This window comes from Streptomyces polyrhachis (genome assembly GCF_042663125.1).
GTDB lineage: Bacteria > Actinomycetota > Actinomycetes > Streptomycetales > Streptomycetaceae > Streptomyces > Streptomyces polyrhachii.
This window is the reverse complement of sequence record NZ_JBHSZO010000002.1, coordinates 1-56149: the sequence shown is the minus strand read 5'-3', so window position 1 is coordinate 56149 and position 56149 is coordinate 1. Positions and strand designations below refer to the sequence as shown.

At 74.1% G+C, this 56149-nt stretch carries 48 protein-coding genes, 1 pseudogene and 1 riboswitch (1 of these 50 cut by a window edge); of the genes and pseudogenes, 18 read left to right on the top strand and 31 right to left on the bottom strand.

What is annotated here, in order from left to right; translation table 11 throughout:
- Positions 1-1087: the 5' portion of an aminotransferase class I/II-fold pyridoxal phosphate-dependent enzyme gene (locus ACFQLX_RS01355; protein ID WP_386410794.1), read on the bottom strand. The gene continues 254 nt to the left of window position 1, outside the view; only the first 1087 of its 1341 coding nucleotides appear in the window; its start codon is at positions 1085-1087; the stop codon falls past the left edge of the window.
- Positions 1088-1121: 34 nt separating this feature from the next.
- On the opposite strand from ACFQLX_RS01355, the gene ACFQLX_RS01350 reads away from it, so the two are divergent.
- Together ACFQLX_RS01350 and ACFQLX_RS01345 are read left to right on the top strand one after the other, a co-directional pair.
- Complete coding sequence (locus tag ACFQLX_RS01350) at positions 1122-1799, top strand: pyridoxamine 5'-phosphate oxidase family protein (RefSeq protein WP_386410792.1); 678 nt, start codon at positions 1122-1124, stop codon at positions 1797-1799.
- Positions 1793-2431, top strand: a complete 639-nt coding sequence (locus ACFQLX_RS01345) for an FMN-binding negative transcriptional regulator (protein ID WP_386410789.1) — start codon at positions 1793-1795, stop codon at positions 2429-2431. Before ACFQLX_RS01350 ends, ACFQLX_RS01345 begins: the two co-directional genes overlap by 7 nt.
- Before the next feature lie 18 nt (positions 2432-2449).
- Here the strand turns inward: ACFQLX_RS01345 and ACFQLX_RS01340 are convergent, their stop codons facing one another.
- Both ACFQLX_RS01340 and ACFQLX_RS01335 read right to left on the bottom strand, forming a co-directional pair.
- On the bottom strand, positions 2450-3451 hold the full coding sequence (locus tag ACFQLX_RS01340; protein WP_386410786.1) for a DMT family transporter: 1002 nt from the start codon (positions 3449-3451) through the stop codon (positions 2450-2452).
- Positions 3452-3608: 157 nt separating this feature from the next.
- On the bottom strand, positions 3609-4637 hold the full coding sequence (locus ACFQLX_RS01335) for an EamA family transporter (RefSeq protein WP_386410783.1): 1029 nt from the start codon (positions 4635-4637) through the stop codon (positions 3609-3611).
- Between the two features lie 156 nt (positions 4638-4793).
- On the opposite strand from ACFQLX_RS01335, the gene ACFQLX_RS01330 reads away from it, so the two are divergent.
- Complete coding sequence (locus ACFQLX_RS01330) at positions 4794-5453, top strand: DUF4232 domain-containing protein (protein ID WP_386410780.1); 660 nt, start codon at positions 4794-4796, stop codon at positions 5451-5453.
- A gap of 66 nt (positions 5454-5519) precedes the next feature.
- On the opposite strand, the gene ACFQLX_RS01325 is transcribed toward ACFQLX_RS01330, so the two are convergent.
- Positions 5520-6101, bottom strand: coding sequence for a PadR family transcriptional regulator (locus ACFQLX_RS01325; protein WP_386410777.1), 582 nt, complete (start codon positions 6099-6101; stop codon positions 5520-5522).
- A gap of 207 nt (positions 6102-6308) precedes the next feature.
- On the opposite strand from ACFQLX_RS01325, the gene ACFQLX_RS01320 reads away from it, so the two are divergent.
- The 3 genes from ACFQLX_RS01320 (at position 6309) to ACFQLX_RS01310 (ending at position 8427) form a co-directional block, all read left to right on the top strand.
- Entirely contained in the window at positions 6309-6965 is a 657-nt protein-coding gene (locus ACFQLX_RS01320; protein ID WP_386411290.1) for a hypothetical protein, read from the top strand.
- Positions 6962-7438, top strand: coding sequence for a hypothetical protein (locus tag ACFQLX_RS01315; RefSeq protein WP_386410774.1), 477 nt, complete (start codon positions 6962-6964; stop codon positions 7436-7438). Before ACFQLX_RS01320 ends, ACFQLX_RS01315 begins: the two co-directional genes overlap by 4 nt.
- A 392-nt stretch (positions 7439-7830) precedes the next feature.
- A complete protein-coding gene (locus tag ACFQLX_RS01310) occupies positions 7831-8427 on the top strand; it encodes an MBL fold metallo-hydrolase (RefSeq protein ID WP_386410771.1) in 597 nt (198 codons plus the stop codon).
- Positions 8428-8499: 72 nt separating this feature from the next.
- Here the strand turns inward: ACFQLX_RS01310 and ACFQLX_RS01305 are convergent, their stop codons facing one another.
- The 4 genes from ACFQLX_RS01305 to ACFQLX_RS01290 form a co-directional block, all read right to left on the bottom strand.
- Positions 8500-9396, bottom strand: a complete 897-nt coding sequence (locus ACFQLX_RS01305) for a hypothetical protein (protein ID WP_386410768.1) — start codon at positions 9394-9396, stop codon at positions 8500-8502.
- Positions 9393-9776 (bottom strand): hypothetical protein, encoded by a 384-nt coding sequence (locus ACFQLX_RS01300; protein ID WP_386410765.1) that lies wholly within the window; start codon positions 9774-9776, stop codon positions 9393-9395. Before ACFQLX_RS01300 ends, ACFQLX_RS01305 begins: the two co-directional genes overlap by 4 nt.
- A 33-nt stretch (positions 9777-9809) precedes the next feature.
- A complete protein-coding gene (locus tag ACFQLX_RS01295) occupies positions 9810-14243 on the bottom strand; it encodes a CHAT domain-containing protein (protein ID WP_386410763.1) in 4434 nt (1477 codons plus the stop codon).
- A gap of 72 nt (positions 14244-14315) precedes the next feature.
- A complete protein-coding gene (locus ACFQLX_RS01290; RefSeq protein ID WP_386411287.1) occupies positions 14316-15059 on the bottom strand; it encodes a CPBP family intramembrane glutamic endopeptidase in 744 nt (247 codons plus the stop codon).
- 204 nt (positions 15060-15263) lie between these two features.
- Between ACFQLX_RS01290 and ACFQLX_RS01285 the strand changes: the two genes are divergently transcribed.
- Positions 15264-17099, top strand: coding sequence for a substrate-binding domain-containing protein (locus tag ACFQLX_RS01285; protein ID WP_386410760.1), 1836 nt, complete (start codon positions 15264-15266; stop codon positions 17097-17099).
- A 25-nt stretch (positions 17100-17124) separates the two neighbouring features.
- Here ACFQLX_RS01285 and ACFQLX_RS01280 read toward each other — a convergent pair whose 3' ends face one another.
- Positions 17125-18633 (bottom strand): glutamate-cysteine ligase family protein, encoded by a 1509-nt coding sequence (locus ACFQLX_RS01280; RefSeq protein ID WP_386410757.1) that lies wholly within the window; start codon positions 18631-18633, stop codon positions 17125-17127.
- Between the two features lie 506 nt (positions 18634-19139).
- Between ACFQLX_RS01280 and ACFQLX_RS01275 the strand changes: the two genes are divergently transcribed.
- A complete protein-coding gene (locus ACFQLX_RS01275) occupies positions 19140-19763 on the top strand; it encodes a hypothetical protein (protein WP_386411284.1) in 624 nt (207 codons plus the stop codon).
- A gap of 264 nt (positions 19764-20027) precedes the next feature.
- Entirely contained in the window at positions 20028-20234 is a 207-nt protein-coding gene (locus ACFQLX_RS01270) for a DUF5999 family protein (protein ID WP_386411281.1), read from the top strand.
- 128 nt (positions 20235-20362) lie between these two features.
- On the opposite strand, the gene gcvP is transcribed toward ACFQLX_RS01270, so the two are convergent.
- Positions 20363-23263: an aminomethyl-transferring glycine dehydrogenase gene (gene gcvP / locus ACFQLX_RS01265; protein WP_386410754.1), complete on the bottom strand. Its 2901-nt coding sequence runs from the start codon at positions 23261-23263 to the stop codon at positions 20363-20365.
- A 164-nt stretch (positions 23264-23427) separates the two neighbouring features.
- Positions 23428-23525, bottom strand: a riboswitch (glycine riboswitch).
- A 172-nt stretch (positions 23526-23697) separates the two neighbouring features.
- Between gcvP and ACFQLX_RS01260 the strand changes: the two genes are divergently transcribed.
- Entirely contained in the window at positions 23698-24078 is a 381-nt protein-coding gene (locus ACFQLX_RS01260; protein WP_386410751.1) for a PRC-barrel domain-containing protein, read from the top strand.
- A 62-nt stretch (positions 24079-24140) separates the two neighbouring features.
- On the opposite strand, the gene ACFQLX_RS01255 is transcribed toward ACFQLX_RS01260, so the two are convergent.
- The 10 genes from ACFQLX_RS01255 to ACFQLX_RS01210 form a co-directional block, all read right to left on the bottom strand.
- The gene (locus ACFQLX_RS01255) at positions 24141-25523 is read right to left on the bottom strand and encodes a DNA polymerase IV (protein ID WP_386411278.1); all 1383 of its coding nucleotides are present in this window, start codon (positions 25521-25523) and stop codon (positions 24141-24143) included.
- A 200-nt stretch (positions 25524-25723) separates the two neighbouring features.
- Entirely contained in the window at positions 25724-26296 is a 573-nt protein-coding gene (locus tag ACFQLX_RS01250; RefSeq protein WP_386411275.1) for a MerR family transcriptional regulator, read from the bottom strand.
- Between the two features lie 158 nt (positions 26297-26454).
- Positions 26455-26928, bottom strand: coding sequence for a bifunctional nuclease family protein (locus ACFQLX_RS01245; protein ID WP_386410748.1), 474 nt, complete (start codon positions 26926-26928; stop codon positions 26455-26457).
- A 137-nt stretch (positions 26929-27065) separates the two neighbouring features.
- Positions 27066-27761 (bottom strand): transcriptional regulator FtsR, encoded by a 696-nt coding sequence (gene ftsR / locus ACFQLX_RS01240; RefSeq protein ID WP_386410745.1) that lies wholly within the window; start codon positions 27759-27761, stop codon positions 27066-27068.
- A gap of 40 nt (positions 27762-27801) precedes the next feature.
- Positions 27802-28326, bottom strand: coding sequence for an FHA domain-containing protein (locus ACFQLX_RS01235; RefSeq protein WP_386410742.1), 525 nt, complete (start codon positions 28324-28326; stop codon positions 27802-27804).
- 500 nt (positions 28327-28826) lie between these two features.
- Positions 28827-29639 carry a DUF881 domain-containing protein gene (locus ACFQLX_RS01230; protein WP_386410739.1) on the bottom strand — a complete coding sequence of 271 codons (813 nt, stop codon included), beginning with the start codon at positions 29637-29639 and terminating at the stop codon, positions 28827-28829.
- Positions 29636-29968 carry a small basic family protein gene (locus ACFQLX_RS01225; RefSeq protein ID WP_386410737.1) on the bottom strand — a complete coding sequence of 111 codons (333 nt, stop codon included), beginning with the start codon at positions 29966-29968 and terminating at the stop codon, positions 29636-29638. Before ACFQLX_RS01225 ends, ACFQLX_RS01230 begins: the two co-directional genes overlap by 4 nt.
- Positions 29965-30852 carry a DUF881 domain-containing protein gene (locus ACFQLX_RS01220; RefSeq protein WP_386411272.1) on the bottom strand — a complete coding sequence of 296 codons (888 nt, stop codon included), beginning with the start codon at positions 30850-30852 and terminating at the stop codon, positions 29965-29967. Before ACFQLX_RS01220 ends, ACFQLX_RS01225 begins: the two co-directional genes overlap by 4 nt.
- A 237-nt stretch (positions 30853-31089) precedes the next feature.
- The gene (locus ACFQLX_RS01215; RefSeq protein ID WP_386410734.1) at positions 31090-33585 is read right to left on the bottom strand and encodes a sugar phosphate nucleotidyltransferase; all 2496 of its coding nucleotides are present in this window, start codon (positions 33583-33585) and stop codon (positions 31090-31092) included.
- 132 nt (positions 33586-33717) lie between these two features.
- Complete coding sequence (locus tag ACFQLX_RS01210) at positions 33718-34326, bottom strand: CDP-alcohol phosphatidyltransferase family protein (RefSeq protein WP_386410731.1); 609 nt, start codon at positions 34324-34326, stop codon at positions 33718-33720.
- Positions 34327-34665: 339 nt separating this feature from the next.
- On the opposite strand from ACFQLX_RS01210, the gene ACFQLX_RS01205 reads away from it, so the two are divergent.
- Entirely contained in the window at positions 34666-35121 is a 456-nt protein-coding gene (locus ACFQLX_RS01205; protein WP_386410728.1) for a PTS sugar transporter subunit IIA, read from the top strand.
- Positions 35122-35177: 56 nt separating this feature from the next.
- Complete coding sequence (gene ptsP / locus ACFQLX_RS01200; protein ID WP_386410725.1) at positions 35178-36848, top strand: phosphoenolpyruvate--protein phosphotransferase; 1671 nt, start codon at positions 35178-35180, stop codon at positions 36846-36848.
- Between the two features lie 100 nt (positions 36849-36948).
- Here ptsP and ACFQLX_RS01195 read toward each other — a convergent pair whose 3' ends face one another.
- Positions 36949-37989: a hypothetical protein gene (locus ACFQLX_RS01195; RefSeq protein WP_386410723.1), complete on the bottom strand. Its 1041-nt coding sequence runs from the start codon at positions 37987-37989 to the stop codon at positions 36949-36951.
- A gap of 114 nt (positions 37990-38103) precedes the next feature.
- Positions 38104-40152: an acetoacetate--CoA ligase gene (locus ACFQLX_RS01190; protein WP_386410720.1), complete on the bottom strand. Its 2049-nt coding sequence runs from the start codon at positions 40150-40152 to the stop codon at positions 38104-38106.
- 256 nt (positions 40153-40408) lie between these two features.
- Between ACFQLX_RS01190 and ACFQLX_RS01185 the strand changes: the two genes are divergently transcribed.
- On the top strand, positions 40409-42748 hold the full coding sequence (locus ACFQLX_RS01185) for a glycoside hydrolase family 31 protein (RefSeq protein ID WP_386410717.1): 2340 nt from the start codon (positions 40409-40411) through the stop codon (positions 42746-42748).
- Here ACFQLX_RS01185 and ACFQLX_RS01180 read toward each other — a convergent pair.
- From ACFQLX_RS01180 to ACFQLX_RS01165, 4 genes are all read right to left on the bottom strand, one after another.
- A complete protein-coding gene (locus ACFQLX_RS01180; protein ID WP_386410714.1) occupies positions 42655-44073 on the bottom strand; it encodes an adenylosuccinate synthetase in 1419 nt (472 codons plus the stop codon). The two genes, ACFQLX_RS01185 and ACFQLX_RS01180, sit on opposite strands and share 94 nt — an antisense overlap.
- A complete protein-coding gene (locus ACFQLX_RS01175) occupies positions 44073-45005 on the bottom strand; it encodes a hypothetical protein (protein WP_386410711.1) in 933 nt (310 codons plus the stop codon). Before ACFQLX_RS01175 ends, ACFQLX_RS01180 begins: the two co-directional genes overlap by 1 nt.
- A gap of 98 nt (positions 45006-45103) precedes the next feature.
- A complete protein-coding gene (locus tag ACFQLX_RS01170; protein ID WP_386410708.1) occupies positions 45104-45862 on the bottom strand; it encodes an NUDIX hydrolase in 759 nt (252 codons plus the stop codon).
- A gap of 183 nt (positions 45863-46045) precedes the next feature.
- Complete coding sequence (locus ACFQLX_RS01165) at positions 46046-46192, bottom strand: hypothetical protein (RefSeq protein WP_386410706.1); 147 nt, start codon at positions 46190-46192, stop codon at positions 46046-46048.
- A gap of 61 nt (positions 46193-46253) precedes the next feature.
- Here ACFQLX_RS01165 and ACFQLX_RS01160 point away from each other — a divergent pair, with 61 nt between their 5' ends.
- Both ACFQLX_RS01160 and glpK read left to right on the top strand, forming a co-directional pair.
- Positions 46254-46982: an MIP/aquaporin family protein gene (locus ACFQLX_RS01160; protein ID WP_386410703.1), complete on the top strand. Its 729-nt coding sequence runs from the start codon at positions 46254-46256 to the stop codon at positions 46980-46982.
- 19 nt (positions 46983-47001) lie between these two features.
- Positions 47002-48513, top strand: a complete 1512-nt coding sequence (gene glpK / locus ACFQLX_RS01155; protein WP_386410701.1) for a glycerol kinase GlpK — start codon at positions 47002-47004, stop codon at positions 48511-48513.
- Between the two features lie 114 nt (positions 48514-48627).
- On the opposite strand, the gene ACFQLX_RS01150 is transcribed toward glpK, so the two are convergent.
- Together ACFQLX_RS01150 and ACFQLX_RS01145 are read right to left on the bottom strand one after the other, a co-directional pair.
- The gene (locus ACFQLX_RS01150; RefSeq protein ID WP_386410698.1) at positions 48628-48786 is read right to left on the bottom strand and encodes a hypothetical protein; all 159 of its coding nucleotides are present in this window, start codon (positions 48784-48786) and stop codon (positions 48628-48630) included.
- Positions 48787-48791: 5 nt separating this feature from the next.
- On the bottom strand, positions 48792-49166 hold the full coding sequence (locus ACFQLX_RS01145) for a roadblock/LC7 domain-containing protein (RefSeq protein WP_386411269.1): 375 nt from the start codon (positions 49164-49166) through the stop codon (positions 48792-48794).
- A gap of 479 nt (positions 49167-49645) precedes the next feature.
- Here ACFQLX_RS01145 and ACFQLX_RS01140 point away from each other — a divergent pair, with 479 nt between their 5' ends.
- The 3 genes from ACFQLX_RS01140 to ACFQLX_RS01130 are packed head-to-tail and all read left to right on the top strand — an operon-like array spanning position 49646 to position 51947.
- Complete coding sequence (locus tag ACFQLX_RS01140; protein ID WP_386410695.1) at positions 49646-50086, top strand: hypothetical protein; 441 nt, start codon at positions 49646-49648, stop codon at positions 50084-50086.
- A 59-nt stretch (positions 50087-50145) separates the two neighbouring features.
- Positions 50146-51300 carry an L-histidine N(alpha)-methyltransferase gene (locus tag ACFQLX_RS01135; protein WP_386410693.1) on the top strand — a complete coding sequence of 385 codons (1155 nt, stop codon included), beginning with the start codon at positions 50146-50148 and terminating at the stop codon, positions 51298-51300.
- 17 nt (positions 51301-51317) lie between these two features.
- On the top strand, positions 51318-51947 hold the full coding sequence (locus ACFQLX_RS01130; RefSeq protein ID WP_386410690.1) for a hypothetical protein: 630 nt from the start codon (positions 51318-51320) through the stop codon (positions 51945-51947).
- Positions 51948-51949: 2 nt separating this feature from the next.
- Here ACFQLX_RS01130 and ACFQLX_RS01125 read toward each other — a convergent pair whose 3' ends face one another.
- The 3 genes and pseudogenes from ACFQLX_RS01125 to ACFQLX_RS01115 form a co-directional block, all read right to left on the bottom strand.
- The gene (locus ACFQLX_RS01125) at positions 51950-53221 is read right to left on the bottom strand and encodes an MFS transporter (protein WP_386410687.1); all 1272 of its coding nucleotides are present in this window, start codon (positions 53219-53221) and stop codon (positions 51950-51952) included.
- On the bottom strand, positions 53218-54333 hold the full coding sequence (locus ACFQLX_RS01120; protein WP_386410684.1) for a MerR family transcriptional regulator: 1116 nt from the start codon (positions 54331-54333) through the stop codon (positions 53218-53220). Before ACFQLX_RS01120 ends, ACFQLX_RS01125 begins: the two co-directional genes overlap by 4 nt.
- Before the next feature lie 105 nt (positions 54334-54438).
- Positions 54439-56149 (bottom strand): annotated as a pseudogene (locus tag ACFQLX_RS01115) (hypothetical protein); the annotation flags it as partial.

Below are 56149 nucleotides of genomic sequence, written 5' to 3'. Positions count from 1 at the left end.
CCCCGATCAGTCCTTCGCGGCGGGCGGCGTAGGAGGCGGCGACGCGGCGGGGGTCGACCGCGCCGGTGCGCCACAGCTCCACCACCGCGTCCTGCAGCAGGTGGCTGACCCAGCCGGCGCCGAGCCGCTGGCGCCCGCGCACCCGGTCCACGGAGAGCGCGTCGCCGGTGAAGACGCCCACGCGCAGGTCGGGGCCGTACGCCTTGGCGGCCGAGCGCACGAACGCCCAGTGCCGGGTGCTGCCGGCCAGGGGGTGCGGCGGCCGGTCGACCAGGTGGTGGCCGTGGTCGTCCTCGATGAGCAACGTGGCGGGGTGGCGCGCCAGTACGGCCCGCAGCGCCCGGGCCCGGGGGCGGCTGATCGCCGCGCCGGTCGGGTTCTGGGCGCGGGAGGTGACGACGAACGCGCGGGCGCCGGCGTCCAGGGCGCGGGCCAGGTCGTCGGGCAGGGGCCCCTCGTCGTCCAGGCCCACCCCGGCCGTACGCAGCCCCAGGGCGGGGACGAGGTCCAGGACGGCGCCCCAGCCGGGGTCCTCCACGGCCACGGTGTCGCCCGCCCGCAGGTGAGCGGCCAGGAGGCGTTCCACGGCGTCGAGGGTGCCGGAGGTGACGCCGATCGGGCCGTCGGGGACGCCGTCGGCGGTGAAGGCGGCGCGGGCCAGGGCGCGCAGTTCGGGGCGTACGGGGTCGGCGCCGTAGAGAGCGGGTTCGCGGCGGGCGCGGGCGGCGGCCTGGGCGAGGGCCTCGTCCAGGGGCGGTAGCAGGGCCGGGTCCGGGTTGCCGTCGGCGAGGTCGCGTACCCCCTCGGGGATGTCGGCGCCCAGGACGCCGAGGCTCTCGCGGTCGGTGGTCGGGGGCCGCTCGCGCACCCGGCTGCCGCGGCGGCCGTCGGTCTCGATGACGCCGCGCTCGCGCAGGGCGCGGTAGGCCGCCGCGACGGTGTTGGGGTTGACGCCCAACTCCTGGGCCAACTGGCGCATCGGGGGCAGCGGTTGGCCCGGTGTGAGGCGTCCGTCGCCGACCGCGGTCTCGATGTCGGCGGAAATGTCGGCGGCGCGCCGCCCAGCGATCCGGTATTCTCCTAGCACAAACAGCATTATGCACTAGTACAATGGAGTTCGCATGGGGACCTACCCGACGACCGACCGCACCATACCCACCCGGTCCCGGGAGCGCGCCTCCTACGACCGCGCGCTGGTGCACTCCGTCCTGGACGAGGGCTACGTCTGCCACCTGGGCTTCGTCCGCGACGGCGCACCGGTGGTCCTGCCGACGCTCTACGCCCGCGTCGGCGAGCGGCTCTACGTCCACGGCTCGACCGGCTCGCGCCCGCTGCGGATGGCGGGCGCGGCGCCCGACCCGGGGCTGGCGGTGTGCGTGACGGTGACGCTGGTCGACGGCCTCGTGCTGGCCCGTTCCGCCTTCCACCACTCGATCAACTACCGCTCGGTGGTGGTGCACGGCACCGCCCGCCAGGTCACCGACCCCGCGGCCAAGCGCGAGGCACTGGACGCCCTGGTCGACCACGTGGTGCCCGGCCGCTCCGCCGACTCCCGCCCGGCGAACGACCGGGAACTGGCGGCGACCGCGGTGCTGGTGATCGACCTCGCCGAGGTCTCGGCGAAGGTGCGCACTGGCGGCCCCAACGACGACGACGCCGATCTGGGGCTGGGGCACTGGGCGGGCGTCGTCCCGGTCCGTACGGTCCACGGGGCGCCGCAGCCGGCCGCGGACCTCGACGGCGCCATCGCGGTGCCGGACTACCTGACCGCGCCGGCCGGGGGGACGACGGCATGCTGATCCACCCCTGGGACGCCCCCCGCGACGACGCCGAGTGGCAGCAGTGGCTCACCGGCCGCGACTTCGGGCAGCTCGCCGTCAACGGACCCGAGGGCGAGCCCCCGTTCGTCCAGCCGCTGCACTTCGCCTACGACCCCGCGCGCGGCGAGGCCGTCACCCATCTGGCGCGCCCCAACCCGGTGCTGGCGGCCGTACGGGCCGATCCGCGGGTGCTGCTGAGCGTCGTCGACGACTACGCCTTCGTCCCCGGCGCCTGGAAGACGGAGCCGGGGGTGCCCGCCGAGCACGGGGTGGCGACCAGCTTCTACGCGGCCGTCCAACTACGGTGCACCGCACACGTGGTGGAGGACGGGCAGGAGGCGGCGGAGCTGCTCGCGCGCCAGGTGGAGCACTTCCAGGGCGCCGGCTCCTACGCCCCGATCTCCCCCGACGACGGTCCGTTCGCCCGCCTGCTGCCCGGCATCCGGCTGCTGCGGCTGGACGTCACGGGCGTACGGGCGAAGTTCAAGTACGCGGGGAAGAACACCCCCGCCGTACAGGAGCGCATCGCCGAGGGCCTCGCCGAGCGCGGGGCGCCCCTGGACGGGGCCGCGCGGGGGCATCTGCTGCGCCGGGGGGACGGGGCGGCTTAAAGCCGGTCGGGAGCCGGATCAGGGCGCCGCGGTGGAAAGCAGCGCCTCGGCCGCGGTGACCGGCGTCCGGCGGGCCTGGCGCGCCTCCGCCAGCGTCAGGCCCGCGACGGCGCCCAGCAGCAGCACCGTTCCGGCCACCGTCGCGGCGGTGAGGTGCTCGCCGAGCAGGAGCACTGCGATGGCCGCCGCGCTCACCGGCTCGATCAGCATCACGACCGCGACGGTGGCGGCCCGTACGACCACCGCGCCCGCGAAGTACAGCACGTAGGCCAGCGCGGTCGGCACCACCACCACGTAGGCCAGCAGCAGGAGCAGCCGGGCGGGGTCGTCGGTGTGCGGGAGGGCGAGGCCGGGGCCCTCCAGCGCGGCGAGCGGCAGCAGAGGCAGCGTGCCCAGGCCGAAGGTCCAGGCGGTGGTGGTCATCGCGTCCTCCTGCCCGCCGCTGCGGCCCGCACCGCGGGTGATGAGCGTGGTGGCGGCGTATCCGCAGGCGGAGACGAGGGCGAGCAGCACACCCAGCGGGCGCACACTCGCGCCGGAGCCGCCCAGGACGAGCACCGCCAGCCCGGTCAGCGCGCCCAGGACGGCCGCCGCCCCGCCTACTCCGATGCGCTCACCGAGGAACAGGCGGGCGCCGCAGGCGATGAGCACGGGCCCGGCGCCCAGGGTGACGACCGTACCGACGGCGAGACCGGTGGCCTCGACGGCGGCGAAGTAGGCGGTCTGGAAGGTCGCCATGGCCAGCGCGACGGTGATGCGGCGCAGCCAGACGGCGCGTGGGGCGGGGGTACGGGGCGAGGGGCGGCCCGTGCGCAGTGCGCGCGCCGCCAGGACGAGCAGCAGCAGGCAGCAGCCGCCCGCCTGCCGGCACAGGGACAGGCCCACCGGGCCCAGCTCGCTGACCCGGTACACCAGCGAGGCGGCGGCCCCGGCGGTGCCCCAGGCCACGGCGGCGACGAGGAGGTAGGCGAGTCCCCGCCCGGCGGACAGGGCGGGGACATGACGGGAGGACTTGAGCACGTGGACTCTCCGCGTGAGGGGAACGGTCGCATGGTCGCCGTCTGCGGGCAGCGGCGACCGGCACGGGGGCTCAGCGGCTCCCCGGCGGTTCCCGGTGGCGGCCCGCCGTTACGCGGCGGGAGGCGGAAGGACGAGAGTGCACGGCATGGGCGCGACCCTACGCGGAGTGCTCGGCGGCGGACAAGGACGCCTGCGCGTCGGCGGCCTTGCCGTCCGAGGGGCCGTCCGGGACACCGTCCGGGGCACGACCCGAGGCCACCGGCTGCTCGGAGGGCTCCTTCGGCCGCGAGGCCTGCGCGATGAACGCGCCGACCAGCACCAGTGCGCCGCCCGCGAGTTGGGGCCCGCTGAGGTGCTCACCGAGCAGCACCCAGGCCAGCACGGTCGCCACGATCGCCTCCAGGAACGCCACCACCCCGGCGACCTGCGGCGAGAGCATCCGTACCGAGACGATGCCGGTGAGGTAGGCGAGGACCGTGGCCACCAGGACCACCCAGGCGAGCAGCAGCCAGGCCGGCGCGGTGGTCGAGCCCAGCTGCGCCGAGCCGCCCAGCACGGACCAGTCCAGCTGCCAGGGCCGGGAGACGAGCGTCAGCACGGCGGCGCCGCCCAGGAGCCCGTAGGCGATGATCCCCAGCGGGTCGGGGGCCTCCTCGGGCGAGGCGCTGCCGTGGTCGCCGAGGATGAAGTACGAGGCCTGGCAGACCGCCGCGCCCAGCGCGAGCAGCACGCCCAGCACGTCGAAGCGCATCCCGGACCAGACCTCGACCACGCAGGCCAGACCCGTGACGGCGAGGGCGACCCCGACGGCCGCGGAGCGCGAGACGGGCCGGCGCTGGACGAAGCGGATCCAGCCCAGGACGAGGGCTGGGCCCAGGTACTCGATGAGCAGGGCGACGCCCACGGGGATCCGCGCGATGGCCGCGAAGTAGAACGCCTGCACGCCGGCCACGCCCAGCAGGCCGAAGCCCGCCAGCAGCGCCGGATGGGTGCGCAGCAGCGAGCGGTGGCGCCAGGCGAGCGGCAGCGCCACGAGCGCCGCGCCCGCCGCGCGCAGCCAGACGACGTGCAGCGGGTCGAGCCCCGCCTCGATCAGCGGCTTGGCCGCGACCCCCGAACCACCGAATGCGAGCGCGGAGGCAAGGGCCAGCCCCAGCCCCGCGTTTCGCCCTTTGAACGTGTACATCCGCCCATGATGACAGGCGCCGACAGGAGTGTCACCGGCGGAGGCACCTTACGAATGCGGTGGGGGTGGACGGCGTGGGTAGACAAGGGGGAACCCCGCGCCCCGCAGCCGAGTCGAAGCACCGAGCACCAGCACCCCTGAGCGGAGGAGGCCGACGTGACACGATCCCGAGCCCGCATCTCCCTTGCCCTGTGCGCCCTGTGCGCCCTGACCGGTCTGCTGGCGGTGGGCTGCGGGTCGCCCGCCCCCGATCCGGACCGGGCGGCGCCCCCGAGGCCGTCCAGCGCGCCGCCGGCGCAGGAGTCCGGCGCCGGACAGGAGGCGGACGGCGCCCCGGCGGCCGACCCCGCGCCCACGACCCAGCGGGCGGCTCCGGCCCGCCCCGCCTGGTGTACGGCGGACGCGCTGACGGCGTCACTGCGGCAGCTCAACCCGGCGGCGGGCAGCCGCTACACGGCGCTGGTCCTCACCAACTCCTCGGCGAGCGCCTGCCGTACGCGCGGCTATCCGGGGCTGCAACTGGCCGACGCACAGGGGGCCGCCCTCCCGACATCGGTGACACGCGACACCTCGCGCCCGGCCGCGCTGCTGACACTGGCGCCGGGAAGGTCGGCGTGGTCGCGGCTGCGGTGGTCGCAGGTCCCCGGCGACGGCGAGAGCACCACGGGCCCCTGCCAGGAGGCGCCGGCGAAACTGCGGGTGATCCCGCCCGACCAGCGCACGCACACCGACGCCCGCTGGAGCACGGGCGAGGTCTGCGGCGGAGGCGCACTGCGCGCGCTGCCGCTGGCGCCGGGCGCGGGGCCGGCGTACTGAACACGGACGGGAGGCGCCGGTCCGTCGCGGACCGGCGCCTCGGGTGCGGGCCGTACGCCCGGCGTCTCAGCCCTCGTCCTCCTCGGCGAGGATGAGGTAGAGCCGCTTTCGCGCGTCGTTGACGACGCCGATCGCCTTCTGCCGCTGCTCGGGCGTCCCGGTGGCCCAGGTCTGCCGGAACGCCTCCGCCAGCGCCATGCCGGCCTGCCCGACCTCCTGCATGGCCTCCCAGTCGACACCGCGCCCGGCCTCCTCCCAGGGGGCCTCCGCGCCGGCCTCGGCCTCACCGCGCCCGGCATCGGTGAGCGTGAACAGCTTCTTGCCGCCCTCGCTCACGCTGCTGATCATCCCCTCGTCCTCAAGGAGTTGAAGCGTCGGATAGACGGACCCCGGACTGGGCTTCCAGGCCCCGCCACTGCGCTCGGCGATCTCCTGGATCATCTCGTAGCCGTGCATGGGCCGTTCCTTCAGCAGCGCCAGGATCGAGGTCCGCACATCCCCCTTACGAGCCCGCCCCCGCCCTCCCCCGCGCCCCCGCGGCCCGAACCCGGGCCCCCCAAACGGCCCGAACGGCCCCCCGAAGGGCCCAAACGCGGCCCGCCGCCCATCCCAGGGCCCGCATCCGTGTGCGTGATGAGGTGGTCGCATAATCAATCCCCTTTCCACGAAAGATCACGCAAGACTCACGATGCTTCAACGATATATCGGCGACGAGTAGACGACAAGCCCCTGCCGCGAGTCAGTCGACTTGTTCCCATCAAAGCTGGGGCTCGCCTCGGCGAAGACAGAGGATGCTCGGCGTAATCGGGAGGCGAGATCGGCGGTGGATGGGGAACACTTCGCCAGGTGATCGTGATGCAGCCCGTTCTGGAAATGAACACCCCTGATGGCTTCGACCTCTGGCCCGTCGCCGAGACCGAACAGTTCAGTTTCCTTCCGCTCAGCGGTGGGCTCTCACCCGCCGAGATCGGGACGGCGCTCATGCGTATCGCCGCTTGCAACGACGTGGACCCCGCAGGCGATGACGACCCCCCACCTCGACCGGCCGACCCACTCAGTGGGTTCCTCCACGGACTGCTGAACCTCGACAGCCTTTACGCGGCGGGCGGCCTGCGCGTCACGGACAACTCCACGGGCATCGCCTTCTCGCCCGGCTGCTGCGACGGACTGGAGGACTGGCATGACTGGTACCAGGTCGTCGACGGCAGCGGCGTCATCGGGTACGGCCACGATCCGGAGCCATCGCTGGCCGAGCGCCTCGGGGGCACCATCCGCCTCACCGTCAACACCGACCGGAACGACAGTCCCGTAATCGAACTGTCAGTCACTGAGCTCCGCCAGCTGCTCGCCAGCGCCGAGCGTGACCTGACCGAGTTCCTCGCGGCAGCAACGGACTGGATCTCCGAGCATCTACCTGACCACTCCGCTCCTCTGGCCGCCGCCCTTGCCCGCGTTCTCGCCCTTCCCACGCCGGGCATACCGCCAACGCCGCTCGGTACGGAACGGACGTGACTACCGGCATGCGCATGACCTGGACGCTCGACGGACACGGCTGGGCCCACTGCACGGTTGAAGATCAACAGACCAAAGTCGAGCTCACCGCCTCCTACATCACCAGCGCTCCAGAGGAATTGCTCACCGCCGTGGCCCGGCTCGTCTCAGGCGAAACGGACACCCGCGCGCAGTTCGAAGCCGAGCCCACCGCCTTCCGGTGGATCTTCTACCGCCAAGGCGACGACGCCTGGATCCGCATCCTGGAACTGCGCCGCGGCAACGACCATGACCGCAAGGGCACCGAGATCTGGTCGGGGCAGCTTCACATCGACACGCTGGCCCGGGCCGTGATCCGCTGCTTCGACAAGGTTGTTCAGACCTACGACGAGAGCGGCTACCGAGGTAAATGGGGTGAGCACTTCCCTCGAACCGAACTCGAAGCCCTCAGACGCCTCTGGAACGCACTGCATAGTTCGCAGATCAAGGCCTGAGATAGGCGGTCGGGTCAAGGCGCCGGTATACCCCGCTGACGGCAGGGGCCGAGCAGAGGATGGCCCGCTGCCGAACGCGCTGGAGGGTGGAGACTTCCAGCGAGGCCCGGCAGTTTGCCCACAGCTGGACGGCCTTGGCGCAGGGGCCGATGCCTCAGGTGGCTTCGGTGGTAGGGGAGAGCAGTTCGCAGGTGTCGAAGTTGATGCACCCGCAGGCGAGGCAGACGGCGGCGTTCCGCAGGGTCTGCGTCTCCTGGATGAAGCGGTCCAGTTCGGGGAGCTTGTGTTCGGCGAGTGCGAGCCGGGGAAGTCAGCGGGCCGGTTCGAGGCTCGCTGAGTGGGGATGACGTCCCGCCGGGGTCCGTGATGCGGTCGGCGTACGTTTGGGCGGTATGCGGATTACGAAGTACACCCACGCATGTGTACGGCTTGAGCACGCAGGCCGGGTGCTGGTCATCGATCCCGGGGTGTGGAGTGAGCCGGGCGCTCTGGCCGGCGCGGATGCCGTGCTGGTGACGCACGAGCACGCCGATCACGTCGACGTCCTGCGCCTGGCCGGGCTCGGTGTGCCGGTCTACGCCCCGGCCGCAGCGGATATTCCACGGCTGGAGGCCGTCGGGGTCGCCTCCGGTGCGGAGTTCACCGCCGCCGGCTTTCGTGTACGGGCGGTCGGCGGGCGTCACGCGTTCGTCTACGGCGGGCGGCCGGACTGCGCGAACCTCGGCTATCTCGTCGACGAGGCGGTCTACCATCCCGGTGACGCGCTGCATGTCCCCGAGCAGTCGGTCGAGACGCTCCTGGTCCCGGTCCAGGGCTCGTGGATGAGGACGGCGGAGGCGATCGACTTCGTCAACGCGGTCGGACCGCAGCGGGCGTTCGCGATACACGACGCCCAGCTCAACGATCGCGGCCTCAGCGGTGTCAACGGCTGGCTCACCGAGGAGACCGACAGCGGCTACCGGTATCTGAGGCCCGGCGAATCGCTCTGACGTGGCCTCACCGCGGCCGGCGCACTCCCCGACGTCACACGAAGTCCCGCGCGGGAGCGCCGCGTTGACTGCTCACAGCGTGTGGTCGTAGCGCAGGGGCGTCGGGGCGCCCTGGCGCCACATCGTGCACAGGTCCGCGGCCTGCGTGCGTTCCGCCTCCCGGTCCGGTGGCGGCGGCAGGTGCAGCGCGGTCAGGAGGTCGAAGCGGTGCAGGTCGAAGGCGGCGGTGACCGCCTGGCCGTAGCCGAGGGCGGCGTGCACCGCGCCCCGGTAGGAGAGCCGGGCCAGCGTCGGCGGGGCGAGGGCCAGCAGCAGCCACCAGCCCGAACCCCACAGCAGCCACAGCGCCACCGGGGTGAGCAGGGTGGCGACGGCGGTGAGGCGCACGCCGGTGTCCAGTGCGTTGCGCTGCCCGTCGACCTGCTGGCGGCAGGCGTCCCCCAGGACCGAGTACAGGCGCGGCCAGGCGACCGCCGCGTCCCAGCCGTACGGTGCTCCCGCCTGCTCCTCCATCGCGGCGAGCGCGTTGCCCAGCCGGGTCGCCAGCACGTCGCGGCGGGCGGGGAACGACCAGCGCAGCACCTCGCCCGCCTCCCCCGCGGCCTGCGCGTCGCGCGCGGTCAGCGCCCGCGTCACCCGCGCGGCCACCGCGTCCCGGCAGCGGCGCTGCCACCGCGCCAGTACCCGCGCCGGTCCGCGCAGCAGCCCCGGCCAGTAGCCCTCGTACAGGCGCACGAGCCCCAACTGCAGGGGCTGCAGCGCCAGCGCGGCGAGGAGGACGGCCAGCCCCAGCAGCACGATCGTGCCGAGGGACAGGTCGCCCGCGCCGCGCCAGGCGTCGGCGAACACGAGGTGGTCCCCCGGCGCCCCGGCTCCCGCCAGCACCAGGACGAAGGCCACGGCCGCCGCCATCGGCACCACATGGACCAGGAAGAACCTCAGCCCCAGTTGCAGCGGCAGTTCCGTCACGGCCGCCGCTCCATCCGGCCGTGCTCCGGGCAGCCCGGCAGCCGCTCCTCGTCCACGTGCACCCGCAGTTCCTCCCTGCCGCAGTGCGCGCAGCCGAACCTCAGCAGGACGAAGCTGCCGGGGCCGGGCAGCAGGCCCAGGTCGCCGTCGCCGACCTGGCGCGGTGCGTGGCCGAGGAGTTCGGCCAGCCGCGCCCGGGTGACGAGTCCGTACGGGCGGTCGCCCACGCGCAGTGTCACCTCGGTCAACGAGGCGTCGGCGGCGAGCAGTTGCTCCACCACCTGCGCCGCGACGGCGCCCGGCGTCGCCTCCGGCAGCTCCAGCACCGTGCTGCTCGCCCCCGGCGTGACCAGCAGTGCGAAGTCCTCGTCCGATGTCATCCCAGCCGCCCCCTCAGCCCATGTGGACGCTCCTCAGCCCATGTGGACGAAGGCCGCCCACAGCAGCGGCTCCAGAGGATAGCGAGCACGCAGCCTGCGGGTCGCCCCCGCGACCGCATCCGCCGCCGCGTCCAGCCCCCGGGCGCCGATCTCCGTATAGAAGTCCTCGGCGACCTCGGCGGCGAGCGTGTCGCGTACGGCCCACAGGGTGCCCACGACCTGGCGGAAGCCGGCCAGGTGCAGGGCTCCCGCCAGATGCAGCGACTCGTCGGGCAGCCGGGTGCCGCCCGTCGCAGTCCGGCAGGCGGAGAGGTAGGCGAGTTCGGCGCCGGTGAAGCGCAGGCTCGCGAGGTCGAGGACGGACAGCGTGCCGTCCGCCAGCACGACGCCGCCGCCGGAGGGGGCGCCGAGGTCCTGGATGCCGTGGCAGGCGAAGTGCACGCACGGGTTGCCGGGCAGCGCGGCGCGCACCGCCCGGACGGTGGCCTTCGCGTTGACCAGGGTGGTGTGCCGCGCCTGCGGCAGCAGCCGGCGCACCGCCTCGATCTCCCCGTCCACACCGGCCAGCGGGGGGTGCTCCAGGTAGTCGGCCACCCCGACGGTGAGCATCCGCTCGACCCTCCCGCCGGGCCGCGCGGCGGTGGTCGCGCGCAGGCTGGGGGTGTACGAGGAGACCGCGCGCTCCAGGGCGCTCTCCCCCGTGGCCGCGTCGGTCGCCGCGTGCAGGGGCAGCAGCGACAGCATCCCCGTGGGGCACCAGCGGATCCGCCGGGCGTCTCCCACCAGGCTCAACGGGTCCAGCGCGTCCAGCACCGGGTGGGCCACCGCGTGCCACAGCCAGTCGAGCACCTCGCGGGCGGTGCGCTGGGCGGTGAGGTAGCCGCCGACGCCCGGAGCCGGCGCGTGGGCGGCCTGCAGGAAAGCGGCGGCGCGTCGGGCCGTCTCGGCGAACTCCAGGCCGGGCAGCTCGATTACCCGCGGCTCGCCGTCCGCGAGCACCAGGGCGTCGCTGCGCTGCGGGGCGACGTTGACGACCACCGTCGTGTCGCCCGCGCCGCGCCGCAGTTCCTCGTAGGTGGGGGCGGCGAAGGGGTTCCAGGCGCCGTACCGCGCCGCGGCCTCGGCCTTCAGGCGGTCCCATTCGCGGCCCAGCCGCACCCGTTCGTCGACGCCGGCGGCCTGGCGCAGGTCCTCGGCGATCGTACGCAGGCGGGTGTCGAGCTCGTCCGACGTGTCGGCCCGCCGTTCCGACACCTGGTTCCACAGCACGGACCTGCCGCGCTCCAGCAGCTCCACGGCGCGGGCCGGCCGGCCCACGGAGATCGCGTACGCGGCCGCGCCGCCGGCCACGCCCTGGTGCTCCGCCAGGGACTCCTCCTGGTCGGGCCGGGGCTTTCCCCGCCAGGCGACCAGATCGAAGAGGTCCAGCACCGTCTCCCAGGCCGTGAGCGCGTCCTCGACGTCGCCGGCGGCCGCGGCGAGCGCCGCCCATCTGCGGGCGGCGGTGATCCGGGCGGGGGCGCGGGCGAAGAGGGCGCGGGCGGTGTCGCGGCTGAGTGCGCGGGCCGTGCGGGGGTCTTCGGCGCTGAGTTCGAGGGCCAGGGCCTCGGCCGGTTCGATCTGGTGGGGGTGGTCGACCCGGTTGTCCGGTACGAGACTTCGCAGGATCGCCAGCGCCTCCGCCCGCTGGGGAGGGTGCGGGGAATCACCGGCCTTGATGAGGAGTGCCTGCGCGAGCAGGAAGTAGCGGCCGGCGCGTACCGGGTCGTGTGCCCCCGTCGCGGCGGTCGCGGTACGCAGCATGGTGACCGCTTCGTCCAGGCGCGCCCGTGCCGCGGGCTCACGCAGGCCGACCAGGATGCACGCCGCCAGGTTGGTGAGCGCGCCGGGGCGGGCGGGGTCGTCGGGGGCGAGGACGGCCAGGGCGGCTTCCAGGGTGTCGAGGGCCAGGCGTATGTCGCCGGCGTCGGAGTCGAGTTGGTAGCGGCGGCGGTACGCGCCGCCGAGCCCGTTCAGCGCCGAGTAGCGGATCTCGGGCTGCTCCGTACCCGCCGCCCGCTCGGCCTGCGAGCTGAGGGCGATGACCTCGTCGAGGTCGCTGCGGCTGCCCAGCGCCACGAAGCGGGCGTCCAACTTGCCCGCCAGGTTGCTCAGATACCTGGCCCGGTGGTCGGAGTCGGCCGGGGTCAGCTCCAGCGCCGCCCGCATGGCCTCCACGGAGGAGTCCAGGTCGGCCGCCAGTCCCGTGTGCTGGAAGCGGCGCCACAGGGCCCCGGAGAGGTTGTTCAGCAGGCGGCAGCGCTGGACGCGGCCGGGGGTGGCGGAGAGCAGTCCGCCGAGCAGGGCGACGGCCTCGTCCAGGTCCGATACGAGGCCCGCGGTCTCGTAGCGGGCCGTCAAGAGGTCTGCCAGTCTGGTCGTTTCGCCCGCCAGGCGGGTGCGGGCGCGCAGGGCGGCGATGGCGCAGCACAGGTCCTCCACCGCCCGTCCGGACTCGTACCGGGAGGCGAAGTCTCCTGCCCAGTCCCGCAGTTGGTCTTCTCCTGAGGCGATACGGGCCAGTCGGCGGCGCAGTTCCCCGTCCGCCTCGTGCACCTGTGCGACGTCCGCTGTCGTCAAGGCCCGCTTCACGTGCGCCACTTGGTCGGCGAGGGCGGCGTCCGGCAGCGCGGGCCGCTCGGGGTCGGGCGAGGGGTCGAAGTGGCGCAGCAGTGCCGAGAAGGACCACCCGAGCTCCCCGACCAGGTCCTCGGCGTCGGCCAGTGTCCGCGCCCGGTCCTGCAGGCGGTGCAGGCGCTCCCGCCACTCCCGGCTCGGCGCCCGGTCGAGCAGCGTGCCGTGTGCGAACAGCCGGGCGGCCTCCTGGGCCAGTCCGTTGCGCAGCCAGGCGTACTGTGCCTCGACGGCCTCAACGGCCTCGACGTCCACGGCGGCCTCCAGGAGTTCGGCGGCGCGGTACCAGTCCCCGGCCGTGTGCTCCTGCGCCCCGCCGAAGCGCCGCAGCAGGCTGGCGGCGAGCGAGGCCCGCATCGAGGCGGCCAGCGCGGGATCGTCCTCGCCCGCGGCCAGTGCCTCGTCCAGCAGGACGACGGAGCGTTCGAGGTCGGGCAGCAGCCCGAAGCGCTCGTAGCGCGACTCGTGGGCGTGGGCGAGGGTCACCTTGAGCGAGGCGTGCTCGCGGCCGTCGAGGCGCTCGTGCAGGAATTCGTACACCTCGACGGTCGCGTCCATGTGCCCGCGCAGCTCCGAGCGGTTGGAGCGCTTGAGGTAGAGCGGCGCGGTGGCGAGGGCCAGCACCAGCCCGGTCTGCTCGCGCAGCGCCCCGGCCGCCGCCTCGGTGCGGGTCAGGAGGGTGTCGAGCTGCCCGACCGTCGGCTCCCGGTTCACGGTGGTCCAGGCGGCCACGGCCCGGGCCAGCCCCACGGCCAGCGCGTCCAGTGCCGAGGGCGGTGTGCCGGTGTCGGTGAGGGCGGCGGCCAGGACGCGCACGACGCCGTCCAGCTCGGCGAGGCCGAGCGTCCCGCCCCGCAGCAGCTGCGCGGAGTGGCGCAGCCACGCGGCCGCGATCCCGAGGGGCGCGATGTCCGAGCCGGGCTCCCCGGGCGCGTCGCCGACGAGGTCCAGCAGGGCGCGCAGTTCCGTGACCGATCCGGTGTCCTGGAAGACGTACTCGAGCGCGCCGGCCAGGAACTGCCGCGCGGCCGGCGGGTCGTGCGCCTCGCCGATGACAAAGGACAGGGTTTCGGCGACCCGCGCGCCCGCCTCACCACTGCGCGGCACCTGGCGCAGCAGATGCGCGAACACCCCGGCGGCATCGGCGGTGCCGGCGCTCCCGGACTGCTCGCCGTCGGGCGGGTTCACGAGGACCTGGGCCGTCAACTCCAGCCCCTGGTAGAGGCTTTCCGCGTCGCCGGCCAGCTGGAAGCGTTCGGCCAGCAGCAGGGCGACCTTGACGAGCACGGGGGCGGACAGGGCGCCGGCGCGCGTGTACAGCTCCAGCGCGGCGTCCAGGTCGGAGGGCCGGTAGCCGGTCGCGAAGCGGGCCGTGTGCAGCTCCGCCAGCTCCGCGTGCGCCACCCCGGCGGACTCCACGACGTCCGTCAGCTCCGCGATCGCCCGGTCGACGCTCCCGGGCTCGACGCCGACCCGTAGGCACCAGGCCCGCGCCACCGACAGCGCGGCCGCCGCCCGGGTGTCGTCGTCACCGGCCCGGGTACGGGCCGTGCCGAACGCGCGGACAGCCTGCGTGAAACGCTCCTCCTCCCGGCTGACCTGCCAGGACGCCAGGTACGTACAGCCGGCGTGCCAGTGGTCCTCGACCCCGGCCCCCTCGTGCGCCGCCAGCCGCTCCGCGACCGCGACGGCGGCCCTGGCGTCCTCGGCGCCGCGGCTGCCGAGCAGCGCGCCGTAGAGCTCGCGGTGCTGCTCGCGCAGTACGTCCAGATCCGGCGTGCTCGGCTCGGGCATGCGGCAATTAAACCGGAGTTGAGGGTACGGGTGTACGGATTCGGCGGGCGCATGTGGGGTGGGCGGCGACCCCTACCCCGTCGGCAGCCACCCCACCTTCCCCGCCAGTGCCGCGTAGCCGACGAAGGCCACGATGTCGATCAGCGCGTGGGCCGCGAAGAGGGGTCCCACGCGGCCCCAGCGGCGGTAGAGCAGGACGAAGACGACGCCCATCACCGCGTTGCCGACGAAGCCGCCGAAGCCCTGGTAGAGGTGGTAGGAGCCGCGCAGCAGCGCGCTCGCCGCCAGCGCGGCGGCCGGGGTCCAGCCCAACTGGCGCAGCCGCAGCAGCAGATACCCCAGCACCACGACCTCCTCCAGCGCCGCGTTCTGGACCGCGGACAGGACGAGCACCGGGATCTTCCACCAGACGTCCGGCAGCGACTCCGGTACGACGGTGAGGTTCGCGCCCGCCGCCCGCGCGCCGAGGTAGAGCAGCAGCCCGCTGCCCCCGATGGCCGCCGCCACCAGCGCGCCCCGGCTCAGGTCGAAGCGCGGCCGGCTCAGGTCGAAGCCGATCGCGCGCAGCCCGCCGGCGCCGTCGCGCAGCAGGAAGTACGCCACCAGCGCCACCGGCACCAGCGCACTGGCGATGTCGAAGAGCTGCCAGGCCAGATCCAGCCACGGACGCCCGGGCGCCGCCGAGGTGTTGAGGTTCGCCGCCTGGTCCTTCAGGCCGCCGGGCCGCGTCACCGAACCGACGAAGCTGATCAGCGCCGACAGCGCGCTCGCGCCCAGCGACACCGCCAGGACCAGTAGTGTTTCGGCGATCAGCATCCGCCGCGACTGCCCTGTACCGGCCGCCCCGCCGGCTCCGCCGGCGCCGGGTGCGCCCGATGCGGGCAGCGCCGTTGTCTCACCCACCAAAACCCCTCCCCTGTTCTTGTTGATTTCCCGTCTCATAACCGCCCCAGGCCGTTAAGGTCTCGAAAGCACTTGCGAGATCATCCAATACGAGAGCCCCCGGGGGGGACGGCGCTCATGGGACGACACAGCCAGCCCGAGCACAACGACCGACACGACGGCCATGGCGGCTACCCCGGCCATGACGGCCACGACCGCCGGTCCGCGCGCCCCCGCCCGCCCAGGCGCGCCCGCACCGTGGTGGGCGCCACCGCCGTGCTGCTCACCGTCGTGCTCGGCGGCCTCGCCTACGGGCAGGACACCCTGCTGCCGCTGGTACGCGACTGCCCGCAGGGCGACCTGCGCCTGGACGTCGTCGCCTCGCCGGACGTGGCACCGGCGCTGAAGGAGATCGCGGCCCGTACCGGCGGGGAGGAGGTGCGGGTCGCCGGCCGCTGCCTGGACGTCGCGGTGAAGGCGCGGCCCAGCGCGGAGGTCGCCGACTCGCTGCGGCGCGGCGGCGGGGGCTTCCACGTCTGGGTCGCCGACTCCTCCGTCTGGCCGAAGAGCGTCCAGTCGGCGCTGGGCGACAGCGATCTGCAGCCCCTGGGCCATATCGCCAGCAGCCCCCTCACCCTGGCCGCCGTCCAGCCCGCGGCCGAGGCGCTGGGCTGGCCGCGCAGGACCTACGGCTGGGCGGAGCTGGCGCAGGCCGGAGCGGGCGGCGGCGCGGCGTCCTTCGACGTCGGGGCCGCCGATCCGGCGCGCAGTGCCACCGCGCTGCTGGCCCTGCAGTACATCCACGCGTCCTCCGCCCGTGCCTCGGATGAGTCGACTGCCGCCACCCTCACGGCTTCCGCCGCCAAGGAGCTGGCGAAGCGCATCCAGCCGGGTGACGAGACGGTCCTGGCCGCGCTGCCGCGCGACCGCTCACCGGTGGAGCGGGCGAGCAGCAGCGAGGCCCTGCTGCTGAGCGAGCAGGCGGCCTTCACCCACAACCGCAGGCACCCGGCAGGGGACGAGGCCCACCTCTCCCTGTTCTATCCGAAGGACGGCGCCGGGGCGCTGGACTACCCGTACCACCTGCTGAACACCGCGCGGCTGGACACCGACCGGCAGGTCGCCGCCGACCGCTTCCTCACCCTGCTCAACGACGACGAGGGCCGCGCGGTGCTGCGCCGCCACGGCTTCCGCGACGACCGCGGCACCCCCGACGAGGATCTGGTACGGGCCGCGGGCGGCCGCGCCCCCCAGCCGTTCGGCGAGAAGCCGGCGGCGGTGCCCGACGCCGGGACCATGGCGGCGGTGCTGAGCATGTGGACGATCACGATCCAGCCGGCCCGGCTGACCGCGGTGGTCGACGCCTCCGGCTCCATGGCCTTCGACGTGCCCTCGCGGCCGGGCGAGACGCGGATGGACGTCACCCGCGGGGCGCTGATGCAGGCGCTGCCGCAGTTCACCGACGAGGACGAGATCGGGCTGTGGCGCTTCGCCACCCCCCCGGGCAGCACCCGCGACTACCAGGTGCTGGTCAAGCCGCAGCGGCTGGGCGAGCGATCATCCGGCGGCATGACCCAGCGTGAGCGGCTGACCCGGGCGTTCGGCTCGCTGCGGCCTGTCGTCGACGGCTCCACGAGGCTGTACGACACCACGCTCGCGGCGTACCGCTCGGCGGTGGAGACCTATGTGCCAGGCAAGTTCAACGCGCTGGTGGTCCTCACCGACGGCGCCGACGACGACTCGGGCCGGATCGGGCTGACCGGGTTGACCAAGCAGCTGAGCGAACTGGCCGACCACGAGCGACCCGTCGGGTTGATCGTCATCGCCGCAGGTCCGGACGCCGACGCCGCGGCCTGCGCCAAAATCGCCAAGGCGGTGGGCGGTGCCTCGTACGCCGTGAAGGACCCGGCGGAGGTCCACCGGGTGCTGCTCCAGTCCGTGATGGACGCCGGAGCGGCGGCGGCCCGGCGGTGACCTCGCGACCGTATCGAAGGGATCCCTACACCGGCCAGGTGTGCACGGGCTCCCCGGTGCGCGTCAGTTCGCAGTAGCGGCGCGTCATCGCCGCCAGCGCGGCCTGGCGGCCCAGGCCCGAGCGCAGCTCGCGGTGGAAGGCCTGGGACTGCCAGGAGGCGCCGTTGACGCGGCGGCGGCAGCGCTGCTCGATGACGCCCAGGTAGCGGTCGCGGTCAGCGGCGTCGATGCCCCAGGCGTCCAGTCCGTCGGCGGCCATCGGCAGCAGCTCGTCCAGCACCAGGCGCACCGCCGGCACCGCGGAGACCGAGGAGACGGGCGCGACGCCGCCCAGGCGCCGCCGACTGGGCCACAGCAGCTCCGCGTCGATGCCGCGGCGGCACGCCCGCTCGAAGTTGGCCGCCGCGTCGTCGAAGGACAGGCGGCCCCACACCGGGCGCTGCTCGTCGGCGAGGGTGCGGACCAGGCCGTAGTAGAAGGCCGCGTTGGCGATGACGTCGGTGACGGTCGGGCCGGCCGGCAGGACCCGGTTCTCCACCCGCAGATGCGGTACACCGTCGGCGATGCCGTAGACGGGCCGGTTCCATCGGTAGACGGTGCCGTTGTGCAGGACGAGTTCGTACAGGTCCGGGGTGCCGCCCTCGTCGAGGACGCGCTGCGGGTCCTCCTCCCCGCACAGCGGCAGCAGGGCGGGGAAGTAGGCGAGGTTCTCCTCGAAGAGGTCGTGGACGCTGTCGATCCAGCGCTCCCCGAACCAGGTGCGCGGCCGCACTCCCTGGGCCTGCAGCTCGGGCGGGCGGGTGTCGGTGGCCTGCAGGAACAGCTCGGTGCGCGACTCGCACCACAGCTCGCGGCCGAAGACGAAGGGCGCGTTGGCCCCCACCGCGATCTGCGCCGCGGTGGCCGCCTGCGCGGCGTTCCATACGTCGGCGAAGCGGCCGGGCGTCACCTGCAGGTGCAACTGCACGGAGGTGCACGCCGCTTCGGCCGCGATCGACTCCGCCACGTAGGTGAGGCGCTCGACGCCCTGGATGTCGACGGATATCTCCTCGCCGCGCGCCACCATGATCTGCTCGTTGAGCAGCAGATAGCGGTCGACCTCGGTGAGGTTGGCACTTCCCAGGTCCTCCTCGGTGAGGGTGGGGAGAATTCCGATCATGACGATTCCGGCAGCCACCTCCCGGGCTTTGCGGTCGGCGTATCCCAGTCCGGTGCGCAGTTCCTCCGCCAGTTGATCGAGAACGCGGGCGGAAAGCCGGTGCGGGGCGATGTTGACTTCCAGGTTGAACTGGCCCAGCTCCGTCTGGAAATCGGGGCTCGCTATGCGCTCCAGTACCGCGTGGTTCAGCATGCGCGGTAATCCGTCCGCCCCCACCAGATTCAGTTCTATCTCCAGCCCCATGAGATTCTGCGGCCGGTCGAAGCGCTTCTCCTCCAGCATCCGCTCCAGCGCGGTCAGGCACTGGCGGAGCCGGCGGCGGTGACGCTGACGGTCGGACAGGTCGAACCCGCCGGCCGCGACCTTCTCCCCCATCGCTGCGTCCCTCCTCGTGTGCGGCGTGCCGGGATGATGCCCAGCCGGGGCGATCGATAACGCCCCGCCGGCCCGCCGCCGCCAAGTAGGCTGGAAGCGGCCCACGATGGCGGCACATTCCGCAGGCATATCGAGGCCGGCCAGGCGGCCGCGACGGCATGGCGAAAATCACCGTCGATTTCCGGCCATCTCACGGAAATGAGTCACCGCAGGCCGCACGCACGTGCTGGACGAATCGCCGGTGATACGGCGCCGCACTATGGCTGGAATTCACCTGACGGGCAATATTGGGGCCTTCTAGGGGAAACACCCTCTCAACCCGGGGCGGTTAGACTTCCCCACGAGGCAGAGAGTCGGCCCCGCCCCCGCCCGGCATGCGGACACCCCTGACGGCGTGGTCGTACGGCCCGCACCGCGACCGCGCCGCCCCGCCCGCTTATCCGCAGTCCCCCAGGTATCCGCCGTTCTCCGCTCAGCAGTTCTTTCCCAGTGAGAGGCAACTGACCATGCCGCTGCTCGTTCCGCCCGCCCCCGCGCCCGCCCTGCGCAGCATCCTCAACGCACTGGGTTCCCCCACCGCCCTGCCCGGCGCCCGCACCTTCGGCGTACGCCCTTCCCCGCCGCGCGTCCCGGCCGGCCCGCTGACCACCGAACTCTCCCTCCCCGTCCACACCATGGACGGCGTGGGCAGCCGCCGGCCCGGCGCCGCGCGACCGGTGGCGCCCCGTACCCGGCTCAGCGGCTGGCGCTTCCAGCTGCGCGGCCCGGCCGGCCCGCCGGCAGCCGCGGCGCAGGCCGGGCTCACACCCGACGGCTGGGCGTTCTCACACTTCGTGGAGGGTCCGTACGTGACCGCGACCGAACGTGCCTGGCGCCAGGTCGAGTCGCTCCCGGCGCTCTTCCAGGCCCGGCTGCTGTCGATCCCCGAGCTGTACATGCTCACGCTGTGGCTGCACCGCGACACCGCCTCCGACGGCCTCACCGGCCACCCCGCGCCCGAGGACCTGCTCGTCCCCCTGGCCCCGGCGCCCCCGGGCATCGCGGCCCACCGGCCGTACCGCGTCGCGGACTTGCTGCCCCGCCTCAGCGACCGCCTCTCTCCGGCGCCCCTGCTGCGTACGACGGCCTGACCTTCGGTCAGCACAGTCGGCGCCCCCGTGTCGGCCGGACCGCGGGATGCCATCCGAAGGGGTGACCCGGGCCGGGCAACCGTCCGGCCGGGTGATGCGTCCTCCCCCAGGGAGACCAGTCGTCCGGAAATCCCTGCGGAACGACCGCGGTAGGGCAACACTGGGATCCGACCGACCGTCTACGGGGGACACGGGGGAACCGCCATGTACGAGCCAGCCAGTCGCCTCATCAACGGGCAGACGCAGCGAGAGACTTCCACCACCATGTGCCCGCACCAGCCAGCCTGTCCGTCCGCCCTGTCCGCCGACCGCGAGGCGGCCCACCCGGTCGCCCACCACCCGGAGCAGGGGTGGAGCCTGCTGTGCAACGGCGTCCTGCTCTTCGAGGACACCGGGGAGCTGCTGCCCGACGGCAGCATCATCGCCCCGCACCGCCCGCTCGGTACGGGAAGCGTGATCGCGGCGGCCTGACCGCCGTGCTCCCGGGAGCCGGGCTCCCGGAGAAGCACGAGGCCGGCCCGGCGTGTTCGCCGGACCGGCCTCATCCGCGTCTCAACCGACGCCTGGCACCACGGGGTTGACCACCGGTCGCCCGACCGTCAGTTGTCGTACTCGTCCATCGGCGGGCAGGAGCAGACCAGGTTGCGGTCGCCGAAGGCGCCGTCGATGCGGCGCACCGGCGGCCAGTACTTGTCGGCGGCGCTCACCCCGGCCGGGAAGACGGCCTCCTCGCGGCTGTAGCCGTGCTCCCAGCCGCCGCCGAGCGCGGCGGCGGTGTGCGGGGCGCCGGCCAGCGGGTTGTCGGCCTTGTCCCACGCGCCCGAGCCGACCTTGTCGATCTCCGCGCGGATCGCGATCATCGCGTCGCAGAAGCGGTCGATCTCGGCGAGGTCCTCGGACTCCGTCGGCTCGATCATCAGTGTGCCGGCGACGGGGAAGGACATCGTCGGCGCGTGGAAGCCGTAGTCGATGAGCCGCTTGGCGACGTCGTCGATGGACACGCCCGTCGCCTTGGTGAGCGGGCGCACGTCGATGATGCACTCGTGCGCGACCAGGCCGCCGGGGCCGGTGTAGAGCACCGGGTAGTGCGGCTCCAGGCGCTTGGCGATGTAGTTGGCGCTGAGCACCGCGACCTGGGTGGCGCGGCGCAGCCCCTCCGCGCCCATCAGCCGCACGTACGCCCAGGAGATCGGCAGGATGCCCGCGGAGCCCCAGGGGGCGGCGGAGATCGGGCCGACGCCGGTGGCCGGTCCGGCGGTGGGCTGCAGCGGGTGGTTGGGCAGGTACGGGGCGAGGTGCGCGCGCACCGCGACCGGGCCGACGCCGGGGCCGCCGCCGCCGTGCGGGATGCAGAAGGTCTTGTGGAGGTTCAGGTGCGAGACGTCCGCGCCGAACCTGCCCGGCTTGGCCAGGCCCACCAGGGCGTTGAGGTTGGCGCCGTCGACGTAGACCTGGCCGCCCGCCTCGTGCACCGCGGCGCAGACCTCGGTGATCTGCTCCTCGAAGACGCCGTGGGTGGAGGGGTAGGTGACCATCAGCACGGCCAGCTCATCGCGGTGCTTGTCGATCTTGGCGTGCAGGTCCTCGACGTCGACGTCGCCGTCCTCGCGGGTGGCGACGACGACGACCTTCATGCCGGCCATCACGGCGCTGGCGGCGTTGGTGCCGTGCGCGGAGGAGGGGATGAGGCACACGTCGCGCTGCGTGTCGCCGTTGGCTCGGTGGTACGCGCGCACGGCCAGCAGGCCGGCCAGCTCGCCCTGGGAGCCGGCGTTGGGCTGGAGGGAGACCTTGTCGTAGCCGGTGACCTCCGCCAGGCGCTCCTCCAGCTCGTTGATGAGGGTGAGGAAGCCGGCGGCCTGCTCGGCCGGCGCGAAGGGGTGCAGGGCGCCGAACTCCGGCCAGGTGACCGGCTCCATCTCGGTGGTCGCGTTGAGCTTCATCGTGCAGGAGCCCAGCGGGATCATGCCGCGGTCCAGCGCGTAGTCGCGATCGGCGAGCTTGCGCAGGTAGCGCAGCATGGCCGTCTCGGAGCGGTGCTGGTGGAAGACGGGGTGGGTGAGCACCTCGTCGCCGCGCAGCAGGTCCGCGGGGAGTGCCTCGGCGACGGCGGCGTCCAGCGCCTCGACGTCGCCCTGCGTGCCGAAGGCGGACCAGACGGCGGCCAGGTCGGCGCGGGTGGTGGTCTCGTCGCAGGCGATGCCGACGTGGTCGGCGTCGGTCAGGCGCAGGTTGACGCCGGCCTCGCGGGCGGCGGCGACGATCTCGGCGGCGCGGCCGGGGACGCGGGCGGTGAGGGTGTCGAAGTGGGCGCCCTGGGTCAGCTCCACCCCGGCGGCCTCCAGGCCCGCGGCGAGGATCGCGGCGTAGCGGTGGGTGCGCCGCGCGATGGCGCGCAGGCCGTCGGGGCCGTGGTAGACGGCGTACATGCCGGCCATCACGGCGAGGAGCACCTGCGCGGTGCAGATGTTGGAGGTGGCCTTCTCACGGCGGATGTGCTGCTCGCGGGTCTGGAGCGCCAGCCGGTAGGCGGGGCGGCCGTCGACGTCCTTGGAGACGCCGACGAGGCGGCCGGGCAGGCTGCGGGCGAACTTCTCCCGTACGGACATGTAGCCGGCGTGCGGTCCGCCGAAGCCCATCGGGACGCCGAAGCGCTGGGTGTTGCCGACGGCGATGTCGGCGCCCAGCTCGCCCGGGGAGGTCAGCAGCGTCAGGGCCAGGAGGTCGGCGGCGACGGTGACCAGCGCGCCCAGCTCGTGGGCCTGCTCGATGACGGGGCGCAGGTCCCGTACGGCACCGGAGGCGCCCGGGTACTGCAGCAGGACGCCGAAGACGCCGCGCTCGGCGATCTCGGCGGGGATGCCCGCGCCGAGGTCGGCGACGACGACCTCGACGCCGGTGGGCTCGGCGCGGGTCTGGATCACCGCGATCGTCTGCGGCAGGGTGTCGGCGTCGATGAGGAAGACGCCGTTCCTGACCTTGCCCATGCGGCGCGAGAGGGACATGGCCTCGGCGGCGGCGGTGCCCTCGTCGAGGAGGGAGGCGCCGGCGGTGGGCAGGCCGGTGAGGTCGGCCACGACGGTCTGGAAGTTCAGCAGGGCCTCCAGGCGGCCCTGGGAGATCTCCGGCTGGTAGGGGGTGTACGCCGTGTACCAGGCCGGGTTCTCCAGCACGTTGCGCAGGATCACCGGCGGGGTGAAGGTGCCGTGGTAGCCCAGGCCGATCATGGAGGTCAGGACCTGGTTGCGGTCGGCCAGGTCACGCAGCTCGGCCAGCACCTCGGCCTCGGTACGGGCCTCGGGGAGGGCGAGGGACTCGGCGCCCTTGATTACGTCGGGGACGGCGGCGGCGGTCAGCTCGTCGAGGGAGCCGTAGCCGACCTGGGCCAGCATCTTCGCCTCGGCCTCGGCGTCGGGGCCGATGTGGCGCTGCTCGAAGGGGATACCGCGCTCGAGCTCTCCGAGAGAGGGTCCGAGGGAGGAGCGGTGGGTGGCGGACATCGTTAAGGCCTCCTGGTCGCATGACCTTCGAGGGGCGCCTGGGACGGCACCCGAACGGCCTCCCCCTCTGTCATCCAAACCTGAGAGCTTCACCGGGCACGGGCCCGGCTTTCACCGTCGGTGAGGGTCCGGGCGTGCGCCCGGGCCCTGCTTTCCAGAGTGACCTCGTCCGCGCGGTACGTGTGCCTGAGAGATTCCGGGGAGGATTTGCTCCTTCGGCGCCGTCCCGGGGCTCCGGGGCGGACTCTCCCGCGCGGGGTTTGCAGCCGTCCCCCAGCCTACCAGCGGGGGTGGGGGCCGGCCCGGCCCGGGCAGCCGCACCCGGGCCGGGCGCCGCGGCTCCCGGCACCACACGGGTGGTTCCCTCCGGTGGCCGGGGGGCGGATTGTGTCCTTTGGTGGACTCAGCGCAACGGACGAGTGGTTGGAGGGACCGTGCAGAGTGACATCGATCCCCGGAGCCTGATCGGGTGCAAGGCGTTCGACACCCGTGGGACGAAGATCGGCACCGTGGACGAGGTCTACCTCGACGACGCGACCGGGCAGCCGGAGTGGGCGGCGATCCGCACCGGGCTCTTCCACCGGGACGCCTTCGTGCCGCTGGAGCCGAGCGAGCTGGTCTCGGGCGCCCTGCGGATCCCCTTCGAACGGGAACTGATCAAGGACGCGCCGGACTTCGGCGTCGGCCGCCACCTCTCCCCCGAGCAGGAACTCCAGCTCTACCACCACTACGGCATGGCGCTGCCCCCCGCGGGCGGCAAGCCCCCCACCCCGCCCGACCGCGACTTCGGCCGTATCTCCGGCGCGGAGGGCTGAACCCGCCGCCCGATCCCGCACCGGCCGGGCGGTACGGGCCCGGCACGGCCCTCGGGCCGGCCTCAGTCCTGCGGGACCAGGGGCAGCGGCTTTCCCCGCTCCAGCGCCGGATCGTCGGCGGCGAAGGTCAGGACGCGGCCCGGTGGTGAGAGCGGGGTCTCGAAGCGGACCGTGACGCGGCCCAGGCCGCTGCCCTGGACCCAGCCGGGGCCGTGCCCGGTGTGGACCACGTCCACACCGGGCGGCCAGCGGCGCGGCTCGGGGGCCTCCGGGACACCGGCCGCCCCGGGCGGCTCTCCCCCGCCGGACTCCCCGCCGGGCTCCCGGCCGGCCTGCGGTCCGCCTGTGTCCCGTACCGCCGCGATCTCCCGCGCCTCCTGCTCGGCGGCCCGCGCGGCCCGCTCCCCCGCCGCCTGGGCGAAGAGGTCCTCCTGCGTGTAGTCGGCGAGTCCGCTGACGCCCACCCCGAGCAGTCGTACGCCCCCGGTGGTGTCCACGCCCTCCAGCAGCCGCTCCGCCGCCTCGCGCACCACCACCGGGTCGTCGGTGGGGCCGCGCAGGGTCTCGGAGCGGGTGAGCGTGGAGAAGTCGTAGCGCCGGACCTTCAGCACCACCGTGCGCCCCGAGCGCCGCGCACCGCGCAGCCGGCTCACACACCGCTCGGCCAGCCGCGCCACCTCCGCGCGGATGCGCACCCGGTCGTGCAGGTCGACGTCGAAGGTGTCCTCCACGGAGACGGACTTCGCATCCCGCTCGGCGACCACGGGGCGCCGGTCGCGGCCCAGGCCCATGGCGTGGACCCACGAGCCGTGCGCCCTGCCCAGCAGCTGCACCAGCTCCTCCTCGCCGGCCTCGGTGACCTGCTTGACCGTCGTGATCCCGGCCCGGCGCAGCGTCTCCGCGGTGGCCGGCCCCACCCCGGGCAGCGCGCGCACGGACATGGGGGCGAGCAGGGCGGGCTCCGTACCGGGGGTGACGACGAAAAACCCGTCGGGCTTGGCCAGCTCCGAGGCCATCTTGGCGAGCATCTTCGAGCCGGCCAGCCCCACCGACCCGGTCAGCCCCGTGGCCGCCCGGATATCCGCCCGCAGCCGCTCGGCGACGCTCCTGGCGCCGGCGGTGTCCCGGGCCGCTCCGCCGGCCTCCAGATCGACGAACGCCTCGTCCAGGCTCAGCGGCTCCACCAGCGGCGACAGCTCCCCCAGCAGCGCCATGACGCGCTCGCTGATGCTCCGGTAGACCTCGAAGCGCGGCTGGAGGTAGGCGGCGTTGGGGCACAGGCGGCGGGCCTGGGAGGTGGGCATCGCGGAGTGCACGCCGAAGACCCGCGCCTCGTAGGAGCAGGTGGCCACCACGCCGCGGGGGCCGAGGCCGCCGACGATCACGGGCTTGCCGCGCAGGCTGGGCTTGGCGGCCTGCTCGACGGCGGCGAAGAAGGCGTCCATGTCGAGGTGGAGGATCGTGGGCGCCGCCCGCCCCACCGGCTCGGCGGCGCGCCGGGCCGGGCCCGGGGGCGGCTCCCCCGCACCCGGCTGATGCGATCCGGCCGACTCGCGCTGCACAGTCCGAAGGATGCACCACGCCACTGACAACGGCTGCCGGGACGGCGCCCGGGACGGCGCCGCCCGGCTCGGAAAAGGGAGGGTCAGACCGCCCGGCCGCGGCGGCGGGCGGCGAGTTCGTCGGTCTGGTTCTCGCCGGTCAGGGTCTCGCCGGTGTCCACGCACTCGCCCTGGAGCTGGGTCAGCACGCCCTGGACGTCGCGCCAGACCGCGCCGACGGAGATGCCGAAGATGCCCTGGCCGCCCGCGAGGAGTTCGGCCAGCTCGTCCGGCGAGCCGCACTCGTAGACCGTCGCGCCGTCGCAGATCAGCGTCATCTGCTGGAGGTCGGCGCTGGCGCTCGCCGTGAGGTGGCGCACCGCGGTGCGGATGCTCTGCAGCGAGACGCCGGTGTCCAGCAGCCGCTTCACGATCTTCAGCACCACGACGTCGCGCGCCCCGTACAGGCGCTGGGTGCCCGAGCCGTAGGCGGGGCGGACACTGGGCTCGACCAGGCCCGTACGCGCCCAGTAGTCGAGCTGGCGGTAGGTGATGCCGGCCGCGGCGCAGGCCGTGGGCCCGCGGTAGCCGACTGTTTCGCCGGTGCTCACGTCCGCTCTCACCCCCTGCGGGGATCGTCCGTGGAGCGGAAGGGGACCGCCCGCCCCTACCGTCATCTTCTTGCCGGTGACACCCACGCCGACCTCCGCTCCCTGAACTGCCTGTCCGACGGTAGGCAGTCGCCCGGGGCGCGTCAACGAACGCCACACTCGGCACGCCGAGTGATAATCACCCTACGGGTGGTTTACCGCGTCCGCACCGGAGGAAGTGCTCCCTACTGCTGACTCGTCCCGAAATCCTCGGGCGAGATCTGGTCGAGGAACTCACGGAACTTCTCCACCTCGTCCTCCTGCTCGTCCGGGATCGCGATCCCGGCGTCGTCCAGGACCCCGTCGCTGCCGTAGATCGGCGTGCCGGTCCGCAGCGCCAGCGCTATCGCGTCGGAGGGGCGGGCCGAGACCTCGGCGCCGGAGGAGAACACCAGCTCGGCGTAGAAGACCCCCTCGCGCAGGTCCGTGATGCGGACCTCCGTGAGGGTCTGGCCCACCGCGTCGAGGACGTCCTTGAAGAGATCGTGGGTCAGCGGGCGGGCAGGCGTCATGCCCTGCTGGGCGAAGGCGATCGCGGTGGCCTCCCCCGGTCCGATCCAGATGGGGAGGTAGCGGTCGCCGCCCCTTTCCCGCAGGAGCACGATCGGCTGGTTGGACGGCATTTCGACCCGGACACCGACAACGTCGAGCTCGTTCACACAGCAACCCTAGGCCGTTCGCGGCGGGTTTGGGTAGTCGAGCCGTCCGACAGCCGGGATGTCCGCCCCGCAGAGCGCCCCTGGCGCGGGGCGTCGGCGGGGTCGGGAGCCGCTCAGGGAACCTGCGGGCGGGGGGCTCAGCTTCCGCGGGCGCGCAGCGCCGACTGCAGCAGGACGGAGTGCAGGCGGCCGGCGAGGCCGATCAGCTCCTGGGCGGCGGCCTCGGCGTCCGCGCGGGTGCGCGGGCTGCGGTGCATCCGCAACGGGGCGATCACCTGTTCGATCAGCCCTGCCTCGCGTTCCGCGGCGGCCTTGGCACCCTTGAGGTGCCGGGGCTCGATCCCGTAGCGCCCCAGCTCGGCGCAGAGGCGGGCGACGGCCACGGCCTGCGGGTCGTAGCCGCCCTGCGCCTCCGGTCCGAGCAGTCCGTAGGACTCCCAGTCGGCGAGGTCGCCCTCCGCGACGCGCGCCCGGCGCAGCAGCTGCGCCCTGGTGAGCAGGTCGGGCTCCGCCCGGGCCTCGGGGGCGGGCTCGCGCGGCGCGTCGTCACCGGGGGGCGCGGCGTCGAGCTGCTCGCGGATCACCCGCAGCGGCAGGTAGTGGTCGCGCTGCATGCGCAGCACCCGGGCGAGGCGTGCGACGTCGGCGGAGGAGAACTTGCGGTACCCGCTCGGGGTCCGCTGCGGCTCCACCAACCCCTCCGCCTCCAGAAAGCGGATCTTGGAGATGGTGACCTCGGGGAACTCCTCGCGCAGCTGCACGAGGACTCCCCCGATGCTCATCAGCCGCCCGGCCACCGCGGTGGCCGGGGCGTCCGTGTCCGCGTCCGACATTCCTGCGCCGTCCTCTGCCGCCTCGCCGGCCGGCCCGCGCTCAGATGCCCCGGCGGCTGGCGTAGAAGACGAGGCGGAACTTGCCGATCTGCACCTCGTCGCCGTTGGCCAGGACCGCGGAGTCGATCCGCTCGCGGTTGACGTACGTCCCGTTGAGGCTGCCGACGTCGGCGACCGTGAAGAGTCCGTCCGCGCCGCGGCGGAACTCCACGTGGCGCCGGGAGACCGTCACGTCGTCCAGGAAGATGTCGCCCTGCGGGTGGCGGCCCGCGGTGGTCAGCTCCCCGTCGAGGAGGAAGCGGCTGCCGGAGTTGGGGCCGCGGCGCACCACCAGCAGGCCCGAGCCGGTCGGCAGTGCGTCGACGGCGGCCTGCGCCTCCGGGGACAGCGAGGGGGCCGCCTGCCCCATCGCCTCCGCCTCGTACGCCTCGATACCCGAGATGGAGATCGTCGAGGTGGTCTCCGAGGGGCGCTCGGCCGTGGCGCCGGCGCGCAGCGGGGCTCCGCAGTTGGAGCAGAACCGGCTCGCCTCGGCGTTGCGGTGCCCGCACCTCGTACAAACCATGGGCTGTGCCTCCTGTCGCGGGTCGCCCGCGACGGCGTTGTCGGGAACCCCGGGGCCGGCGGAGGCGAACCCTCCACCCGTACTTGAGGTTGATGGTTGCTCGAAACCTATGCGGCCCGAGGCCGCAGGGTCAACAGCGGACGCGCCGGGAGCGCCGTACGCTCCGCCCCGGATGTCACCCGCAGGAGTGGCCCCGGGACCGCTCTGGTCGCGGAAGAGCGGGCGCTCGCCCTCGTCCTCCGGGCGTGCCTGGGCGCGGTGCCGGCCGGCGCTCTGCGCCTGCTGGCCCTTACCGAACAACCTCTGAAACAACTTCACGGGCGATTCCCCTTGAACCTTGAACAGACCCGCCCGTGGGGCAGGGACTCTCGTGGCCGTGTCCGCGGCGCGCGGCGATCGCCGCGCGCCCACAACCGGTGAACGTGCACAGCCGTCTCACAGTTTCCACCACGCACCACCGATTCGATGCGCCGCCCCCTGCGGGCGGGAAGGCCCGTGACCTACGACGACGACCGAGCGTAGTCAGGCCGCTCCGCCTCCCGCAAGGCATCCACAACGACCTTGTCACCGCCCTCGATCCGCACAGTGGCCTGCTCCTTCTCCAGCGTCTGCACCACGCCGCCGGGAATGCGCAGCGCGGGCTCGAGGTCGGCGGGTCGTCCGATGGCCTTGAAGACGTACGGGGCGCTCAGCCTCCTGCCGTCCACGGACACCCCGTCGCCGGGCTCGGTGCCGCCCTGCACGTAGGAGGAGGCGACCACGCGGACCCCGTTGACCTGGATGGCCTCGGCGCCCGCGGCGCGCAGCTCCTGGATGGCGTTGAGCAGCATGTCGGCCTCCACGGTGCCTGCCGGGTCGCCGACGGTGAGGAGGATGCCGGGGCCCTGGGCGGCGGCGGTGCCGGCCAGTATGCCGAGCTGCCGCTCCCGGGCGGCGTTCTGCTCGCGGGCCGCCTCGGCGCGGTCCGAGCTGCTCTCCAGTTCGCTGCGCTGCTCCTCCAGGCCGGCCCGCTCCTCCTCCAACCGCTGCTTGCGGTCGTCGAGTTCGTCGAGGATGCGGACCAGGTCCTCCTGGCGGGCGCCGCGCAGGGCGCTGGGGCCGCCGGTGGAGCTGACCTGGATGGCGACGGCGAGGCCGAGGAAGAACAGCAGGGCGGCGACGGTGAGTTGGCCGCGTCCCAGGCGCGGCGGCCACAGGGCCCTCAGCAGCCGCTCGCGGCCCGTGGGGCCCGGGGCGGTGTCCGACGGGCCCGGGGGGAGCGCGGGCGGGGCGGCGGGCGCCGCGGGGGTCTCCTCCTCGTGCACCGCGCTCACGCCCTGAAGACGTGGCGGCGGATGGCGGCCACGTTGGAGAAGATGCGGATGCCCAGGACCACGACCACGCCGGTGGAGAGCTGGGCGCCGACGCCGAGTTGGTCGCCGAGGAAGACGATGAGGGCCGCGACGACCACGTTGGACAGGAACGACACCACGAAGACCTTGTCGTCGAAGATGCCGTCGAGCATGGCCCGCAGCGCGCCGAAGACCGCGTCGAGCGCGGCGACGACGGCGATGGGGAGGTAGGGCTCGACCGCCGTGGGCACCTCGGGTCGGACGATGAATCCGACCACGACTCCCAAGACCAGTCCCAGTACCGCGATCACGACGTGCCCTCCCCCGCCGGCGGCGCCGGCTGTGCGTTGCGTACGGTCAGGCCGGCGGCGGCCGGCAGGGCGACCTTCTCGCGCACCGAGATCCGGGTGCGGATGCCGTAGTTCTCCTGCAGGACGTAGAGGTAGCGGCCGTCGGCGCTGTCCTGGAAGTCCCGGCTGAGCCGCTTGCCGTCGCCGACCGCGAGGAGCTTGTACGGCGGTGCCAGCGGGCGGTTGTCGACGACGATGGCGTCGCCGGCGGCGCGGACGGCCGACAGGGCGGTCAGGCGCTGGCCGTTGACGCAGACCGCTTCGGCGCCCGCGGCCCACAGTCCGTTGACGACGCGCTGCAGATCGCGGTCGCGCAGCCGGCCGGTGTCGGTGAAGCCGGTGGAGCGGCGCGGGCCGTCGCCGGGCCCGGAGGCGGTGTCCGCGGAGTCGTCCACCACCAGTTCGATGCCGGGGCCCGTCACCTCGGTGGCGCCCGAGAGCAGGCCGAGGCGCTCCAGCGCGCCGCCGCCCCTGTTGTCCAGGGCCCGCCGGCTGGCGTCCAGGTCGTGGCGGAGGCGGTCGACCTCGTCGTGCAGGGCGTCGGCCTCGGCGGTCTCCGACTCCACCCGGCCGATGAGGTCGGCGCGCTCCTTGGCGATGACGGGCGCCGCGTCGCGGGCCTGGGTGGCGGCCACGGTGACGATCAGCGCCGCCAGGGCCAGCCCGGCGGCCACCGCACCGCGTACGGCGAGCGAGCGCGGCGCGCCGGCGCGGCGGGCGGCCTCGGCGTACCCGTCGTCGAGGCTGTGCTCCATGATCTCCGTGAGCAGCGACATGGAGGCGTCCGGGCGCGCTCGCGCCGGCTCACTGCTCCGTTCGGGTCCCTGCTGCGGCATGCCGCACATCCTGGCACGCACACCGCGGACCGACGAAGTCCGGGTGACCGGGCGGGGACGTCACAACCCCAGTACACGCACCCGACGCACAAGAACACGGGATGGCGCCCCACCAAGCATTCGGGGATAACAGCGGCGTCCGGTGCGTGCTCTCGCCGTGCGGTAGGTCAGGTCATGTGGCGGAGCCACCTGTCCTGACCTACCGTGCGGCGAGAGTGCGTGTCCGGGCGTCGCAACCTCGGCTGCTTACTCCCCGGCGCTGGTGATGATGGGGGTCCAGGTGTCCAGGAGCGCCTGGGCGGAGGCTTCGTCCGGGCCTTCCGCCCACAGGTGGGTGACCGCTTCGGCCGGGGCGGGCAGGACCAGGGTCCAGCGGCCGTCGGGTTCCACGACGCGGACGCCGTCGGTGGTGTCCACCGAGCGCTCGCCCGCCGCCTCCACCACGCGGCGCATGACCATGCCCTTCACCGCCCAGGGGGTGGGCAGGTCGCGGCGCAGCACGTGCGCGCGGGGGATGCGCGCGTCGATCTGGCTGAGGGTGAGCTGGGTGCGGGCGACCAGGCCGGTCAGGCGGGCGAAGGCGGCGGCGCCGTCGAAGACGGAGGAGAACTCGGGGACGATGAAGCCGCCGAGGCCGTCGCCGCCGAAGACCGTGCCGTCCTGGCGGGCGACGCGGGTGAGGTCGTCCGGCGAGGTCGTCGTCCACTCCACCTGGGTGCCGTGGTAGGCGGCGACCTGCTCGGCGATGCGGGTGGTGGTGACGGGCAGGGCGACGCGGCCGCTGCGCCGCTCGGCGGCGACGAGGTCGAGGAGGACCAGCAGCGCGCGGTCGTCCTCGATGATGCGGCCCTTCTCGTCCACCAGCGACAATCGCTCGCCCACCGGGTCGAAGCGCACGCCGAAGGCGGCCCGCGCGGAGGCGACCATCTCCCCCAGCCGCACCAGGCCGGCCCGGCGCGAGGCGGGGGTCTCGGTGGGACGGGACTCGTCCAGGCCCGGGTTGATGGTGAGCGCGTCCACGCCCAGGCGGCCGAGCAGGCTCGGCAGCACCAGGCCCGCGCTGCCGTTGCTGGCGTCGACGACGACCTTCAGCTCCGACTCGGCGATGCCGGTGGTGTCCACGGCGCGCAGCAGGGAGCCCGTGTAGCTGTCGAAGACGCTGGCGGGGAAGTGCAGGTCGCCGATCTCGCCGGGGAAGGCGCGGCGGTACTCCTGGCGGGCGTAGACGCGGTCCAGCTTGCGCTGGGCGCCCTGGGAGAGGTCGGCGCCGCGTTCGTCGAGGAACATGATGTCGACGGAGTCCGGCACCCCCGGCGTGGTGCGGATCATGATGCCGCCGGCGCTGCCGCGCGCGGTCTGCTGGCGGGCCACCGGCAGGGGGACGTTCTCCAGGTCCCGTACGTCCATGGCGCTGGCCTGGAGGGCGGAGATGACGGCGCGCTTCAGCGCGCGGGCGCCGCGGGAGTGGTCGCGCGCGGTGGTGACCGTGGAGCCCTTCTTCAGGGTGGTGGCGTAGGCGCCGGCGAGGCGGACGGCCAGCTCGGGGGTGATCTCGACGTTGAGGATGCCCGAGACGCCGCGGGCGCCGAAGAGGTGGGCCTGGCCGCGGGACTCCCAGATGACGGACGTGTTGACGAAGGCGCCGGCCTCGATCGTCTTGTACGGGTAGACGCGCACGTTGCCCTGGATGATCGACTCCTCGCCGATCAGGCACTCGTCGCCGATGACCGCGCCGTCCTCGATGCGCGCGGCGCGCATCACGTCGGTGTTCCTGCCGATGACGCAGCCGCGCAGGTTGGTGTGGGGGCCGATGTAGACGTTGTCGTGGACGACGGCCTTGTGGGCGAAGGCGCCGGACTTCACCACCACGTTGGAGCCGATGACGGTGTGCTCGCGCAGCTCGACGCCGGCTTCGACCTTGGCGTAGTCGCCGACGTAGAGCGGGCCGCGCAGCACCGCGTCGGGGTGGACCTCGGCGCCCTCGGCGACCCAGACGCCGGGGGAGATCTCGAAGCCGTCGATGTCGGTGTCGACCTTGCCGTCCAGGACGTCGGCCTGGGCCTTGACGTAGCTCTCGTGGGTGCCGACGTCCTCCCAGTAGCCCTCGGCGACATAGCCGTAGATCGGCTTGCCCTCCTTCATGAGCTGGGGGAAGACGTCGCCGGACCAGTCGACGGAGGTGTCCTTGTGGACGTAGTCGAAGACCTCCGGCTCCATGACGTAGATGCCGGTGTTGACGGTGTCGGAGAAGACCTGGCCCCAGGTGGGCTTCTCCAGGAAGCGCTCGACGCGGCCCTCGTCGTCGACGATGGTGATGCCGAACTCCAGCGGGTTGGGCACCCGGGTCAGGCAGACGGTGACCAGGGCGCCGCGCTCCTTGTGGAAGGCGATCAGGTCGGTGAGGTCGAAGTCCGTCAGGGCGTCTCCGGAGATCACCAGGAACGTGTCGTCCTTCAGTGCCTCCTCGGCGTTCTTCACGCTGCCGGCGGTGCCCAGTGGGCGGTCCTCCGTGGCGTAGGTCAGCTCCATGCCGAGCTCCTCGCCGTCGCCGAAGTAGTTGCGCACCAGTGAGGCGAGGAACTGCACGGTCACCACCGTCTCGGTGAGTCCGTGCTTCTTCAGCAGCCGCAGCACGTGCTCCATGATCGGCCGGTTGACCACCGGCAGGAGGGGTTTGGGCATGCTCGAGGTCATCGGGCGAAGGCGGGTGCCTTCCCCGCCGGCCATCACGACGGCCTTCATGTCGGAACTGTCCTCCTTGGCAGCGGATGAGTGCGGCCGCTGGAGCACCGGGAACCCGCCGGGCCCATCGCCGTGAAGGCCATGGGACGTACGGGCGGGCACCCGGTCGCGAGCTGCGCCTGCCTCGGCGCGCTAGCCGGCCGCGGCGTCCGCCCGGACCAGCCGGCGGACCTGGACCACGTAGAGGATCCCTGCCCACCAGTACAGCGCCGTACCCCAACCCGCGAACGCCCATCCGAAAATAGCAGCGAGTGACGGCAGCCAGCCACTTCCGTCACTGAGGAGGAGCAGCGGGAAAGCGTACATGAGGTTGAGGGTGGCGGCCTTGCCGAGGAAGTTGACCTGCGGGGGCGGATAGCCGTGGCGGCGCAGGACCAGGACCGCCAGCGCGAGCATCGCCTCGCGGGCCAGCAGGAGCAGGGTCAGCCAGAGCGGGAGGATCTCGCGCCAGGTGAGGCCGACCAGTGTGGAGAGGATGTAGAGGCGGTCGGCCGCGGGGTCGAGGACGCGGCCGAGGCTGGAGACCTGGTTCCAGCGGCGGGCCAGCTTGCCGTCGAGGTAGTCGCTGATCCCGCTGAGCATCAGGATGAGCAGCGCCCAGCCGTCGTTGTCGGGGCCGCCGAACTCGGGCCACAGGACCAGCCAGAGGAACAGCGGGACGCCGGCGAGCCGAGCCATGCTGAGGATGTTCGGGATGGTGAGGACCCGGTCCGTCTGGACCGCTGTCTGCTGGACCTCCACCCGGGGGCCTCCTGCGTTCGAGGGAGCTGGTGATCGTGGCTGCGGCGACCCGGACCAGGCCCTGGGACCGCCCCCTGACACTACCGGCACGCCTGAACGGCCCGCGCGCGGGTCGGGGCCGGTCCGTGCTGGTCGGCGGCTGGTCGGCGGCTGGTCGGCGGCTGGTCGGCGGCTGGTCGGCGGCCGGCCGCGGGACGGGGCCGAACCGGTTGGCCGCACTCCGCTCGGAACCTTTCCCTCCGCATGGTTAGGCTTCTCGGGCGGCGTGCCGTCCCGGTCAGGCGGTGGCGGTTGCCGTCACGGTCAGGCCAACCCTGCACAGGCCCCAGGAGGCACCGGATGACCCCCGTTACCGTCACGTCCCCGCTGACCGGGCGGGCCCTCCCGCTCACCGAGGTCCCCGATCCCGTGTTCGCGCAGGCCATGGTGGGTCCCGGCACCGCCGTCGACCCCGAGCGGGTGCCGGGCGCCGCGGTGGCTCCGGTGGACGGTGTCGTCGTATCCCTTCATCCGCACGCCTTCGTGGTGATGGACTCCTCGGGGCACGGTGTGCTGACGCATCTGGGCATCGACACCGTGCAGTTGGACGGGGAGGGCTTCGAGCTGATGGTGGCGAAGGGCGACACGGTGAGCCGCGGGCAGGAGGTCGTGCGCTGGGACCCGGCCGCGGTGGAGGCGGCGGGCAAGTCGCCGATCTCGCCGGTGATCGCCCTGGACGCGGTGGACGGCGACCTCTCCGCCGTGGTGGACAGCGGCCCGGTGCGGGCCGGGGACGCCCTCTTCGACTGGAGTTGAGGGGCGCGGGGTCCGGCCGGGCGGTAGGCACGCGGTAGACGAGGAGGACTGGGGCGATGGAGACGATCCTGCGGGGCGTGGGTGTGAGCCACGGAGTGGCGATCGGCGAGGTGCGGCACATGGGCACGGCGGTACTTGAGCCGCCGGCGAAGCAGATCCCGGCCACGGAGGCGCCGCGCGAGCAGGAGCGGGCACGGCAGGCCGTGGAGGCCGTCGCCGCGGACCTCACCGCGCGGGGCAACCTGGCCGGCGGTGAGGCGCAGGCGGTGCTGGAGGCGCAGGCGCTGATGGCGCTGGACCCCGAGCTGATGGCGGATGTCGACCGGCGCGTCAACGTGGGCAGCTCGGCCGAGCGGGCGGTGTACGACGCCTTCGCCGCGTACCGCGAACTGCTCGCGGGTGCCGGGGAGTACATGGCGGGGCGGGTGGCGGACCTGGACGACGTACGCAACCGGATCGTGGCGCGGCTGCTGGGGGTGCCGATGCCGGGCGTGCCCGACAGCGACGAGCCGTACGTCCTCCTCGCCCGTGATCTGGCGCCGGCCGACACCGCGCTGCTGGATCCCGCCCTGGTGCTCGGCTTCGTCACCGAGGAGGGCGGGCCGACGAGCCACAGCGCGATCCTGGCGCGGGCGCTGGGCGTGCCCGCGGTGGTGGCGCTGCCGGGCGCGGCGGAGCTGCCCGAGGGGACGGTCGTGGCCGTGGACGGCAGCACCGGCGAGGTCTTCGTGGACCCGGACGCCGGGCGGCGGGCGGAGCTGACGCGGCTCGCCGAGGAGCGCCGGGCGGCGCTGGGCGCGTCCAGCGGCCCCGGGGCGACCTCGGACGGGCACAAGGTGCCGCTGCTGGCCAACATCGGCGGTCCGGGCGACCTGGCGGCCGCGCTGGAGGCGGGGGCGGAGGGGGTGGGCCTCTTCCGCACCGAGTTCCTCTTCCTGGACGACTCGGCCGCCGCGCCGCCCAAGGAGAAGCAGATCGAGACGTACCGCCAGGTGCTCACGGCCTTCCCGGAGAGCCGCGTGGTGGTGCGGGTGCTGGACGCGGGCGCGGACAAGCCGCTCGACTTCCTCACCCCGGCCGACGAGCCCAACCCGGCGCTGGGCGTGCGCGGGCTGCGGTCGCTGCTGGAGCATCCGCACGTGCTGGCCGCCCAGTTGGAGGCGCTGGCCGAGGCGGCGCGCGGGCTGCCGGTGTACCTGGAGGTGATGGCGCCGATGGTCGCCGACCGCCAGGACGCGCGGGCGTTCGCCGACGCCTGCCGGCGGGCGGGGCTGCGGGCGAAGTTCGGCGCGATGGTGGAGATCCCCTCCGCGGCGCTGCGGGCGCGCTCGATCCTGCAGGAGGTGGAGTTCCTCTCGCTGGGCACCAACGACCTCGCGCAGTACACCTTCGCCGCCGACCGGCAGGTGGGGGCCCTGGCGCGGCTGCAGGACCCCTGGCAGCCGGCGCTGCTGGACCTGGTGGCCCTGGCGGCGGAGGCGGCCAAGGCGGAGGGCAAGAGCTGCGGGGTCTGCGGGGAGGCGGCGGCGGATCCACTGCTGGCGTGTGTGCTCACGGGACTCGGTGTCACCAGCCTTTCGATGGGGGCGGCGTCGATTGCGTACGTCCGCGCCACGCTGGCCAAGCACACGCTCGCGCAGTGCGAGCGCGCGGCGGCGGCGGCCCGGGCGGCGGACTCGGCCCAGGACGCGCGCCGGGCGGCGCAGGCGGTGCTGTCGGGCGAGTAGCGGGGAGGGCGGACGGGGCCCCAGGTGGGCGGGGTGGAAGGGCTCGCGGGCGGGGTGTCGGACGGGGTGTCGGACCGCGCTCCGACACCCCGCCCGGCCGTTACGGGCCCGAGGGGCAGCCCGGCTCCGGGGGCGGCAGCGCGGTGCCGGCCCGGTAGTCGACGTCGGGCTCCGGCGGGATGGGCTCCCCGGTCACCGCGTCCTCGCAGTACGCGCTGAAGACCTCGGCCGCCGTAAGGGGCAGCAACCAGCCGTGGGCGATCCGCCAGCCGCGCACCACCTCCGGTTTCCCGCCCGCCGGCCGTGCCTCCCGCTCGCCCCGCCCACCGGGTGCCCCACCGTGTGCGCCTGCGGATCCGGTGCTGCGCACCACCACTCCCCCGGCGCTGTCGCGGGCGAAGGCCAGGGCGAGCACCGTGCAGAAGTCGAGCGCGTCGGTGTCGGCGAAGGTGTGGCCGCCGCCGGGCTCGGGCTCGGCGCGCACGGCGGCGCTCAGGACGCCGTCCTCGATGCTGCACACCAGATGCTGCGCACCGGGCCCCAGTGCGCCGATCAGATGGGCGAAGACCGCCACCGCCCGGTCGAAGGCCGCCTTGGCGAGGTCCTCCCCGCAGTCGCCGCAGGAACCGGCGGCGGCCAACTCCCGGGTGGCCTGCTCCCAGACGCGCATCCGGCCGTCCACGTGCCGCAGGTCGGCCAGCAGCCGGGGCATCGCCTGCCCCTCGTAGGGCACGGTGGCCCGCAGGGGGGCCAGCTCAGCGGTGTAGCGGGTGCGCGCCTGGGGACCGTCGGGGTCCAGGCCGCGGCGCCGGCAGAAGTCCTGGAACTCCTCCGGGTCGAAGCGGGCGACCGTGACGTGCACGCCCCGGCCCGCGAAGGAGCGCAGCAGGGCCGCCGCGTGCGCCAGGTACGCCTGGTGGTCGTCGAAGCCGAAGCTGGCGTAGCCCCGCATCTCGGCGAAGTCCGCCGGCTCGGTCAGCAGGGCGACCGTGGCGGGCACCTCGCGGCGCAGCCGGCGGCGCGGGCTGGGGCCGGCTCCCCGCACCGGGCGCCGCGGAGACTGCGGGTGTTGCGGGCATGGCGGGTCCTGCGGGTCCTGCGGACTTTCCACCGGGCTGGTACGGGTCTTTCGGTCGGACATGGCGACTCCCCCCACGTAGCGTTGTCGATCGCTACGCACAGTAGTCGCGGGTACTGACAATCGGGCGTCCGCGCTGGTCGGCGCGGACGCCCGGGGGTGGGGGGAAGGGTCCGCTCAGGTGCGGGAGCGGCCCAGTTCGGCGTAGAAGTCCAGCAGTTCGGGGCGGTCCACCGAGCCCCGGTTCACCGCCCTGTCCATCGCGGTGCCCTGCAGCAGCCGCTTCACCGGGACCTCCAGGCGCTTGCCGGTGAGGGTGTGCGGGACGGCCTCGATCTCGACGACCTCGTCGGGGACGTGGCGCGGGGTGAGGTTCTCGCGGAGGGCCTGCCTGATCCTGGCGCGCAGTGCGTCGTCCAGGACCGCGCCGGGGGCGAGGTGGACGAACAGCGGCATCCAGTAGCCGCCGTCGGGCTCCTCGACGCCGATGACCAGCGACTCGCGGATCTCGGGGAGGCGCTCGACGACCTCGTAGATGTCGGCCGAACCCATCCGTACGCCCTGGCGGTTGAGGGTGGAGTCGGAGCGGCCGTGAATGACGACGGTGCCGCGGGAGCTGAGGGTGATCCAGTCGCCGTGGCGCCACACGCCGGGGAACATCTCGAAGTAGCTGTCGCGGTAGCGGCTGCCGTCCGGGTCGTTCCAGAAGCCGGTCGGCATGGAGGGCATGGGCCGGGTGACGACCAGCTCGCCCACCTCGTCCACGAGCGGCTCGCCCGCCGGGTCCCAGGACTGCAGGTCGGTGCCCAGGCCCGCGGCCTGCAGCTCGCCGATACGGACCGGGAGGGTGGGGACGCCGCCGGCGAAGCAGCTGCACACGTCGGTGCCGCCGCTGACGGAGGCGATCCACATGTCCTGGCCGGCGTCGGCGAACTCGTCGTGGATCCAGCGGAACCCGTCGGGCGGGAGCGGCGAGCCGGTCGTCGCCACGCACGCCACCTTGCTGAGGTCGTAGTCGGCGGCGGGGTGCACGCCCGCCTTGCGGCAGGCCATCACGTACGCCGCCGAGGTGCCGAAGAAGGTGGCGCCGGTGCGTTCGGCGATCTGCCACTGGGCGCCGGTGTCCGGGTGGCCGGGGCTGCCGTCGTACAGGACGACGGTGCTGCCCGTCAGCAGGCCGGAGACGAGGAAGTTCCACATCATCCAGCCGGTGGAGGTGTACCAGAAGAAGCGGTCGCCCGGGCCGAGGTCGCAGTGCAGGGAGAGCTGCTTGAGGTGCTCCAGCAGGATGCCGCCCTGCGACTGCACGATGGCCTTGGGCGCCCCGGTGGTGCCGGAGGAGTACAGCACCCACAGCGGGTGGTCGAAGGGGACCTGCTCGAAGACCGAGGGGTCGAGGGGAGCCGCCCCGCCGGGAGCCGGGGCAGCGCCGGCGCCGGTCAGGTCGTCCCACTCCAGCGCGCCCTGCGGGGCCGGGCTGCCCAGGAGGGGGACGTGCACCACGGCGCGCAGGGTGGGCAGTTCGCGGCGCAGCTCGGCCACCGTCTCGCGGCGGTCGTGCTCCTTGCCGCCGTAGCGGTAGCCGTCGACGGCGAACAGGACGACCGGCTCGACCTGCTGGAAGCGGTCCAGCACGCCGCGCGCGCCGAAGTCGGGCGCGCAGGACGTCCACACGGCGCCGACGGCGGCGGTGGCGAGCAGCGCGACGACGGCCTGCGGGATGTTCGGCAGGTAGCCGCTGACCCGCTCCCCCGGGCGCACGCCCAGCCGGCGCAGCTCCCCGGCGAGCGAGGCGACCTGCGCCCGCAGCTCGGCCCAGGTCACCTCGACGGGCTCGCGGTCCTCCGTGGCGTACAGCAGCGCGGCCTCGCCGTCGGCGCCGGAGCGCAGGGCGTGCTCGGCGTAGTTGAGCGTGGCGCCGGGGAACCAGCGCGCGCCGGGCATGTCGGCCGAGCCGAGCACCGCCTCGTACGGCGTCTTGAAGCGCACCCGCGCCCACTGGGCGAACGCCGCCCAGAAGCGCTCCAGTTCCTCGACGGACCAGCGGTGCAGCCGGCGGTAGTCCGCGGCGGGGTCGCCGCCCAGGGGCGCGGGGGCGCCGTGGTGCTCGGCGGCCCAGGCGTGGAAGTGCGTGATACGGGCGCCGGCGACGCGCTCGGGGCCCGGCCGCCACAGGGGCTCGGGCTCGGCGACAGGCTGCGGCGGCTGCTGCTGGGGGGTGGACATGGCTGGCGGCTCCCGTACGTACGCGTCGTGTGCGTCCCCGCGCCCCGTGCGGGGTGTGCGCGGGGCGCGGACCGGAGGCCCTGGGGAGGGCTCCAGGCAGGACGATGCCACGTGATCGACCCGGACACCAGGGTGGGCCCCCCACACCCGGGGCCCGTCCGGTGTGGGCGCGCCACGTGCACGGGCAGGCGGAGTGGAGGTGAACAGGGGTTGAACCGTTTCCTTCGCACCGCCCGCGGATGGCACTGTGTGCCGCATGAGGGTACGGGCCGCGGTGGCGGCGATACGGCTGGTGGGCGCGGCGCAGGCGGTGCGCGCGCTCGGCGCCGGCCTGCGTGCCCGGGCGGCGCGCCGGGCGGAGCTGCGCTCCCGCGCCGGTGAGCGGGCCCGTACCCCCGGTGTGCTGCTGGAGGCGCGGCCGTGCCCCGGCGGCGGGGTGCTGCGCTTCGAGCGGGCGGAGCTGGAGATCCGGGTGACGGTGCGGGGGGCGGTCTTCCTCGGCTGGGACGCGGCGCCCGAGCCGTCCCACGCGCTGGCGGACGGCTGCCCGGCGGCCGATGTGCGCACCCAGCTGGAGCCGGACAAGGACGGCGGCTGGCAGGTCGTCTCCGAGCGGCTGACCGTCGCCGTCTCCCGGCACGGCGCGGTGGAGATCCGGACGCCCGGCGGGCAGTGGCTGCGCCGGGAGCAGCCGCCGCGCTGGTGGGAGCGGCCCGGCGGCGCGGGCGGGGGGCACTGGACGGCCTGTGCGCGGGTGGCGCCGGACGCGCGTTTCTTCGGGCTGGGCGGCCGGGCGGGCGGGCCCCGGCTGCGCGGCTCCTTCCGGTTGTGGAACTCCGATCCGGGCGGTTGTTTCGGCCCCGGCGACGATCCGCTGTCGATCACGATGCCGGTGCAGTTCGTCGTCGCGGACGCCGGCTGCCATCTGGTGTTCGTCGACAACACCCACGACGGCCGCGTCCGGCTCACCGAGGGGACGGAGGGCGACGGCTCCGGCCACGACCGGCCCGGCCGCTGCGAGCTGCGGATGACGGGCGGCCCGCTGCGCTACTGGGTGCTGGCCGGCACCCCGGCGCGGCTGCTGCAGGGCTGGAGCGCGCTGACCGGGGCGCCCGCGCTGCCCCCGTACTGGGCGCTGGGCCACCAGCACGCCCGCTGGGGCTTCGACACGGCGGCGGAGGTGCGCCGCGTCGCCGCCGGCTACCAAGAGCACGGGCTGCCGCTGGCGGCCGTCCACCTGGACATCGACCACTTCGACCGCCACCGCGTCTTCACCGCCGACCCCGTCCGCTTCCCCGGCATCGGCGCTCTGATCGGCGAGTTGCGCGCCCAGGGCACCCGGGTGGTCTCGATCGTCGATCCGGGGGTGGCCGAGGCGCCGGGCGACGCGGTGTACGACAGCGGGCGCGCGGCCGACGCCTTCGTCCGCGATCCGCGCGGCCGGCGGGTGCGCGGCGTGGTGTGGCCGGGGCGCGCCGTCTTCCCCGACTTCACCGCCGCGCCGGTGCGCGCGTGGTGGGGCGGCCTGTACGCGGAGCGGCTGGAGAAGGGCTTCGAGGGCTTCTGGCACGACATGAACGAGCCGGTCTCCTTCGACCCCTTCTCGGCGGGCACCCTCCCCCTGGACACCCGGCACGCGTTGGAGGGGCGCGGCGGCGACCACCGCGAGGCGCACAACGTGTACGCGCTGGCAATGGCGCGGGCCGGCTACGAGGGGCTGCGGCGGCTGCGCCCCGAGCGGCGGCCGTTCCTCTTCTCCCGCTCCGGCTGGGTGGGCATGCAACGCTACGGCGGCACCTGGTCGGGCGATGTGGCCACCGGCTGGCCGGGGTTGCGCGCCTCGCTGTCGCTGGTGGTGGGGCTCGGGCTGTGCGGGGTGCCGTACTCCGGGCCCGATATCGGGGGCTTCGACGGCTCGCCCTCCCCGGAGTTGTACCTGCGCTGGTTCCAACTGGGCGCGTACCTGCCGCTCTTCCGCACCCACGCCGCGCGCGGGGCCGGGCGGCGCGAGCCCTGGGAGTTCGGGCCGCAGGTCCTGGCGGACGCCCGCGCCTGCCTCCTCGAACGCGAGCGGCTGCGCCCGTACTTCACCACGCTGGCCGTGGAGGCGGCGCGCACGGGCGCGCCCTACGTGCGCCCGCTGTGGTGGCACGAGCCGGCGCTGCGCCGGCTGCGGGACTGCGAGGACGCCTTCCTCCTCGGGGACGCCCTGCTGGTGGCCCCGGTGCTGCACGAGGGCGGGCGGCGGCGCACGGTGGTGCTGCCGCCGGGCCGCTGGTACGACACGCGCGACGAGCGGGCGTACGAGGGCCCGGGGCCCGTGGAGCTGGCGGCGCCGCTGGGCTCGGTGCCGGTGCTGGCGCGCGCCGGGTCGGTGCTGCCCGTCGCCGGGCCGGAGGGCGGCGTGGAGCTGGAGGTGTGGGCCCCCGCTCCCGGGGGAAGCGGGGGCGGGAGCGTCGCCGTGGGGACGCCGGACGGCTGGCGGCCGGCGCGCACGGAGCGCTACACCGTGCGCTGGTCGACGCGCGGGCGGGTGCGGGTGGAGCGCGCGGAGGGCGGGCGGCCGTCGTATCCGGTGCGGCTGCGGGGGGTGTGAACACCGGGGCGCAGGGGGCCGCTTGGGCCGTACGACGCCAGCTCCACCGGGGCGCCGAGCGCCTCGGAGACGGCGGCGGTCCACTCGCGGGGGTCGGCGCCCGGCCGACTCCGCCGGCCCGGGAGCGCGCGCAGCAGCCGGCCGGTGAGGTGCTCCTGGCCGGCCGGGTCGGGGCGGGCGCTCACGGGCAGCCGGTCCAGGGGGCGGCCGTCGATCTCGTACGAGCGCACGAGGTCGAGGGGGGCGTGCGCGATCCGGTCGAGGTGGGTGAGCGCGAGTGCGTCCACTCCCCCGCAGACCTCGGCCGCGTAGGCGTGCGCCACCGCGTCGAAGTGCCCGACGCGAAACGCACCTTGCCAGGGTCCGGCGGTGTTGTGCGGCTCGGGGAGGGCGGCGGTGAGCGCGGGGTCCTCGGTGACCAGCGGGCCGGGGCCGTGGCGGGTGGTGTGGGTGCGCACCACGCCGATGCGCCGCGCGGCGCCCGGCGCGCCGGCCTCGGCCAGGAGCGTCTCGGCGTTGGCGAAGGTGGTGGTGGACCAGGTGGTGTACGGGTGGAAGCCGTGCCGCTCGTCCAGCAGCACGCCCTGCGCGCCCTCGAAGACCACCGGGCCCTGCGCGAGCAGCCGCGGCAGGTGCGCCTCGTCGGCCAGGGCCACGGCGCGGGCGAACTCCAGGCAGGCCGTCGCGCACTCCTCCACCGGCGGCGCGCCCAGCGGGCCCAGCTCCGCCGTCAACCGCTCGCGCAGGGCGACGAGTTTGCGCAGCAGCCGCAGCCGCGAGCCGCAGTCGCCCACGAGCGGCGCGTCGGCGGGGTGGGCGAGGGCGTAGCGGGCGGCCTCGCCGACGCCCATCCCGCAGGAGCCGTGCCGGGCGGCGCCGCGCGCCCGTTCGCGCAGTTGTCCGGCGGCGGCGTGGTAGGGGGTGGTGAGCAGGGCGCGCCGGTCCACGGTGAGTAGCCGCAGCGGGGACCGTACGCCCAGCTCGGCGAGGTGCGCGGCCTCGGCGGCCAGGGCGGGCGGGTCGACGAGGGTGAAGCGGGAGAGGTACGTGGGGACGCCGGCCAGGGTGCCGGAGGCGAACTGGGCGAAGGTGTGGTGGCGGCCGTCCGCCGCGAGGACGTTGTGGCCGGCCTGCGCGCCGCCGTTGAAGCGGACGACGGCGCGGACGGGCCCTCCCCCGCGGGGCCCCTCCGCCGCCTCGCACAGCGCGGCCACCACGCGGCCCTTGCCCGCGTCGCCGTAGCCGAGGTCCACGACGACGCTGTGTTCGTCGGTGCGGTGTCCGTCGGTGCTGGGCCCGCCGGTGCTGGGTCCGCCGGTGCTCATCAGCCCTCCCTGCGGCGGTGGTCGAAGGGGGCGAGGGCGCGGCCCACGACGGGGGCGGCGTCCGAGCCGATGTCCGCCAGGTCGGCCAGTCCGGCGTGCAGGTCGATGGCCTCCTCGGAGAGCCCGACGGTGAGCGCGATGGTCTCGCAGACGGCGCTGAGGTCGTCCAGCTCGATCACGTTCTGCCCGAGCAGGCCCCGCCAGGTCTGCAGCACCGCCCGGCTGCCGTAGTAGGAGGAGCCGGCGGGCAGGAGGTAGAACACCTCGTAGGTGCGGCGCAGTTCGGCCACCATGGCGGCGGTCGGGATGTCCTCGGCGAGCTGCCCGCCGAGCACCTCGCGCACCTCGCGGGCCTTCACCCGGCCGTAGGGCATCTCGTCGCCGATGAGGAAGAGGTAGCCCTTGCGGCGGCGCTTCTCCCAGCAGTCCAGCGAGGTGTGCCGGGCCATCGCGTACATCGCCAACTCGTAGCTCTCGGTGGCCTGTCCGCCGCCCCCGCCCTCCAGCAGGATGTCGCCGAGGTTGGCGTCCATCCGATTGTCGGACTCGAACTGGCCCAGCTGCAGCGGCACCCGGTCGCAGGTGGCGTCGCCGACGGCGCCGAAGAGCAGCTGCGGGTGGCGTACGTACTCCTTGCGCCGCAGCAGGCCGAACAGGCCCGGCAGTTTGGCCTGGAGCACCTGCGGCACGCGCCGCATGGAGCCGGTGACGTCGAAGAGCACGGCGATGGCGAGGGAGCCGGGGTGCTCGGCGGAGTCGCGGCTCTCGCGCAGGCCGATTCCGTACGGGTCCAGGCTCGGGTGCGCCCGCCACTGCCGGCGCGGGGTGGCGCTCATGCAGTGGTCGCTGTAGGCGAAGGCGCCCAGGCCCTGGGCGGCGCGGAACTCCCGTGCGGCGTCGTAGACATGGTGGGACCAGCGTCCGCTTCCCATGGTCGTTACCTCCCTGTTCGGACTGGCTCGGATCGGATCGGATCGGATCGGCTCGTACCGGCTCGTGGGTGAGGGCGGCGGGTGGCCCCGCCGCTCGTTCAGCGCACCCCGTCCTCGCGGTCGGGGCGCAGCAGTGCGGGGTGCAGGAGGCGGGCGTCGCCGGCGCGGTAGAGGCGGGCGCGCGGGCCGCCGCGGGTGCTGGAGTGCTCGGCGGTGGCGCCGGTCGACTCCACGAGGCCGGGGACGGAGAGCACCTTGCGGTGGAAGTTCCCGGCGTGCAGCTCGGCGCCCCAGACGGCCTCGTAGACGGCGCGCAGCTCGCTGACCGTGAACTCCTTGCGCAGGAAGGCCGTGGCGAGGGGGGTGTACTCGATCTTCGAGCGTGCCCGCTCCAGCCCGTCGGCGAGGATGTGCGCGTGGTCGAAGGCCAGCGCCAGTCCCGGTACGTCGGCCACCGGCGTCCAGCGGGCGTCCGCGGCGTCGCTGCCGGCGAGTGCCTCGGGGAGGTCGGGGGCGAAGGCCAGGTAGGCGACGGAGACGACGGCCATGCGCGGGTCGCGGCCCGGATCGCCGTACGTGCCGAGCTGCTCCAGGTGGACGCGCCCCAGTCCGCGCTCCTCGTCCAGCCCGGTCTCCTCGGCCAGTTCGCGGGCCGCGGCCTCGTCGAGCGTCTCCGCGCCGGCCTGGACGAAGCCGCCCGGCAGCGCCCAGGCGCCGGCGAAGGGCGCCTCGCCGCGGCGCACCAGCAGCACGCTGAGCGCGCCGTCGCGCAGGGTCAGGGCCACCACGTCGACCGTCACGGCGAACGGCGGGTACGCACCCGGGTCGTACTGCGCGAGGAACTCCTCGTCCGGCATCACGCGGCTCCAGTCCTTCTCAAAGTGAGTTCTTCTTAATAAGAGAATAACCCAGGGGCGGCCGCGGCGGAAGAGCAACGCCCCGACCCGCTCCCGACCCTCGGTTTCCAGCCACCGCGAACCTCTGACCTGGACCGCGCCGATGACACAAAACCCCGTCGTGTCCACCGTCTTGACGACCCATCAGTGCAGGTGAACACTCCCGGATGTCAGTTCGGTATCGCCGACGACGGCCGCACGCCGCCCCTCCCCACCGGCGACCACCAGCACTGGCAGCTCGTCGCGGATGCCGAGCGGGGCGCCCTGCCCTGTGCCGCTGTCCGGCGCCACGGCGGCACCCCCTACCGGAAAGCACCGGGGCCGGGACCCCGGGCAGCCCTAGGAGCCGCACATGAGCAATGGGGACATCTTCGTCGGCGAACTCATCGGCACGGCCATCCTGATCCTGCTGGGTGCCGGTGTGGTCGCCGGCGTCCTCCTCACCAGTTCCAAGGCGCGCGACGCCGGCTGGGTCGTCATCACCTTCGGCTGGGGCTTCGGCGTCCTCGCCGGCGCGTACACCGCGGCGCCCCTCTCCGGCGGCCACCTCAACCCCGCCGTCACCCTCGGACTGGCCATCGAGGGCACGACCGACTGGGGCGACGTGCCCGTCTACGTCCTGGGCCAGCTCGCCGGCGCCTTCCTCGGCGCGGTGCTGTGCTGGCTGGTCTACCTCGGCCAGTTCAACGCCAACCGGGACGAGGCCAACCGGATCGAGACCCTGGGCGTCTTCGCCACCCGCCCGGCCATCTACCACCCGGTGCAGAACCTCATCACCGAGATCATCGCCACCATCGCCCTGGTCCTGCCCCTCCTCGCCTTCGGACTGACGGAGGGACTGGGCCTGTCCGGTACGGGCATCCTCGTCGTCGCCCTCCTCGTGGTGGGCATCGGCATGTCGCTCGGCGGCCCGACCGGCTACGCCATCAACCCGGCCCGCGACCTCGCGCCGCGAGCCGCCCACGCCGTACTGCCCATTCCCGACAAGGGCACCTCCGAATGGAAGTACGCCTGGATCCCGGTCGCCGGGCCCCTGATCGGCGGCGCCCTCGCCGCCGGAATCTTCGAAGTCGCGTTCTAGACCCCTGGGGGACGTCACCATGACGGACACGTACGTCGCCGCGATCGACCAAGGCACCACCTCGAGTCGCTGCATCATCTTCAACCAGGACGGCGCCATCGTCGCCGTCGACCAGCGAGAGCACCGCCAGATCTTCCCCAAGCCGGGCTGGGTGGAGCACGACGCCACCGAGATCTGGTCCAAGACCCAGGCCGTGGTGGCCGGCGCGCTCGCCAAGGCGGGCCTGGGCGCCGACGACCTCGCCGCCATCGGCATCACCAACCAGCGCGAGACCACCGTGCTGTGGGACCGCGCCACCGGAAAACCGGTCCACAACGCCATCGTCTGGCAGGACACCCGCACCGCCGCACTGTGCAACGACCTCGGCGGCTCCGACGGCCAGGACCGCTTCCGCGACCGCACCGGCCTGCCGCTCGCCAGCTACTTCTCCGGCCCCAAGGCCGCCTGGCTGCTCGACAACGTCCCCGGCCTGCGCGGCCGGGCCGAGAACGGCGAGATCGCCTTCGGCACCATCGACTCCTGGCTCATCTACAACCTCACCGGCGGCCCCGACGGCGGCGTGCACGTCACCGACGTCACCAACGCCTCACGCACCATGCTGATGAACCTGGAGACCCTCCAGTGGGACCAGTCCATCCTCGACGCGATGGACATCCCCGCCGCGATCCTCCCCGAGATCCGCTCCTCCGCCGAGGTGTACGGACGCGGGACCGGCCAGCTGCGGGGCGTCCCCATCGCCTCCGCGCTGGGCGACCAGCAGGCCGCCATCTTCGGGCAGACCTGCTTCGGCGTCGGCGAGGCGAAGAACACCTACGGCACCGGTAGCTTCCTGCTGCTCAACACCGGTACGCGGCCCGTCCCCTCGAAGAGCGGGCTGCTGACCACGATGGGCTACCGCATCGGCGGCGAGGCGCCCGTCTACTGCCTCGAAGGGGCCATCGCCATCACCGGCGCGCTGGTGCAGTGGTTCCGCGACCAGCTCGGCATCATCCAGTCCGCCGAGGAGATCGAACCACTGGCGGCGAGCGTGGCCGACAACGGCGGCGCGTACATCGTGCCCGCCTTCTCCGGCCTCTTCGCCCCGTACTGGCGCTCCGACGCGCGCGGCGTCATCACGGGCCTGACGCGCTACGTCACCAAGGCCCATCTGGCGCGCGCCGTACTGGAGTCGACGTGCTGGCAGACCCGCGAGGTCGTCGACGCCATGTACCAGGACTCCGGGGTGCAGCTCACCGACCTCAGGGTCGACGGCGGCATGACCGCGAACAACCTGCTCATGCAGTACCAGGCGGACGCGCTGGGCGTGCCGGTGATCCGGCCGGTGGTCTCCGAGACGACCTGCCTGGGCGCCGCCTACGCGGCCGGTCTGGCCACCGGCGTGTGGCAGGACCTGGACGAGCTGAAGCAGCACTGGAAGCGCGACCGGGAGTGGACGCCGGCGATGGACGCGCAGACGCGGGAGCGCGAGTTCCGCAACTGGCACAAGGCCGTGGAGCGTTCCTTCGGCTGGCTGGAGGACGGCGAGGGCTGAGCCACCGCCCGCCCCGCACGCAGGCGTACGGCCGTCCGCTCCCGCGCGGGGCGGGCGGCCGTACGTCCGCGTGCCGCCGCCCGGAGGGTGCGGGCTCTCGGAGGGTGCGGGCTCTCAGAGGGTGCGGCGCAGGCGCTGGATGACCTGGAGGAGGAGCACCTCGTCCGACTCCGCCGGCTCGCCCTCGGGCGCCGGGTCGGGCGCCTGCTCCCGCGGCTCCGTACGGGGGGCGTCCTGCTGCTCGCGCCCGGCGCGGTCCGGTCGGGGGGCCACCGCCCTCACGCCCCTTCGTGCTTACGGCGGGGAGCCGCCGCGAGGTGCTCGCCGACCCGCCTGACCAGGAGCGCCATCTCGAAGGCGATCTGGCCGACGTCGGCCGTCGCCCCCGCCATCACGGCCAGCCGGCTGCCGGAGCCGGCGGCGGTCACGAAGAGGAACGCCTCGTCCAGCTCAACGACCGTCTGGCGCACCTCCCCCGTGTCGAAGCGCACGCCGATGCCCTTCGCGAGGCCGTGGAAGCCGGAGGCCAGCGCCGCGAGGTGCTCGGCGTCCTCCCGGTCGATGTCGCGGGAGACGCCCATCGCCAGGCCGTCGCCGGAGAGCACCAGGGCCGTCCGTACGTCGGCGACCCGCTCGACCAGGTCGTCCAGCATCCAACTCAGCGCTTCCCGCCCGTCGCCCGCGCCCTCCTCCCGGAGGTCGTCGTCCTGGCGGATCCGGCGGAGCTGGCGGTCCTGCGCCGTCACGGGCGGTCTCCGATCGTGGGGCTGCTGGTGGTACGGGGCCGCGGCGCGGTCGGCGGCGCGGGCGGCCACCGCGGTGGTGCGGCGAATCGACTTCCCTTGACGGCGCATGGACCCCCCAGGTCACTACGGGCGCTCAGGTCGGGCTGGTCGTGCTCATACCCCGTGAACGGCGTGAGCGTACTACTCCCGGGGCGGCAACTCGTAGGGGTATCCGCTCGTTGGACGGGGGGAATGATGATTGCTACCGCTTTTCGGACCGGTCGAAGAGGGGCAGGCACTCCTGAGTCGGGCATCTCGCCGCGAGGGTGCCGCGCACGGACGGCGGGGGCGGAGGTGCCGCGGGCGGGAGCTAGGATCATCGCCGCAGGACAGGGGGAGGAGAGCCGATGGACAGGGTTGGTAGGGCCGGTGGGGCCGATGAGGCCGGCAGGGCTGACGGGGCCGGCAGGCCACGAGGGCCGCTGTGGGTGGAGGAGCCGGTCGGCACACCCCGGCTGCCCGATCCGGTGCGTATCGCGGCCGTGCGGGCCGTCATCATCGCGGCGCTGACGCTGACGCAGGCGATGACCGCCTTCCTGGCCACCCTCAGCGGCTCCTGGCTCGCCTTCCCGACGGCGCTGAGCACGATAGTCAGCACGATCGTCGCCACCTGGGGCGTGCTGGACGTGTGGGTCACCCGGCAGGTGTGGAACCAGCGCAACGGCGTGGTCTCCAGCCCCAGCAGCGCGGCGCGGGCCCTGCGCAGGGAGCGGCGGCGGGCTCGTCGGCGCGCGGGGCGCACCCCGGCGCGCGGACGTGCGGCGAGCGGGCTCACCGAGGCCGCCTGAGGACGTACTCTGGGACAACTGCCCTGGGGGGTAGGGGAGTCGGGAGACGGGGGCCTGTGATGACCGAGGGCGAGGGGGCACTGCACCGGCTGGACGGGGTGCTCAGCACCTCCGGGTACTTCTGGACGCTGTGCCTGGTCGGTGAGGACCAGTCGGAGAAGTTCTCGCGGCTGACGAGCGAGCTGCGCGCGCCGTTCTCGGCGACCGGCGACGGCAAGCGGATCTCCTCCGGGTTCTCCTACTGGGGTGTCGAGTCGACGGTCGCCTGGCTGCACGCCTGCTCGGACCTGTTCTATCCGGTGATGCGGGCCAGCATCGAGTCCTTCCCGCACCGCTGGTCGCAGCTGCTGCCGTCCGTCACCGGGCAGGGCTTCCACTACGTCAGCCTCGGCACGGGGACGGGCCACAAGGACCACACGGTGCTCGAAACGCTCCAGCGGGGGCGCGCCGGGGAGTTGTGCTACGTACCGGTGGACGTGAGTCCGGAGATGCTCCGCCAGGGGCAGCGCGAGGCGCTGCGCGGGCTGGGGCTGCGGGCGTCGAACGTCGTGCCCGTACAGCTGGACTTCGCCGGCGCGCGCAACGCGCGGCGGTTGCGGCGGCTGGTGGAGGAGCTGGTGGGGGACGAGCCGGTGCTGTACGCGCTGGCGGGCAACACGCTGGCCAACTTCGAGAGCGACACGGGGCTGCTGGCCATGCTCGTACGCGAACTGCTGCGGCCGCAGGACCGCTTCCTGCTGGAGGTGGCGACGACGGGGGCGCTGGACGAGCCCAGCGCGCTGGCGGCGGCGCAGGAGTACCAGGCCAGTCCGCGGTTCGGGGAGTTCGTGACGAGCGCGGTGATGCAGTACACGGATCTCCATATCGACATGGACAGCGTCTCCTTCGAGCCGGCGGTGGAGGACGACCGGGCGCTGATGGTGAAGGTGGTGTACCGCAACCGCACCGGGGCGCCGCTGCGGCTGACGCTGCCGGACCGCAGCCGTATCGACTTCCCCGAGTCGGACACGATCCGGCTGCTGATCACGCGCAAGTACGCGGAGCAGGGACTGGTGAAGCTGCTGGGCGACGCGCGGGCGCAGGAGGTGGACCGCTACCGCTCGGGATCCCACGCGGGGTACGGGGAGCCGCGTTTCGGGATGGACCTGATGCTGCTCAGGAGCGCCGCGCCCGCGCCGGCGGCCGCCCCGCCGCCGCCCAACCCCTTCACCTGAGGGGCGGGTCGACGGCGATGGCGCGGCGTTCGCGGCGGCGGTCCTGGCTGGCCGTGCTCACCTTCAGCGCGCTGGCGCTGGCGCTGGGGGTGTGCGTCAGCTGGCTCGTCACGGCGCCGGCGGCGGCGCGCTGGGAGCCGGTGATCCAGACCCTCGCGCTGTGCGCGGCGATCTCCGGGGTGTTCGCGGAGCGGCGGGCGGCGGCGCAGGAGCGCCTGCAGCAGACGCTGCAGGCGCTCGCCGGGGAGCTGGTGAAGAACGCCGGCGTGCTGGCGGACCCCCGGTTCGCCCCGCTGGACCCGGCGCATCCGGTGCACCGCGTCTTCCCGCGCCCGGTGCTCTCCGCCAGCGACGCGGCGCTGGTCTCCGGGGTGCTGGCGGAGCGGCGCCACAGCGCGCTGACCGCGCTGCTGCACGAGTGGCGCGACACGGTCCACGAGCTGAACCGCCGCCTGGACCTGGCGGAGGTCCGCAGCTTCGTGGTGGAGCCGGGCAGCGCGGAGCTGATCCGCATCGACGAGAGCCTGCGCCGCGACGGCGGCCATCTCCAGCACGCCCGCGCCCTGCACACGCGCCTGGAGACACTCCTGCGCGCGCAGTACGGGGGCGTGGTGGACGTGCGGGAGCCCCCTCCCGCCGTCCGCTGACGTCACCGGGCGGCGTAGTGCCGCAGCTCCGGCACGGCTCGTACGACCGCCGCCACGGCCGTGAGGGTCAGCAGTCCGCCGGCGCAGATCGCGGTGCGGGGGCCGAGGAGTGAACCGGCCGTGCCGTGCAGCAGGTTGGCCAGCTGCGGGCCGCCGATCAGTACGACGGTGAGCGAGCCCTGGATCCGGCCGCGCAGCGCCTCGTCGGTGCGGGCCTGGGAGATGGTGGTGCGGAAGGTGCTCAGTACGAAGTTCACCGCCCCGCCCAGGCCGAGGGCCGCCAAAGCGACCCAGAGCCGCGGGGCGAGGCCCAGTACCACCACCGTGGCTCCCCAGGCGGCGGCTGCCGCGGCCAGGAGGGCGCCGTGCCGGCGGGCGCGGGTGAACGTTCCCGAGAGCAGGCCGGCCGCGAGCACTCCGGCCGGGTAGGCGGCGTACAGGAGGCCCAACTCCCGTCCGCCGCCGGGTGGTCCGCCGTATACGTGCCGGGCCAGCTCCGGGAAGAGGGCGGTCGGCATGCCGAGGACCATCGCGGCGAGGTCCACCGCCAGGACCGCGCGCAGCAGCCGGTCGGCGGCCAGGTGGCGGAAGCCGGTGAGGATCCGGCCGGGCAGGGACCGGGCCGGGCGCGGTGGCGCGGGACCGTCCGGGCCGGGTGGCAGCGACGGCAGCCGGGCGACGACCGCGAGGACGGCGAGCAGTGTCACCGCGTCGCACAGGTAGAGGGCCGCGAGTCCGGCCGCCGGCAGCAGCGCTCCGGCCAGCACCGGGCCGAGGATCGCTCCGGTGTAACGGGTCAGTGCGCTCAGGCTGTTGGCCGCGGGGAGGAGGTCGGGCGGGACGAGGCGCGGCACCACGGCGCCCGTCGCCGTCATGATCGCCCCGTAGGCCGTCCCCTGGCAGGCCACCAGCACCATCAGCAGCGGGAGCGAGCGGCCGCCCAGGGCGGCGTGCGCCCCCAGGACCGCGTAGGTCAGGGCCAGTTGGCCGTGTGCGGCCAGCAGCACCGTACGGGCGTCCCCCGCGTCCACGACGGCGCCCGTCCACAGCGCCGCGCCGGCCAGTGCGACGAAGGCCACCGCGGCGGCGGCCCCCACGGCCGCCGAGGAGCCGGTCAGCGCGAACAGCTGGGCCGGGACGGCGACCACGCTGAACGAGCCGACCACCGCCGTGAGGGCGGAGGCGGTCCACAGCCGCCGGTAGGGCGCTATGGACAGGGGGCGGCGGTCGAAGGCGTACGGCCTCGGGGAGCGGACGTGCGAGGTGCTGCTCACCGGGCGGCGCCGGCGGGGGTCTCCAGCGCGACCACCTCGGCGACCGCGCAGGCGATGTTGTCGGGGGCGCCGTGTGCGTAGGCCCGGGCGATCAGTTCGTCGAGTACGGACTGCGGGTCGCCGGGGGCGGTGAGCGCCTCGCGCAGGAGGTCGTCCGGTACGACGGCGGACAGGCCGTCGGAGCACAGCAGGTATCTGTCGCCGGCCCGCACCCCGTGCAGGGACAGGTCCGGGCGGGCGCCTCCCGCGCCGGTCAGGGCCCGGGCGAGCAGGAAGCGCTGCGGGTGGGAGGCGGCCTCCTCCTCGGTGAGGCGGCCCTCCGCGACGAGGGAGCGCACATGGGTGTGGTCCTCGGTGATGCGGAACAGCCCTCCGTCGCGTACGAGGTACGCGCGGCTGTCGCCGATGTGCACCAGCGCCAGGTCGGCGCCCGACCAGAGCAGCGCGGTGAGCGTCGTGACGGCCTCCCCCGCCGGCTCGGAGGCGGTGATCTTCGCGAGGGCGCGGTCGGCCTCGTCGACCGCGGCGGCGAGCGCGCCGAGGAGCTCCCCGGCGGGGAGGTCCGCGCCCCGGAGTGCCCTGAGCACCTCGACGGCGGCCTCGCTCGCCCGGTGGCCGGCCGCCCCGCGGACGCCGTCGGCCACCGCGAGCAGTCCCGGGCCGGCGTAGGCGGTGTCCTCGTTGCTCGTACGCACCGGTCCGGACTCGGAGCGGGCGGCGTAGCGGATTCCCAGGGCGGGGGCCGCGGGCCCGTGGGGTGTGCCGGCCATCGAACTGCCTCTTCCCGTCAGGTAGTCGACGAGGAAGGTGGCGAGCTGTCCGCGCGCGGCGGTCTCCGCCCGTACCTGCTCCCAGTAGTCGGCGACCGCCTCTGCCGCCGCCGGGGCGGGCAGCGCGCACACCCGGCGGATGTGCTCCAGCGGCATGCCCAGCCGCCGCAGCCAGGCGATCAGGCGGGCCTGGTCCAGCTGCGCGGGGGCGTAGTAGCGGTAGCCCGAGTCCCCGTCCACCGCCGCGGGCCGCAGCAGGTCCAGTTCGTCGTAGAGCCGCAGCGCCTTGGGCGACAGTCCGGCACGGCGGGCGAACGCCCCGATGGTCAGCAGGTCTCGCACCGCTCCTCCTCGTCCCGGCCGTCCGGCCGGTGCCCCGATGCTGGGGTCTCCCCCTGGGGGAAGGTCAACCGCGGGGCACGGCGCGGACGAAGCTCAGGCACGCCGTCACTGCGGGGTGCGGCGGAAGAGGCGGGTGGCTGTGATCTCGCCGTGGACCTGCTCCTCGCCCGGGCGCTGTTCGGGCAGGCCGGGACGGAGGTGTTCCTCGACGGAGATGTACTTCAGGCCCGCGCGCAGGTCCGCGTCGTTGCGTAGGCGGATGACCAGGGGGAACTCCGCCAGGGCCGTGGTGTCGAAGAGGCCGGTGGTGTAGAGGAGTTGGACGCCCAGGGCGTCGGCCACCGCGCGCTGGAGCTCCAGGAGGTAGGTGGCGTTCGCCCGGCCGATCGGGTTGTCCAGGAACAGGGTGCCCGCGTGGCGGGGGCCGGTGGTGGGGGCGGTGCCGCGGTCGTTGCTGCGCAGGGCGGCCATCGTGCAGTACAGGGCGATGGCGGCGGTGAGCAGCTGGCCGCCGGAGAAGACGTCGCCCATCTGGCCGACCGGGACGCGCTCGGCGCGCAGCACGGCGTCGGGCTTGAGGATCTCGACGCTGACGCCCTTGGGCCGCAGGGCCGCGGCGACCGCCCGCAGCAGGAGGGACATGCCGTCGCGGCGCAGGTCGCCGTTCTTGCGGACGGCCGCGCGGGTGGCCTCGTCGATGACCTCGCCGAGGCGTTCGGCCAGGGTGCTCTGGTCGGGGTCGGTGAAGCGGATGCGCAGGAACTCCTGCCCGGACCACTCCCCCAGTCCCTCGGGGAGGCGGGAGAGGTGCTGGGCGGAGCGCAGGGTGGCGAGGGCGGACTCGACCAGGCCGCGCAGGCGGTCGACGATGCTGTCGCGGTTGCGCTCCAGCTGTGCCAGCTCGTCGGTGAGGACGCGCAGTCGCGGGGCGAACGCCTGGGCCCAGGCGGCGGCGTGCTCGGGGAGGGCGGCGGCGGGCAGTTCGCGGATCTGCTGGCGGGCGGGGGTGCGTACCTGCTCGTAGCGGGTGGAGTTGGCGTGGCGGACCAGTACGTCGCAGGTCTCGCGCAGTGCGGACTCGGCGGCGGCCAGGTCGCCGGCGCAGCCGCGCAGGGAGCGGCGCGCCTCGGTGGCGGCCAGGCGGGCGGCCTCCAGGTCGCCGGGGTAGGGCTCCTCCTCGGCGCGGGTGTCCTCGTCCCCGGCGCCGCGCAGCAGGTCGCGCAGCAGGGCGGCGGTCTCCTCGAAGCCCCGGGCGGCGTCCTCGGCAGTGCGGTGGGTGTGCAGCAGCGCCTCGTGGGCCGCGGCGGCCTCCTCCAACGCCTCGGTGTGGGCGGCCAGTTCGCCGCTGGCCGTACGCAGCAGCGCCTGGGCGCGGGCGGCGTCGGCGGGGCGCAGCCCCTCGGGCAGCTCGGCGTGGGCCGCGGTGTCGCGGGGGGCGAGGCGTTCGGCGTCGCCGCGCAGCCGGCCGAGCTGCTCGCTGGCGGCTTCGGCGCGTGACTCCAGCAGTGTCACCAGTTCCTGGGCGCGGGCGGCGGCGGCCTGCCGGGAGGGGGCGTCGGCGCCGTCGGTGCCTTCGAGGAGCTGGGCGGCGCGGGTGCGGACCTTGTTGCTGAGGCGGCCCAGCTCGGCCAGCGCGGCGGTCTCCTCGCTCTCGGCGCGGGCCTGCTCGGCGCGCAGGTCGGCGCCGACGCCCACCTTCTCGTAGAGCTGGGAGGCGGCCCGGTACGCCTCGCGCAGGGCGGGCAGCGCGACCTCCCAGGGCGCGGTGGCGGGCGCGGGCTCGGCCGCTCCGGCGATCTCCGCGCGCTCGCCGCGC

Coding starts and splice junctions, on each gene's coding strand:
- ACFQLX_RS01220 (WP_386411272.1), bottom strand. CDS start 30,852: ATGTGCGGCATGCCGCAGCAGGGACCCGAACGGAGCAGTGAGCCGGCG.
- ACFQLX_RS01275 (WP_386411284.1), top strand. CDS start 19,140: ATGCCGCTGCTCGTTCCGCCCGCCCCCGCGCCCGCCCTGCGCAGCATC.
- ACFQLX_RS01175 (WP_386410711.1), bottom strand. CDS start 45,005: ATGGGAAGCGGACGCTGGTCCCACCATGTCTACGACGCCGCACGGGAG.
- ftsR (WP_386410745.1), bottom strand. CDS start 27,761: ATGTCGGACGCGGACACGGACGCCCCGGCCACCGCGGTGGCCGGGCGG.
- ACFQLX_RS01130 (WP_386410690.1), top strand. CDS start 51,318: ATGGCGCGGCGTTCGCGGCGGCGGTCCTGGCTGGCCGTGCTCACCTTC.
- ACFQLX_RS01135 (WP_386410693.1), top strand. CDS start 50,146: ATGACCGAGGGCGAGGGGGCACTGCACCGGCTGGACGGGGTGCTCAGC.
- ACFQLX_RS01320 (WP_386411290.1), top strand. CDS start 6,309: ATGCAGCCCGTTCTGGAAATGAACACCCCTGATGGCTTCGACCTCTGG.
- gcvP (WP_386410754.1), bottom strand. CDS start 23,263: ATGTCCGCCACCCACCGCTCCTCCCTCGGACCCTCTCTCGGAGAGCTC.
- ACFQLX_RS01290 (WP_386411287.1), bottom strand. CDS start 15,059: ATGCTGATCGCCGAAACACTACTGGTCCTGGCGGTGTCGCTGGGCGCG.
- ACFQLX_RS01300 (WP_386410765.1), bottom strand. CDS start 9,776: ATGACATCGGACGAGGACTTCGCACTGCTGGTCACGCCGGGGGCGAGC.
- ACFQLX_RS01310 (WP_386410771.1), top strand. CDS start 7,831: ATGCGGATTACGAAGTACACCCACGCATGTGTACGGCTTGAGCACGCA.
- ACFQLX_RS01190 (WP_386410720.1), bottom strand. CDS start 40,152: ATGTCCACCCCCCAGCAGCAGCCGCCGCAGCCTGTCGCCGAGCCCGAG.
- ACFQLX_RS01180 (WP_386410714.1), bottom strand. CDS start 44,073: ATGAGCACCGGCGGACCCAGCACCGGCGGGCCCAGCACCGACGGACAC.
- ACFQLX_RS01185 (WP_386410717.1), top strand. CDS start 40,409: ATGAGGGTACGGGCCGCGGTGGCGGCGATACGGCTGGTGGGCGCGGCG.
- ACFQLX_RS01255 (WP_386411278.1), bottom strand. CDS start 25,523: ATGGACGCCTTCTTCGCCGCCGTCGAGCAGGCCGCCAAGCCCAGCCTG.
- ptsP (WP_386410725.1), top strand. CDS start 35,178: ATGGAGACGATCCTGCGGGGCGTGGGTGTGAGCCACGGAGTGGCGATC.
- ACFQLX_RS01270 (WP_386411281.1), top strand. CDS start 20,028: ATGTGCCCGCACCAGCCAGCCTGTCCGTCCGCCCTGTCCGCCGACCGC.
- ACFQLX_RS01335 (WP_386410783.1), bottom strand. CDS start 4,637: ATGTACACGTTCAAAGGGCGAAACGCGGGGCTGGGGCTGGCCCTTGCC.
- ACFQLX_RS01280 (WP_386410757.1), bottom strand. CDS start 18,633: ATGGGGGAGAAGGTCGCGGCCGGCGGGTTCGACCTGTCCGACCGTCAG.
- ACFQLX_RS01170 (WP_386410708.1), bottom strand. CDS start 45,862: ATGCCGGACGAGGAGTTCCTCGCGCAGTACGACCCGGGTGCGTACCCG.
- ACFQLX_RS01235 (WP_386410742.1), bottom strand. CDS start 28,326: ATGGTTTGTACGAGGTGCGGGCACCGCAACGCCGAGGCGAGCCGGTTC.
- ACFQLX_RS01285 (WP_386410760.1), top strand. CDS start 15,264: ATGGGACGACACAGCCAGCCCGAGCACAACGACCGACACGACGGCCAT.
- ACFQLX_RS01345 (WP_386410789.1), top strand. CDS start 1,793: ATGCTGATCCACCCCTGGGACGCCCCCCGCGACGACGCCGAGTGGCAG.
- ACFQLX_RS01195 (WP_386410723.1), bottom strand. CDS start 37,989: ATGTCCGACCGAAAGACCCGTACCAGCCCGGTGGAAAGTCCGCAGGAC.
- ACFQLX_RS01295 (WP_386410763.1), bottom strand. CDS start 14,243: ATGCCCGAGCCGAGCACGCCGGATCTGGACGTACTGCGCGAGCAGCAC.
- ACFQLX_RS01160 (WP_386410703.1), top strand. CDS start 46,254: ATGAGCAATGGGGACATCTTCGTCGGCGAACTCATCGGCACGGCCATC.
- glpK (WP_386410701.1), top strand. CDS start 47,002: ATGACGGACACGTACGTCGCCGCGATCGACCAAGGCACCACCTCGAGT.
- ACFQLX_RS01325 (WP_386410777.1), bottom strand. CDS start 6,101: ATGCGACCACCTCATCACGCACACGGATGCGGGCCCTGGGATGGGCGG.
- ACFQLX_RS01215 (WP_386410734.1), bottom strand. CDS start 33,585: ATGAAGGCCGTCGTGATGGCCGGCGGGGAAGGCACCCGCCTTCGCCCG.
- ACFQLX_RS01140 (WP_386410695.1), top strand. CDS start 49,646: ATGGACAGGGTTGGTAGGGCCGGTGGGGCCGATGAGGCCGGCAGGGCT.
- ACFQLX_RS01350 (WP_386410792.1), top strand. CDS start 1,122: ATGGGGACCTACCCGACGACCGACCGCACCATACCCACCCGGTCCCGG.
- ACFQLX_RS01205 (WP_386410728.1), top strand. CDS start 34,666: ATGACCCCCGTTACCGTCACGTCCCCGCTGACCGGGCGGGCCCTCCCG.
- ACFQLX_RS01145 (WP_386411269.1), bottom strand. CDS start 49,166: ATGCTGGACGACCTGGTCGAGCGGGTCGCCGACGTACGGACGGCCCTG.
- ACFQLX_RS01250 (WP_386411275.1), bottom strand. CDS start 26,296: ATGACGGTAGGGGCGGGCGGTCCCCTTCCGCTCCACGGACGATCCCCG.